Consider the following 54,817-nt stretch of genomic DNA (forward strand, 5'->3'; position numbering starts at 1 on the left):
ACGAACCACTCCCGGACGATTGGAACTGGATTTCCAGTCCAACTTCCGGGAGGCAGTTCATCGGGGGTGCGCCCCTTTTTCACACCCCGACGGGGCAGGCGTCGTCGCCGCAGTTCTCGTCGGCGCTGATGCCGGGCTTGTTCAGGTCGTGCTCGAACGCGAAGTGGAAGCAGTCGGGGTGCATCCGCTCGAACAGCTCGAAGTCCTCGGTCTCCAGTTCGACCGTCTCACCGCAACGCTGGCAGGTCTGTTCCTCTGACACGGCGCTGATGGTCTCACCCGCGCCGGGCGAACAGCACCGCGCCGTCCTCGCCGTTCTCGCCGAACAGCCACCGCGCCTCGACGGTGAAGCCCGCGTCCCGCAGCCACCCCGCCACCCGGTCCGGCGGCCGCAGGTGCACGTCCACCCGCATCGGGTGCCCGCCGTAGCCCTCGGTCTTGCGGTTGGTGCGGTCCCCGACGTGGAAACCCAGCTGCAGCAACCCTCCCGGCCGCAGCGCCTCGCGGAAGTGCCCGAACACCACGGGAACCAGCTCGTCGGGCACGTGGATCAACGACCACCAGGCGAGGATCCCGCCGAGCTCACCGCCGATCGGCTCGGTCATCGACCCCACCTCGAACCGCAGCCCGGGGTGGCTCTCCCGCGCGAGCGCGATCATCGCGGGGGAGAGGTCGATCCCGGACACGTCCACACCGAACCCGTGCAGCAGCGCGGTGATGTCACCGGGCCCGCAGCCCACGTCCACGACCGGGCCGCTGACCTCCTCCGCGAACAGCCGCAGCGCCGCCCGCAGGTGCGGCAGGCCGTCGAGCAGGCCGCGCGTGAGGTCCGCGTAGCTGACCGCCACCGTGTCGTAGGAATCGCGCGTGTCCGCCAGCCAGTCGCTCACATCCGAGGAAGTTACTCCTCGAACGGCTCCGGCCGGTGCCGTCCGAACAACGCCAGCGACGAGATCCACACGTCCGGATCGCCGTCCCAGTCGAGCGCCTTGATCTGGTCGGCCGACCGCCGGCCGCCGATGGCCCGCAGCAGCTCGAACGACGTCGTCCGCACCGTCCCGGCGGGCTCGCCGTGCCCGAGCACGCGGTCGCCGTGCTCCAGCGTGATCCGCAACGCCGGCACGTCGTTCTCCCGCATCCGCTGGTCGAGCTGCTGCAACGGCCTCACCAGCGCCGCCCGCACCTCGACGCCGTCCCGGTCGCCCGGCACCCCGAGCGCCGAGCGGAGGTCGTGCTCGTGCGCGATCACCTCCGACACGAGGACCGGTCCCATCGGCGTGTCGAACAGGTCCGCCGCCCGCACGAGGTTCGCGTCCCACTCGGCGAAGGCGTCGGCGAGGGAGTTGTCGCGGCGGTCGCGCACCTGCCGTTCGCCCCACTCGCCCGACTCGACGCCGTCGAACCGGCGGTCCGCGAAGTCGCGCAGACCGCCGGCGAGGTGCGCCACCACGTCCTTGACCGACCAGCCCGGCGTCGCCGCCACGGGCGTCTGGGGATCACGGCCCTCGACGAGCGAGGTGATCCGGGCCTTGGCCGCGTCGTACATGGGGGCGTTGGTCATGGTCAGACCTCGTACTCCAGGGTGTAGGTGCCGCTGCCATCCTCCGCCCAGTCCACCGTCGCCGCACCTCGCGCGTTCAGGTACCTCCCGGTGCCGTCGACGATCTCGATGACGGCCTCCACAGAGGACCGGTACGCGCCGACGTGCCGCAGCACCAGCGTGCCCTCGTCCGTCGTGATCTCCTCCAGCGCGGTCGTCCACGCCACGTCCTCGCCGTAGTACATGAGGTACCGGCAGCTGCCGACGCCGCTGACGTCACCGGCGTACCCGAACCGCACGTGCGCCTCGGTGAGCTTGCGCCCCTCGACGTCCTGGTGGGACCGGCCGTCCCAGGTCTTCTCGTCCCAGCTCTTCACTTCGATGGTTCCGGTTGCCTTCATGGGGACCATTCTGCTGGCAATTCCTGACAGATCGTGTCAGGTTCATCCCATGAAATCCGGCAGGCTCATCCAGGTCCTCCTGCTCCTGCAGTCCCGGGGCCGGATGACGGCCGACGAACTCGCGCAGGAGCTGGAGGTCTCGCCGCGCACGATCTACCGCGACGTCGAGGCCCTGAGCGCGTCCGGCATCCCGATCTACGCGGACCGCGGGCCGGCGGGCGGTTACCAGCTGGTCGACGGCTACCGCACCCGGCTGACCGGCCTGACGTCCGGCGAGGCGCGGTCGCTGTTCCTCGCCGGCCTCCCCGGACCGGCGGAGGAGCTCGGGCTGGGGGAGTTCGCGGCCGCCGCCCAGCTGAAGCTCCTCGCCGCGCTCCCGACCGAGCTGCGCGGCAGGGCCGAGCAGATCCGCCAGCGCTTCCACCTCGACACCCCGACGTGGTTCCGCGGCGACGAACCCACCGAGCACCTCGCCACGATCGCCGACGCCGTGTGGGAGCAACGCCGCGTGCGCATGACCTACCAGCGGTGGGGCGGCCAGACCGTCGAACGCGAAGTCGACCCGTACGGTCTGGTCCTCAAAGCGGGCACCTGGTACTTCGTCGGCAGCGGCCGCACCTACCGCGTTTCGCGCGTGCTCACCCTCGAAGCCACACCCGACACGTTCGAACGCCCGGACGACTTCGACCTCGCACGGTTCTGGGCCGAGTGGTCGGAGCAGTTCGAGGCACGCATGTACTGCGAGCGCGTCACGGTCCGCATGACCCGTTCCGGGCTGGACAAGTCGCAGTACCTGCTCAGCGGGTACCAGGCGCGCGTGATCCGTGAATCGGCACCGGAACCGGGGCAGGAGTTCGGCTTCCCGACCGAGTCGCACCGGCACGTCGTCGCTGACCTGCTCAAATTCGGTGCGGACGTGGAAGTGCTGGCACCAAACGAAGTCCGGCGCGAAGTCGTCGCCGCGATCGAGGCGATGCAGGACGTCTACAACGGTGCGAAGCTACCCACATGGTTCCGCTGATCTCGTTGAACAACGGAGTACGGATCCCCCAACTCGGCTTCGGCGTCTACCAGGTGCCGGAGGACCAGGTGGCCGGTGCGGTCACGACGGCGATCGAGGCCGGCTACCGCAGCATCGACACCGCGGCGGCGTACGGCAACGAGTCCGGGGTCGGCGACGCGATCGCCGGCATCCCCGACCTGTTCATCACAAACAAGCTGTGGAACGCCGACCAGGGCTACGACGCCACGCTGCGCGCGTTCGACGCGAGCATGCGCCGCCTGCGCCTCGACGTCCTCGATCTCTACCTCATCCACTGGCCCGCCCCGGAACGCGACCTCTACGCCGACTCGTGGCGCGCGTTGGAACAGCTCTACGCCGACGGCCGGGTGCGCGCGATCGGCGTCTCCAACTTCCACACCCCGCACCTGCAGCGCCTGTTCGACGAGTTCCCGACCACCCCGGCGGTGAACCAGATCGAGCTGCATCCGTTGCTGCAGCAGGAAGAGATGCGAAAGGTGCACGTGACGCACCGCATCGTCACCGAGGCCTGGTCGCCGCTGGCGCAGGGCGGCGCGTTGCTGCGCGAGCCCGACATCGCGGGCCTCGCCGAGAAGTACGGCAAGACCCCGGCCCAGATCGTGCTGCGCTGGCACGTCCAGCTCGGCATCGTCGTGATCCCGAAGTCCGTCACGCCCTACCGGGTCAAGGAGAACATCGACATCTTCGACTTCGAACTGGCCCAGGACGACATGCTGGTGATCACCGAGCTCGACAACGGCACCCGCACCGGCCCGGACCCGGACCGCTTCAACGTCGCCTGAGGGCCCCGCTCGGTCAGGCCTTCGTCGACAGCACCTGACCGAGCGCGGCCTCCACGCCGTCCACGTTCTCGACCACCGACACCGACCCACCGGTGGCCTGCGCGATGTCCGTCAGCGCCGCCTTGTCGACCTCACCGCCGATCGCGATGAAGCTGACCGGCAGGTCCGTCCCGTGCAGCTGCGACTTCAGCGCGTTCAGGTCGATGCCACCGTCCGAGGTGCCGTCGGTGATGACGACGACCCGGTTGACCCGCCCGGCCACGAACCCGTCGTGCGCGGTCTCGTAGCAGGCGGCCAGCGCGCTGTAGAGCTGGGAGCCGTCCGCGGTCTTGAGGGAGTCGATCGACCTGCGCAGCGCGTCGCGCTTCTCGCTGACGGGACCGGTCGCGACCAGCTGCTTGTGCGGCTTCGACCCGTCGAGGTCGCGGGCGAACTCCCACAGCCCGAACGAGCCGGAGACCGACCGGTCGACCTGGCCGCGCAGCGCCGCCTTCACCTTGTCCAGCCGGGGTTTCATCGACGTCGAGACGTCCGTCAGCACCGTGACGACCTGCCCGCCGCGGTCCGCCGACGTCCAGGCCGAGGAGATCTGCTGCGTGGTCGTCGCGTCGGCGGCGACCAGGTTCTCCGTGACGGGGGACCAGGACACGCCCGGCGAGGGCGACGGACGGTCCTGAGTGGACTCCACCCGCAGACCGCCCTTCGCGAGGAGCGCCTGCTGCGCGGGTTCGGTCATGAAGTCGCGGAACGCCTGTGCCGCACGCACTTCGGCCTCGCCGACCTCGCTGCCGCCGAGCGCGACGTACGGGAAGTCCGCCACCGGCGCCGGTCCGGCGGGAAGCACGCCCACCAGCGGCTTCGACGGGGCGTCCTTGCCGGTGTTGTGCTTGAACAGGTCCACTTCGGACACCGGCGTGACGGAGAAGCCCGCCGCGTTGACCGTCGCGCTGTCACCCAGGCGCGCCAACGCGTCGCGCGTCGTCGCCGGGACCTCCGGCGGCACGGTGGCCGCGAGCTTGGAGAGAGCGGCCTTGGCGGCGTCCGACCCGAGCGACTCGGCGGTGACCGGCCCCTTGCCGCCCGCCAGTGCCGACTGGATCGCGAGCGCGGACGCCGTGTTCGCCGCGGGATCGGGCATCGCGACGCTGAACCGGCCCCAGGGCTGGCCGAACTTGCCCCAGTCCGTCACCTCGGGCATGTCCGTCCAGCGGAAGTCCTTGAGCACCGGCGCGGCGGCCTCGGGCGCCGCGAGCAGCACCGGTGACGTGCCGACGGACTTCGGCGCCGAGCCGACCAGCTTCGCGTTCAGCGCGGAGAGCCGGTTCGCCCAGAGCGTGGAGTCGGGCAGCCACGCGTGCGGGCGCTTGCCGAGCTTCTGCTCGTCCCAGGTCGTCGTCAGGCCTTCCAGAACCGCTGCGGAGTCCGCGGAGGTCACTTCGATGGCAATGCAGTGGTCGTACACAACGGGCCGTGTCGCGCTGTAGGCCTGTGCGACGTCCCTGACGGCACCGGCGACGCTGGGCGTCACGGACACGCGGAGCACGGAGTCGCCCTCGCTGCAGTCCTGCGCCAACGCCTGGGAGCGCTTGTCGAGGATGCCGCCCGCCCACGACAAGGCGAGCCAGCTCAGGCCAAGGAGCACCACGAGCACGACGATGAGCACGGGCCACTTGGCGATTCCGCGCTTCACCTTCGCCCGCAGAGCGCGGTGTCGAGACATCGATCCCTCACAACTACTCAGCGGCCCCCGACGACCGCCAGTCACGCTAACAGGTGAACTCGGTCAGCAGAGTGAAGTCACTTCAAGTATCGACCGGCACACGAAGACGAGCCGTTCTCGCAACGGTCGTGCCCGGTCGGCGAACTCCGCCTGCCGTCGTACGTACTCCGCACGCCCCTCCGGCGACTCGATCCGCACCGGTCCGTACCCCAGGTCCGCCAGGTCGTAGGGCGAGGCCTGCATGTCGAGTTCGCGCACGTCAGCGGCCAGTTCGAAGCAGTCGGCCACCAGCTCCGAGGGGGTCGCGGGCTCCAGCTTGTAGGCCCACTTGAACAGGTCCATGTTCGCGTGCAGACAGCCGGGCTGCTCGTTCAGCAACTGTTCGTCGCGGGTGGGCTGCAGAGCGTTGCGCGGCCGGGCGGGTGGCGTGAAGAACCGGAACGCGTCGAAGTGCCCGCACTGGATCCGGCTCGCCTCGACCACCTCGTCGGTGCCGTCGCTGCCCAGCCGCAGCGGCCACGCGTTGTGCCGGACCTCTTCCGGCTGCTGCCGGTAGACCATCGCCCATTCGTGCAGCCCGAAGCACCCGAGCCGGGCAGGCCGGCTCAGCGTCGCCGTGAGCAGCCCCTGCACGAACTCCAGCGTCTTCGCCCGCTGTCCGGCGAAGCTCTCGACGTCGAGCGTGACGCCCTCGGTCGTGAGCTTGTAGTGCGGGAACTCCAGGTACTCCGCCGCGTCCTCGAGAACGACGCCGGGCCCCGGATGCCACCGTTCGAGCCGCACGGGCCGATGGCTGTAGTACGTGAAGAGGAAGTCCATGACCGGGTGCTTCTCTTTGCGAAGCTTCCGCTCCTGGTGCGGCCCCGTGAACCGGCGCATGCGCGCGACGTGCGAGTCGAGCAGCTGGTGCCATTCGGCTCGGGTCAGGACCTCCACGGACGATTACCGTACGCGACGCTCAGCACAGGACTAAAGCGGTGGCACGAGCCCGGTGAACGTCCGCGCGCCGTTGCAGTGCGGGCACTCCCGCCCGTTGTCGACGGTCCGCGGCGCACCGCCGATGATCGCCAGCGTCGGCGCGGCGATGTAGCTCGCGCCCCCGCACAGGTGGCAGACCGTGCGCGGTTCGGGCGTGACGGCGAAGAGGTCGTCCGGGTCTTCCTCGTCCTCGAAGTCGTCGTCCTCGGCGAACTCGTCCTCGTCGTCCTCACTCATGCCGCCCAACTTAGTGGGTCAGCTCTCCCGCACGAGTCAACGACTCCAGTGTGGCCTCTTCTCCGCAGTGCGCGCACACGACGCGTGGCTCCAGCACGGCGCCGCACGAGTGCTCGTACACGAGCGGAAGGGGCCCCTCGGTCGCGTAGGCGTCGCCCCACTCCTTGAGCGCCAGCAGCACGTTGTGCAGCGCACGGCCCGAGTCCGTGAGCAGGTACTCGTGCCGCGGCGGGTGCTCGGAGTACTGGTGCTTCTCCAGCACGCCTGCGGCGACCAGCTTCTTCAGGCGCACGGTCAGCACGTCGCGGGAGGCGCCGGTGTTCGCGGCGATCTGGTCGAACCGGGTGTTGCCGAAGAAGACCTCGCGCAACGCCAGCAGCGACCAGCGCTCGCCCACGACCTCCAGCGCGTTCGCCACGGAGCAGGTTCGGGGTGCCATGTGACCATCCTATCAGTGAGTTGGCAAATCCAACTTACCTCGCTAATGTCAGTTGGGAAAGCCAACTCAGGAGGTAGTGATGGACTTCAACGGTGCAGCGGTGCTGGTGACCGGAGCCAACCGCGGACTCGGCAGGGCGTTCGCGCAGGAGTTCGTGAAGCGCGGGGCGAAGGTCTACGGCGGCGCGCGCAATCCGGCGTCCGTCGTGGACGAGGGCGTCGTCCCGGTCCAGCTCGACGTGACCGACGACGCGCAGGTCGAGGCCGCGGCCAAGGAGCTCGGCGACGTCTCGATCGTCATCAACAACGCCGGGGTGCTCGTCGGGAGCCAGGACGTGGACAGCCTCAAGGCCGAGTTCGAGGTCAACTTCTTCGGCGTCGTCCGCACGACGGACGCGTTCGCGCCGATCCTGAAGGCCAACGGCGGCGGCGCGATCGTCAACGTGCTGAGCATCCTGTCGTTCGTCGGCCGCCCGGCCTGGCGCGGCTACGCGGCGACCAAGGCGGCGGCGTGGTCGCTGACGAAGTCGACCCGGGAAGCGCTGCGCGAGCAGGGCACCCAGGTCGTCGCGGTGCACTCCGGCTTCATCGACACCGACATGGCGGCAGGGCAGGACGGCCCGAAGATCACCACCGAGGACCTCGTCTCCCAGGTGCTGCGAGCGCTCGAGAACGGCGACGAGGAAGTCCTCGCCGACGACCGCACCCGCGCGGTGAAGGCGTCGCTGGCGTCTTGACTAGCGCCGCAGCTCCCACACCACGTCCACCCCGACGCGGTTGCCGATCGCGGGTTCGCGCGGCGGTGTGCGGCGATCGATCTCGGTGAACCCGAGCCGCCGCGGCACACCGCTGCTCGCGACGTTGGCCTCGTCGTGCCAGATCTGGACCCTGCGCACGCCTTCCAGCGCGAAGGCGAACTCGACCAGCTCCGCCGTCGCCGCGGTCATGTGTCCCCGCCCGGTGTGCGCGGGGTGCAGCCAGTACCCGATCTCGACGGTCTCCGGCTCCTTGCTCCGGTTCGCCGTCACCACGCCGACGATCGCGTCGTCGACCATGATGGCGTGGGGGAACAGCGTCCCGCGCTCCCAGCCGTCCGCGGCGCCGGCGAGGAACTCCGCGAGCATCGCCTCGTCGTAGCCGCCCGCCGCCCACGGCATCCACGCGCGCAGGTGCGGGAGCGACTCCGTGACGACCCGGAGCAGCTCCTCCGCGTCGGCGTCAGTCAGTCTTCGAATCTTCATGCTTCACCTTGTACCGCAGGTGTGTGACGTAGCTCGACTCGATTACCGAGACCGGGCCCTCCAGCTCGTAACCCTTGCCGGGTGCGAAGAACGGCGTGCCTCCGCCGAGGATCACCGGCACCAGGTCGAGGAAGATCTCGTCCACCAGGCCCGCGTCGAGGGCCTGCCGCGCGATCTCGCCGGAGTTCAGGCCGACGTGCTTGTCACCCGCGTGCTTGCGAGCCACCGCAACGGCTTCGTCGATGCTGCCGTTGATGAACGTGAAGTGCTCGTTGTCCTCCAGCGGCCGATGGGTGAGCACGACGGTGTGCACGCCCATCGGGTGCTGGCCGTTCCAGCCGTTGGTGAAGTCGTAGAGCCTGCGCCCGACCACCAGTGCGCCGGTCGCCTGGAGCAGCCCGCCGTAGTGTGCGGCGCTGGCCGGCGTCAGATGGACGGTCATCGCGCCCGTCGGCATCGTGAACGCCACGTCGCCCGCCTCGTACCAGGCGAACAGCTTGTCGAAGCCGGAGAAGTCCGGGCCCGAGACGTAGCCGTCGATCGAGGTGCTGGCGCCCGTGTAGACCTTGCTCATCTTGTGCCTCCCTGTGGTCGGTCCTTCACTGAGACGTCGACCGGGAGACGCGGACATCGACAAGCCCTCAGGGCGCACATACCGGACTCAGCCGATGGGGTCGGGCAGCCGCGTGACCTCGTACTCGCAGTCGAGGACGTCACCGGTGGCCGGGTCGCGCAGCTCGACGCGCCACCGCGACGCGAACTGGTCCACGCCGTGGCGCATCGGGATCGTGCCGGACAGCAGCACCGTGCCGGGCCGCAGCAGGTCCAGCGCCTTCAGCCGCTCCACCCAGTACTGCGGGGTCAGCAGCTCGGCCAGCGTGCCCCGCTGGATCTCCGCGCCGTCCGCCCACGCGGTCAGCTCGATCGAGTCGATCCGCTCCGCCACCTCGGACAACCGCCACGCCCTGCGGCCCAGCACGTCCGGCCCGGCGTTCTTGCTCCACGCGACACCGTGCACTTCCAGCGCGCGGTCCGTGTGGTCGCATGCGACGGTCAGCAGGACGTCGTCGGAGGTGACGACCAACGCCCACTCGGCCTCGCCGGAGGTCTTGCCGTGCTGCGCGGGCACGGTCGAGGTCTGCTGCGCGAGGTACGGCGAGACGGGGTAGAGGCTCGGTGTCACGGACGGCGCCGGCACGCCCAGCTCGGCGAGTTCACGCACGTGAGCGGCCACGTCGTCCTGGCTGCGACCCGCGTAGCCGCCGTTGAGCAGGGTCGTCACGGCGACCTCGGCGACGGTGCCGTCGGGAAGGTCGAATTGCAGCGCGGCGAGCTGTGTACGAACGGTAGACATGCGGTACTCCTTGCGCATACGAGTTGTATACAGGCAGTATTACGCCATGCCGCCCGATACTTCAAACGCAGGTTCAGCACCGCAAGCCGCACCACAGGACGTACCTCGCTCGGCCCTGGTGCGCGCCTTCGTGGCCTCGCTCTCCGGTACCGCCCTGGAGTGGTACGACTTCGCGATCTACAACGTCGCCGCGGCCGTCGTGCTCGGCCCGTTGTTCTTCCCGAGCTCCGAACCGCTCACCGCGACGCTGCTCGCGTTCTCGACGTACGCCGTCGGTTACCTGTCCCGGCCGCTCGGCGGGTTCCTGTTCGGCCGCCTCGGCGACAAGATCGGCCGCAAACGCGTGCTCGTCACGACGTTGCTGATCACCGGCATCGCGACGCTGCTCATCGGCCTGCTGCCGACGCACGCCGCGATCGGCCCGGCGGCCGGTGTGCTGCTCGTGGTGCTGCGGTTCGCGCAGGGCGTCGGCCTCGGCGGCGAGTGGGGCGGCGCGGTGCTGCTGTCCAGCGAGTACGGCAACCCGGAACAACGCGGCTTCTGGGCGTCGGCCGCCCAGATCGGCCCTCCCGCCGGCAACCTGATGGCTAACGGCGTGCTCGCGCTCCTCGGCGTCGCGCTGTCGGACGCCGCGTTCATGTCGTGGGGCTGGCGCGTGGCGTTCCTGCTGTCCGCGGTACTCGTGATCTTCGGCCTGTGGATCCGGGTGAAGCTGGAGGAGACCCCGGTCTTCAAGGCGATCGAGGCTCGCGGCGACCGTCCGACCGCGCCGATCAGCGAGGTGTTCCGCACGCAGACCCGGCCGTTGGTCGCCGCCGTCCTGTGCCGCGTCGGCCCGGACGTGCTCTACGCGCTGCACACCGTGTTCGTGCTGACCTACCTCACGACCCAGCTGAAACTGCCGCGCAACGTCGGCCTCGTCGCCGTGCTGATCGCCTCGGGCTTCCAGCTGTTCCTGATGCCGCTGGCCGGCTGGCTGTCGGACAAGGTCAACCGGCGCGGCCTCTACGCGGTGGCAGCCGTGCTCGGTGCCGTGTGGCCGTTCGTGCTGTTCCCGCTGATCGACACCAGGTCGTGGCCGCTGATCGTGCTCGGGGTCGTGGTGGGCCTGGGCTTCCACGCGTTCATGTACGGACCGCAGGCCGCGTTCATCGCCGAGCAGTTCACCGAACGCCTGCGCTACACCGGAAGCTCGCTCGCCTACACGCTCGCCGGCGTCATCGGCGGCGCCATCGCCCCGTTGCTCTTCACGGCGTTGCTGGCCGGGTTCGGCACGTGGGTGGTCGTCGGTCTCTACGTCACCGTGGCGTGCGTGGTGACGCTCGTCGGTCTCTGGCTCGGCCGCGACCCGCAGCCAGAAGAAGAGGTTCAGCCGTTGAGCAGCACCTTCAGCGTGGTGTCCAAGTGAGCGGTGATCGCCGCGGTGGCCGCGCCGACGTCTCCGGACTCGAGCGCGGCCACGATCTCGTTGTGCTCGTCGATCACGGCCTGCTGCCTGCCGTGCGCCCGGTACAACGCGACCACACCCGCGCGCACCTGCCGTGCGCGCAACCCCTCGTAGGTCTTCGTCAACAGCTCGTTGCCCGTCGCCGCCACCAGCAGCGCGTGGAACTGCCTGTCGACGTCGATGAACTGCCGCGCGTCCTCGACCAGGAACCGCTGCTGCTCGATGAGCTCCTGCAGCTGCCGCAACGGGACGGTGCCCTCGCTCATGGTGCGCTCGGCGGCATACCGCTCGACGACACCACGCAACTCCATCAACTCGCTGATCTGCCGCGAGGACAACGGCGCGACGTACGCGCCCTTTTTCGGCACGAGCTGCACGAGGTCTTCGGCCGCGAGCAGCAGCAGGGCCTCACGGATCGGCGTGCGGGAGACGCCGATCTGGTTGGCGACGTCCTGCTCGCTGATGAACCGCCCCTGCATCTCGGGGTCGGCGAGGATCGTGTCCTTCAGGAACTCGTAGGCCTTTTCTCTGCCGGACAACGAGTCTGCGGCTTGCATACAACATGTATACCAGAGGAGGATCATGCGCTTCGCGCTTTGCCAGATCAGCTCCACCGCTGATCCGCAGGAGAACCTTGCCACCGTGCGCGCCGAAGTTGCCAGTGCTGCCGCTAACGGCGCACGGGTCGTGCACTTCCCGGAAGCCACCCAGTGCCGCTTCGGCGTGCCACTGAAGCCGATCGCCGAACCCCTCGACGGCCCGTGGTCGACAGCGGTCCGCGAGATCGCCGACGAGCACGACGTCGTCGTGGTCGCCGGCATGTTCACCCCGGGCGAGAGCGACGGTGACTCCAAGGACAGGGTCACGAACACCACGCTCGTCACCGGCGCCGGCCTGCACCTCGGCTACGCCAAGATCCACCTGTTCGACGCGTTCGGCTTCCGCGAGTCCGACAACGTCACCCCCGGCGAGAAGCCCGTGACGTTCGAGGTCGACGGCACCACGATCGGCCTCGCCACCTGCTACGACGTCCGGTTCCCCGAACTCTTCCGCACCCTCGCCGGCACCGCGCCGGTCATCCTGCTCGGCGCCTCCTGGGGCGCGGGCCCCGGCAAGGCCGACCAGTGGGACCTCCTGGTCCGCGCCCGCGCCCTGGACGCCACCTCGTGGGTCCTCGCCTGCGGCCAGGCCGCGCCGGACGCCGACCACGGCTCCGCGCCCACGGGAATCGGCCGCAGCGCCGTGATCGACCCGCTGGGCTCCGTGCGCGAACGGCTCGAAGGCGCCCCCGGCACCATCCTGTCCGATGTGGACGTCCACCTCGTCGAGGAAGTCCGCGCGAAGCTGCCCGTGCTCGCCAACCGGAGGCTGTGACGCCGGAGAGCCACGCCCCAGCGCGCTAGACCCGGAGCTTTAGACCCAGCGCATCAGACCCAGCGCACGTGGGTGCCGTCGCGCACGGTGCCCACGTACTCCTCCAGCAGGTCCTCCAGCGCCACCACACCCAGCACCGCGCCGTCGGCCGACACGGCCCGCGCGAGGTGCGACTGCGCCCGGCGCAACGCGGCCAGCGCCTCGTCCAGCCGGGCACCGGCGGGCACCTCCGGCAGCCCGCGCACCCGGTCACGCGGCACCGGTGTCGCCGCGCCCTCCAGGTCCAGCACGTCCTTGACGTGCAGGTACCCGATCAGCCCGGCGTCGGCGAGCACCGGGAACCGCGAGAACCCGGTGGCCGCGACGGCGGCCTCGATCTCGCCCACGGTCGGCGTCGCGGACACCGTCGTCAGCCGGTCGAGCGGCACCAGCACGTTGGCCACCGTGCGCGCGGCGGACGACAACGTCTGCGTCAGCCGCCGGTGCTCGGAGTCCTCCAGGAGCCCCTCCGACCGGGACTGCCCGATCAGCAACGCGAGCTCGTCCGTCGTGTAGGCCGACTCCAGCTCGTCGACGGGCTCCACGCCGAACCGGCGCAGCACCCACCGGCCCACGGCGGTGAACAGGGCCAGCGCCGGGGCGATCATCCGCGAGAACCCGTAGTGCACCGGGACCAGCCACACCGCCGCCCGCTCGGGACCGGCGATCGCCAGGTTCTTCGGCACCATCTCGCCGAGGATCGTGTGCAGCGCGACGACGATGACCAACGCCACCGCGAACGCCACACCGTGCACCAAGGCCAACGGCAGCCCAACGGCGCCGAGGGGCCCCTCCAGCGCGGAAGCCAGCGCGGGCTCGGCGATCGCGCCGAGCCCCAGGGAGCACAGCGTGATGCCCAGCTGCGCGCCCGCGATCAGCAGCGGCAGCTCCTGCGACGCCTTGATCGCGGTGCGGGCGCGGGCGGAACCCTTGTCCGCCAGCGCCTCCAGCCGGTCCCGGCGCGCGGTGATCACCGCGAACTCGGCACCGACGAAGAACGCGTTGCCGGCCAGCAGAAGAGCGATGACGAGGAAGTTCACGAGGACGACACCACCCGGAGCTCGGCCACGCGGTGCTTGTCCATCCTCATGACGGTCACCTTCCACCCGTCGACGCGGATCTCGTCGCCGACGTCCGGGATCCGCCCGAGCCGCGCCAGCACCAGTCCGGCCAGCGTCTCGTAGTCACCCTCGGGCATCTGGAACCCGGTCGCGTCGGCCACCTCGTCGTCGCGCAGCAGGCCGGACACGATCCAGCTGTCCGACCCCAGCGACCGCACCGGGGCAGCCTCACGGCGGTCGTGCTCGTCGCGCACGTCGCCGACGATCTCCTCGACCACGTCCTCCAGCGTCACCATCCCGGCCGTGCCGCCGTACTCGTCGACGACGAGCGCGGTCTGCAGCCCGGACGCCCGCAGCCGGTCCAGCAGCGCGTCCCCCTCCAGCGTCTCCGGCACCGAGTACACGGGCCGCGTCAACGCCGACAGGGGAGTGGACACGCGCAGAGCGGACGGCACGGCGAAGGCCTGCTTCACGTGCACGATCCCGCTCACCTCGTCCAACGAGCCGTTGTGCACCGGGAACCGCGAGAAGCCGGTTTCCCGCGCCTTCAGCACGAGGTCCGCCACCGTCGCGTCGGCCCGGAGAGCCTCCACGCGCACACGGGGCGTCATCAGCTCTCCCGCCGTCCGGTCGCCGAAGCGCAGCGAGCGGTCCATCAGCACCGCGGTGCCCCGGTCCAGCGTGCCGTGCTCGGCCGACGAGCGGACCAGCGCGCCCAGCTCCTCCGGCGACCGCGCGGACGCCAGCTCCTCGACCGGCTCGACGCCGAAGCGCCGGACCAGCCAGTTCGCCGAGTTGTTCATCCAGTGGATCAACCAGCGGAAGACCGTCGAGAACCCCGCCTGGATGCCGACCACGCCACGCGCGGTCTCCAGGGGCTTCGCGATCGCGAGGTTCTTGGGCACCAGCTCGCCGAACACCATCGACAACGACGTGGCGATCGCCAGCGCCAGGGCCAGCGACAGCCAGTCGGCCACCGGCTCGGACACGCCGACGGCGGTGAGCCCGGGCTCGATCAGGTTCGCGATCGCGGGCTCCGCGATGTAACCGGTGATCAGCGTGGTCAGCGTGATGGCGAGCTGTGCGCCGGAGAGCTGGAACGACAGGGTGCGATGCGCACGGTCGATGGTCCGCGCCTTCGCGTCACCGACCTCGGCGACGTGGCGTTCGACGGTGCTCCGTTCCAGCGCGGTCAGCGAGAACTCCGCCGCCACCGCGATGAAGGTGCCCGCGGTCAGCGCCACCACGGCGAGCAGACCGAGCAGGCTCAGAAGTGTTCCGGTCACCTGCGCGCTCCAAGGCAGCACGGGACCGGGTTGGTATGCCAGTCAGGGCCAGACCCCATGGGGACGGCTCAACTCCTCATGACTAAGTACGTGAATAGCCAGACGAGTCTAATTGTGGGCAGTCGAGGCCCGGAGCACCACCTCACCGGCCACCCGGACGGTGCGGGCCTCGTCACCACCGCCGTCCAGCACCAGACCTGCGGCGATCTCGCCCATCTCCTCCAGCGGAAGTCGCACTGTGGACAAAGCGGGCACCGTGTCGCGCAGCGTCGGGATGTCGTCGAACCCGGCGATCGACATGTCCTCCGGGATCCGCACGCCACGTTCGCGCAACGCCGCCATCGCGCCCATCGCCATGACGTCCGTGACGGCGAACACGCAGGTGGCGCGCGATTTCGACGCCAGCAGCTCCATCGCGGCCTCGTAGCCGCCGTCCCGGGTGAACGCGCCGTTGACCACCACCGGCGGTGCGATGCCGGCGTCGGTCAGGCCCGCCTTGAACCCGGCGAGCCGGTCCCTCGCCACCACCAGTTCGGAAGGACCACCCAATACGGCGAACTTCTTGTGCCCGAGTTCCGTGAGCGCGCGGGCGAGAGCGCGCCCACCCGCCCTGTTGCCGGGCACGACCGTGTCGGTGCCGAGCTTCGCCTGCGACACGCACGCGACGCGGCCGCCCTGCTCGGTGAACGCGTCGATCTCGGTCGCCAGCCTGGACTGCGCCGCACGGTCCGTGGTGCGGGAACCGGCCAGCACCACCGCACGCGCCCGATGCGCACGCAGAGTGGAAAGCAGCTCCGCCTCGCGCTCCGGGCGGCGTCCCGTCGTCCCCAGCACGACGGAGAGCCCGGCCGCCTCGGCCACCCGCGTGACCCCGGCCGCGATGCACGAGAAGTACGGGTCGGTGATGTCGTGGACCACCAGCCCGACCAGCGAGCTCGAGTTGCGGGCCAGCGCTTGCGCCGAGGCGTTCGGCACGTAACCGAGCTCCTCCGCGGTGCGCAACACGCGTTCGCTCAGCTCTTCACTCACCTGCCGCGTGCTGCCGTTGAGCACGCGAGAAGCGGTCGCCAACGACACACCCGCCTGCTTCGCCACCTCGGCGAGCGTCACCTGTCGGGCGGACACGACCACCTCCGTCACCACGCATGTGAGCGCTGAGACTAACTCGCGAGGAGCTTGACGTCCGCGAAGCGCCCCGATTAGCGTGGTTGGAAAGCGCTTTCCAGCGCTGCTACCAGGGAGGTGCGATGGCGGTTCGGACCATTGGCGTGGCGGTCAACGGCGTCACCGGGCGGATGGGATACCGCCAGCACCTGGTCCGGTCCCTGCTGCCGTTGCGCGACGAGGGCGTGCGGTTGAGGGACGGGACCGTGCTGAAGGTGGAACCGGTCCTCGTGGGCCGCAACGCCGACAAGCTCAAGGAGATCGCCGAGCGCCACGACCTCGCGCGCTGGACGACCGACCTCGACGGAGCACTCGCCGACCCGTCGGTCGAGATCTACTTCGACTCGCAGGTCACGTCGAGGCACGTCGAGTCGATCACCAAGGCGCTCGAGGCGGGCAAGCACGTCTACACCGAGAAGCCGGTGTCCGACACGGTCGAGCAGGCGCTGGGACTCGCGCGCCTGGCCGACGAGCGGGGCCTGCGGCACGGTGTCGTGGCGGACAAGCTGTACCTGCCGGGCATCCGCAAGCTCAAGCGGCTGGTCGACGGCGGCTTCTTCGGCCGGATCCTCAGCGTGCGCGGCGAGTTCGGCTACTGGGTCTTCGAGGGCGACTGGCAGCCCGCGCAGCGCCCGAGCTGGAACTACCGGGCGCAGGACGGTGGCGGCATCGTCTCGGACATGTTCTGCCACTGGAGTTACCTGCTGCACGACCTTTTCGGCCGCGTCGAGGCCGTCACCGCGAAGGCCGTAACCCACATTCCAACCCGGTGGGACGAGCAGGACAACGCCTACGAGGCGACCGCGGACGACGCCGCGTACGGGATCTTCGAGATCGAGAACGGCGTCATCGCCCAGATCAACTCGTCCTGGTGCGTGCGGGTGCGCCGCGACGAGCTCGTCGAGTTCCAAGTGGACGGCACCGAGGGGAGTGCGGTCGCGGGGCTGCGCGAGTGCTTCGTGCAGCCCCGCGCCGTCACGCCGAAACCGGTGTGGAACCCGGATCTGCCGGTCACGCACCCGTTCCGCGACCAGTGGCAGCAGGTGCCGGACAACGAGGAGTTCGACAACGGCTTCAAGGTGCAGTGGGCGGAGTTCCTGCGCCACGTCTACGAAGGCGCGCCGTTCCCGCACGACTTCCGCGCGGGCGCACGGGGTGTCGCGCTGGCGGCGGCCGGTCTGCGGTCCTCTTCGGAGGGTCGCCGGGTGGAGATCGCCGATGTCTGACACCGGTGAACGGATCGTGTTCGCCGCGGCACACGTCGTGGCGAAGGACCAACGAACCGTGGACTGGGACGCCACTCTGGCGTTCCGGCACCACCTCTGGTCGCACGGCCTGGGCGTCGCCGAGGCCATGGACACCGCACAACGCGGCATGGGCCTCGACTGGCCGGCGGCCGCCGAGCTCATCCGCCGCAGCGCCGCCGAGAAGACCGGCAGGATCTGCGCGGGCGTCGCGACCGACCACCTCGACGGCGAACCCGGCCTCGACGAGGTGCTGCACGCCTACCTGGAACAGCTCGACGTCGTCCAGGAGGCCGGCGCCCAGCCGGTGCTCATGTGCTCACGGCAACTCGCGGCGGCGGCACGCGGCCCCGAGGACTACGAGAAGGTCTACGGCACGCTGCTCGACCGCGTCAGCGAACCCGTGGTCCTGCACTGGCTCGGCACCGCGTTCGACCCGAAGCTGGAGGGCTACTGGGGTTCGGGCGACATCCCCCAGGCCACCCGGAACTTCCTGGAGATCATCCGCTCGCGGCCGGACAAGGTCGACGGCGTGAAGGTCTCGCTGCTCGACGCGGGCCACGAGATCGGACTGCGGCGCGCGTTGCCGCAGGGCGTCCGCTGCTACACCGGCGACGACTTCCACTACCCGGAGCTGATCGCGGGCGACGCCGAGGGCCACAGCCACGCGCTGCTCGGCATCTTCGACCCGATCGCCCCGGTCGCGGCGAAGGCACTGGCGAACTTGGCCGAGGGCGACACCGAGGAGTTCCACCGCATCATGGCGCCAACGGTTCCGTTGTCCCGCCATCTGTTCAGCGCGCCGACCTACTACTACAAGACGGGCGTGGTGTTCCTGGCGTGGCTCGCCGGCCACCAGGAACGGTTCCAGCTCCTCGGTGGTCTGGAGTCCGCGCGCAGCGTCGAGCACCTGGCCGAGGCGAAACGTCTCGCGGAAATCGCCGGTGTGATCGAACCGGAGTTCGCGGAACGGAGGTGGAGTGAATGGCTCGCCTCTCGCTGAACCAGGCCACGATCAAACGCGCGACGGTCGCCGAAGCCGTCGAAGGCTGTGCGCGGCACGGCATCGAGTCCATCGGGCTGTGGCGCGAACCCGTCGCCGACCACGGCCTCGACCGCACCGCGAAACTCGTCGCGGACGCCGGCCTGAGGGTGTCGTCGTTGTGCCGCGGCGGGTTCCTCACGGCCGTGGACAACCGCAGCGCGCTGGACGACAACCGCCGCGCGATCGACGAGGCGGCGGCGTTGCGCACCGGCACGCTCGTCATGGTCGTCGGGGGAGTGGCGGCCGACAAGGACCTCGTCGGCGCACGTCAGCGCGTCGCGGATGCCATCGCGGAGCTCTCGGTGTACGCGGCGCAGGCGGGCGTGATCCTGGCGCTCGAGCCGATGCACCCGGTGTTCTGCGCGGACCGCGGCGTGCTCTCGACGCTGTCCCAGGCACTCGACATCGCCGAACGGCACGAGTCGATCGGCGTCGTCGTGGACGCGCTGCACGTGTGGTGGGACCCGGACCTCGACGCGCAGATCGTGCGCGCGGGACCGCGCATCGCGTCGTACCAGGTGTGCGACTGGCTCACGCCCGTGCCCGCCGACGTCCTGCTCGGCCGCGGTTATCCCGGGGACGGCGACATCGACCTGCCCCGCCTGACCAGGCAGGTCGCGGCGACCGGATACGCGGGGGACGTCGAGGTGGAGATCTTCAACGCGGCCATCTGGGCGGCGGACTTCGACGAGGTGATCGAGCAGGTGTCACGCAGGTACCACGACGTTGTGGAACCGGCGCTGTAACCACACCGGCGCGGGGAAGCCGGTCGTCGACGGCGGCGACGACCGACCCCGGCGTTGGTACGTGTATAGCCGAGAACCAGCGCTGTTCGGAGCAGATTCGGGAGAAATTCTCCGCGATCAGCCGCCGTTGACGAACCTGTAAACCTTTGCGCGGTGTTTCGGCTTCGTGGTCGTGATCTTGATGACGGCGTCGAACATCGCCCGCCCGAGCTCCGCGCGGGCCGCGACGGCCGGGTGCGTGGTGCTGAAGTCCTCGTCGTTCACGGCCTTGTCACCGGAGAACTCGCCCGACGCGAACATCGAGTAGATCAGGATCGCCCGGTTGTCCGCGCTGAACATGATCCCGGCCTCGTTGCGGCCGTCGGAGAACCAGCCGGCCTTCGTGGCCACGCGCAGCCGCTCGTTCGTCGTGAGGTTGAGCCGCACGCCGTCGGTGAAGCTGGCCGTGGCGCGCAGGATGTTCAGCAGGTACGCGGTGGACGCGGCCGAGAGCAGCTGGCCGTCGACCAGCTTCTGCAGCAACGTGTGCGTCTCGCGCGCCGTCGTGGTGCCGAGGAAGAACCGGTTCGGGTTCGCGACCGGGACGACCTGGGTGTGCACGAAACCCTTGGACCGCAGGATCTCGTTGAGCTCCAGCGCCGGCACGACCAGGCCGCACAGGCGGACCGCGGTGTTGTCCGAGACGGTCAGCAGGTTCGCCAGCGCGTGGCCGACGGTGACCTCGCTCGGGTACGCGCCGTCGAGCGCGAAGATGCCGTCGGTGTCCTGGATGACGATCGCGGACGACACCGTGACCGTCTGGTCGAGCTTGACGAGCCCGCGGTCCACCTTGTCCAGCACGGCGACGGCGACCGCGATCTTGTTGACGCTGTAGGCCTCGACGACCTTGTCGGCGTTCTCGTCCACGGCGGACTTCGTCGTCCCGTCGAGGTCGGCGACCGTGATCAGCGACGACCAGCTGCCGCGCGCCTTGCGGGCCTGACGCCGGTAGACCTGGGCCACGCGCTTGCGCGACCGGTCGGCCGTCGCCGGGGAGCGTTCGATCTCCACCTCCGCGTCTTCCTGCGCTTGTGCTGCACCGTTGGAGCCGAGCACGGCCGTCGCGGCCGCGACGGTACCCAGCCCGAACACGGACCTGCGGTTCAAAGTCATGGGCCACATCAAAACAGGCGGCACTGACAGTTCCCTGACTAGGGTTCCGGATCATGGAAAACGTGTTCGTGGTGACCGGCGCCTCCCGCGGAATCGGGGCGGCGACCGCCTCCCTGGCAGCGCAGGCGGGCTATCGCGTGGTCAGAGCCTCGCGCTCGGCCGAAGAATCTGTCGGGGATCGCGGCTGGGACGCCCGATGCGACGTTTCTTCGTGGAATTCCGTGCAGGATCTCATGTCCCGTGTGGAGTCGCGCTGGGGCCGGATCGACGTCGTCTTCGCCAACGCGGGCGTGTCGGTGGACACGTCGTTCGTCTCTTCGTCGGGTGCCGAGCCGTCCGAATGGACGGACATGGTCGTCACGAACGTGTGCGGCCCGGCCTTCACGGCCTGCGCCGCCATGCCCGCACTGATCCGCTCAGGAGGCCACCTCGTGCTGACGGGCTCGGCCGCGGGCCGAGGCGTCCGCCCCGGCAACCTGTACTCGGCGACGAAGTGGGCGATCACCGGCCTGGCACAGGCGATCCGCGCCGAGGCCGTGGACACCGGCGTCAGGGTCACCGTGGTGCAGCCGGGCCTCGTGGACACCGACGCCATCCCGCCGTCGCGTGTGGACGACCCGAAGCTGGCACCGGAGGACGTCGGCCGGGCCGTGCTCTACGCCGTGTCCCAGCCGTCCACTGTGGACGTCAACGAGATCCTGCTGCGACCCACCGGCCAGGCCGCGCACCGCTGAGCATCACGCTCCGCCCAGGAACTCGACCAGCAGCCGGTTGACCTCGTCCGGCCGCTCCAGGTACCCGATGTGCCCGGCGCCCGAGACCTCCGCGTACCGGGCGCCGGGGATCACGTCCGCCACCTCGCGCGACAACCGCGGCGGCAGCACGACGTCGTCGGCGAACCCGATCACCAGCGACCGCACCGCGATGGCGCTGTAGGCCTCCAGGCGCGTGTCGTACTCGGCGAGACCGAGCTGGACGCGTTCACCCGCGCTGAAGCCGGAGCCGGCGAACTCGTACATCTGCAGCCAGTCCTGGGCCACGACCGGGTCGGCCAGCGTCGTCTGCGACAGGTTCCGCACCACCGACGCCACCGCGTAGAACTGCAGCGGTACCTCGACGCCCTTGTCGTGCAGGTCGCACAACGCCTGCGACCACGCCTGCTGCACCGGTTCGGGCCGTCCGGCGGTCGCCATCATCACCGCCGACCGCACCAGCGACGGGTGTGCCAGCGCCAGTTCCTGGGTGATCCGGGCGCCCAGCGACGTGCCGATCACGTGCGCCGGGCCACCCAGGTGCTCGATGAGCGCGGCGGTGTCGGCGACCATGTCGTCGAGCGTGAAACCCCCGGCGCACTCCGACGACGGCCTGATGCCGCGGTTGTCGAAGTACGCGACGCGGTACCCGGCCTTGACCAGCGCGGGCACCTGGTACGTGCGCCACACCCTGCCGGGACTGCCGGTGCCCATGACGAGCACGACGAGATCGCCGGAACCCTCGGTCTGGACGTTCAGCTCGATGCCGTTGAGCGGGACAAGCGCCATTCCCGAGATCCTAGAACCTGCACAGCGGCCGGATCACCGCATCGTGGGAGGGATAACGCGCGCACAGGTCGTCCGCGTGCCCGAACACCACGACGTCGTCGGTGTACGGCGGCACCACCACCGTGCCGACCAGCGACCAGTCACCGGCCGGAGTGCTGCCCTGCCACACCCCGGCGGGCACCACGACCTGCGGGTTCGACGCGCTCAGCACCGGTTCGGTCACCGTGCCGTCCGGGTGCAGCAGCACCATCCGCAACGGCGACCCGGCGTGGAAGTGGTAGATCTCCAGGTGCTTCAGCACGTGCATGCCGGAGAAGTCCGGGCTGCGCAACAGGTACGCGATCGCGGACGCCTCCTCCGACCGGTGCGTCTGCGCGAAGTACCCGCCCTCGACGGGGAGTTCCCGCATGTCCAGCGAGGAAATCAACTGCTCAGGGGTCACGTCATCTCCGGAAGCGGTGAACCGTGCACGACGACCATGCCCTTGCCGAGCCGCTTCGCCGTGTACATCGCGGCGTCCGCGGCCCCGAGCACGTCGTCGGCGGTGATCATGGGATCGTACGAGAACCGTTGCGCCACACCGATGCTGGCGTGCACCCGGTGCACCCGGCCCAGCACCTCGTGCGGATGCGCCAGTGCGTCGAGCAGCCGCGAACCGATCTCGTCGGCGTCGCCGCCGTCGACCAGCACGCCGAACTCGTCACCGCCGAGCCGCGCCACCACGTCCTCGTCGCGGACGCTGTTCTCCAGCCGTGCGGCGACGTTGCGCAGGACGATGTCGCCCTCGGCGTGCCCGTTGTTGTCGTTCACGGCCTTGAAGCCGTCCACGTCGATGAACAGCAGGATCAACGGCCTGGAGCGGTCACGGACCTCCAGCGCGCGCTCCAGCCGTTCGCGGAAGAGCGAGCGGTTCGCGACACCGGTCAACGGGTCGTGCGTCGCCTCGTGCCGTAGCTGTTCGCGAGAGACGCGCAGCTGGTCCATCAGCCGGACGTTGTCCATCATCGTGAACAGCTGACGCATGATCACGAGGCACATGACCAGCAACCCGACGTAGATCTCGACCGGGTCGAGCCGGCCGCCGGTCGCGGTGTTCCAGATGACGAACAGGCCGGTGATCGCGAGCGGCAGGTACGGCACGAGCAGGTGCAGCATGTCGGCCGTGCGCATGCGGCCGGGCGCGGGGTCGAGGTTGCGCACCGGAGCCAGCGCGCTCAGCAGGAACAACGCCGGGCACAGCATGAACCCGATGTCCGCGGCCGCCGGGATCGCCGTGTTGCCCTTGGAGATGTGGAACGCGAACACCCAGCCCGACGACGACTGCGCGATACCGGCCAGTGCGACGAAAAGCATCGGCCACTGACGCACGGCCTGATGCGTCCACGACATCACCACGATCGCCACGAGCAGCACGAGGTACGCGGCGGGATGCGCGACGACGGTGGCGAACCCGGGCCCTTCGGTGGCCCACGCACGGGTCAGCGACTCGAGCGCCGACACCCACGTCAGCACGAACAGCGACCCGATCACGATCAGCCCGTCGAGCACGACGACCGTGCGGCTGCGGTAGTTCGGCAGCAGGTCGTCGGCACGGCGTTTCTGCGCCTTCACGACGAGCGCGGCCAGGCAGAGGACCGGCACCATCGTGAACCCGAGCGGCGCGATCGTGGACGACGGCAGTTGCACGCCCATGATCTGCTGGCCCCAGATCCACGCGGACAGCCCGATCGTGAGGCTGGTCATCGCCGCGGTCATCCACCGGTCGCGTTTGCCGGCGTAGGCCACGAGAGCGGCGACGGCGAAGACGAGCTGCACGACCTTGTCGATTGCGATACCGATATCGCGGGGCGCGGCCAGGGCGGTGAGGATGGCGATCGCCATGACGGCGCCGACGCACCCCGCAACGGCCCAGAACCTCTTCACCCGTCACCCCTGTGATCGAAACCCGACCACCGTAGTGACGCCGGAGCGGACTTGTCGAACCGTGTCGGTGGCACTCACCCGCAGGCGCACCGGATATGGTTCGAACTGTTGTTCGTTCAGCGATCCGGGGAGCTGTTGTGCGCGTGTTCGGGGTCGACCCCGGTCTGACCAGGTGCGGCTTCGGCGTCGTCGACGGCGGGCCGGGCCGGGTCGTGCGCGCCGTGGCCGTCGACGTCCTGCGCACGCCCGTCGACGCTCCGCTGTCCGTGCGCCTGCACGAGCTGTACGACGGCCTCTGCGTGTGGCTGGACCGTTACGAACCACAGGTCGTGGCGATCGAACGGGTCTTCGCGCAGCACAACGTCCGCACCGCGATGGGGGTCGCGCAGGCGTCGGGCGTCGTCGCCCTGGCTGCCGCGCAACGAAACCTGCCGGTCGAGTTCCACACGCCGTCCGAGGTCAAGGCCGCCGTCACGGGGTCGGGCCGCGCGGACAAGGCGCAGGTGACCGCCATGGTGACGAAGCTGCTCGGCCTCAAGGTGGCGCCGAAGCCGGCCGACGCGGCGGACGCGCTGGCGATCGCGATCTGCCACCACTGGCGCGCGCCGATGCGGTCGCGCATGGAAGAAGCACAGGCCAAGGCGGCCGAGCTGGCGCGGGTGCACAGGGCGAAGCTCGCCGAAGCCGCGAAGCGCGCCAACTAACGTCCAGCAAGTGAAGTCCGGAGGAACCAGGTGATCTCGTCACTGCGCGGCCAGGTGCAGCACGTCGGCCTCGACCACGCCGTCGTCGAGGTGGGCGGTGTCGGGTTCGCCGTCCAGATGACCCCGACCACGCTCGCCACCCTGCGCCGCGGCGAGGAGGCGAGCCTCGCGACCACGCTGATCGTCCGCGAGGACAGCCTCACCCTGTTCGGGTTCGCCGACGCCGAGGCCCGCGAGCTGTTCGGCCTGCTGCAGACCGTCAGCGGCATCGGCCCGCGGATCGCGCTCGCCACCCTCGCGGTGCTGGAGCCGGACAAACTGCGCCACGCGCTCGCCGAGGGCAACATCACCGTGCTCACCCAGGTCCCGGGCATCGGCAAGAAGGGCGCCGAACGCCTCATCATCGAGCTGCGCGACAAGGTCGGTCAGCTCGCCGCGCCTGCGACGCCCGCGCACAGCCAGACGCGTGACCACGTCGTCGAGGCGCTCCTCGGCCTCGGCTTCCCGGCCAAGTCCGCGGAGTCCGCGGTCGACGGCGTGCTGGCCGACAACCCCGAGCAGTCCACGTCCGCCGTCCTGCGCCGCGCGCTCGCGACCCTGGGGCGCAAGTGATGGAGGACGAGCTCAGTCCCTACGTCGCGCCCGCCGAGCGCGACCTCGAGACCAGCCTGCGTCCGGCCGACCTGCACGAGTTCGTCGGCCAGCAACGGGTCCGCGAACAGCTCGAACTGGTCCTGCACGGCGCCATGCGCCGGGGTGCGGCCCCGGACCACGTCCTGCTCAGCGGCCCTCCCGGCCTGGGCAAGACGTCCCTCGCGATGATCATCGCCAAGGAGCTCGGCGCCGCCATCCGCATCACCAGCGGTCCCGCGCTCGAGCGCGCGGGCGACCTCGCGTCGATGCTGTCCAACCTCGTCGAGGGCGACGTCCTGTTCATCGACGAGATCCACCGCATGGCCCGGCCGGCGGAGGAGATGCTCTACCTCGCGATGGAGGACTTCCGCGTCGACGTGATGGTCGGCAAGGGCCCCGGGGCGACCAGCATCCCGCTCGACATCGCGCCGTTCACGCTGGTCGGAGCCACGACGAGGTCCGGCGCGCTCACCGGCCCGCTCCGGGACCGCTTCGGCTTCACCGGCCACATGGAGTTCTACACAGCCCCCGAGCTCGACCTCATCGTGAAGCGCAGCGCCAAGATCCTCGGCGTCGACATCGCCGAGGACGCCGCCATCGAGATCGCCGGCCGGTCCAGGGGCACCCCCCGCATCGCGAACCGGCTGCTGCGCCGCGTCCGCGACTTCGCCGAGGTCAGGGCCGACGGCCGCGTCACGGAGGCCATCGCGAAACAGGCCCTCGTCGTCTACGACGTCGACGAACTGGGCCTCGACCGGCTCGACCGGGCGGTGCTGAACGCGCTGGTCAAGAGCTTCAACGGCGGGCCCGTCGGCGTCGCCACCCTCGCGGTCGCGGTCGGGGAGGAAACGACCACCGTGGAAGAGGTGTGCGAACCGTATTTGGTGCGGGCTGGCATGCTGGCCCGGACACCTCGGGGCCGAGTGGCGACGCCGGCCGCGTGGTACCACCTGGGGCTGGAGCCGCCCGCCGGTGATCAACTGTGGTGACCTGGCACAATCGGTGAAAGCACCTGGACATATCGGACGTGCGTCGAGGCATGTCCACCTGATCGGAGAATGATGGGCAACCTTTCGTCTTTGATGTTCCCGTTGCTTCTGGTTCTGCTGGCGGTGCCGCTGTTCCTCAGCGCGCGCAAGCAGAAGCGGGCGATGGCCGAGCAGAAGAACCTGCAGGACTCGCTCGCCCCCGGCGACAAGGTGATGACGACGTCGGGCCTGTACGGCACCGTTGCCGACGCGAGCCACGACACCACCATCGACATCGAGATCTCCGAGGGTGTCGTCACGCGCTGGCTGCGTGCCGCCATCCGCGAGAAGGTCGCCGACACGGACGAGGCCGTCGTCGAGAAGTCCGACGACGTCGTCGAGGAAGAGGTGCCCGCGACCACCGCACAGGTCGCCGAGCCCCTGGACCACAGCGCCAAGAAGTAACGAACTGGCGCGTGACACCTGGAGTTGGCAACTGTGAACACCGCCAACTCCAGGTAGTGACGCGCAGCTCACGCGGCGCGCGTTACGCTGCGCGCTCGGAAACCATCGCTACTAGGAGACGGACGGATCGTGGCACCTCCGGCCGGGCAAATTCGCCCTGCGAAGTATTTGGCGAGTTTTGTCCTCATCGTGGTCGCGCTCTACGCCCTGGTCTTTTTGACCGGGAACGGTTCGGCCAAACCCAAGCTCGGAATCGACCTGCAGGGTGGCACGCTCGTCACGCTGACCGCGCGTCAGGAGGACGGAGCCCAACCCAGCGAGGAGGCGCTCAACCGCGCACGTGACCTCATCGAGGTCCGCGTGAACGGTCTCGGCGTCTCCGGTGCCGAGGTCGTGCGAGACGGCAACAACCTGGTGATCACGGTCCCGGGCGCGGACAGCGAAGGCGCGAAGGGCCTCGGCCAGACCGCTCGCCTCGCGTTCCGCAAGGTCATAGGCCAGCCGGTCCCGGCGGGCGCCGCGCCGCAGACGGAGACGAGCACCTCGCCGTCCGGCTCCGCGAGCACGCCGCCGTCAGCCCCGGCGAGCCAGAGCGCCGGCACGCCGCCGCCCTCGAGCGGCGCCCCGCAGGGCCGCCCCGCGCCGAACCTGGCCGCGCAGCCGTCCAGCACGCCGCCGTCGAGCAGCACCGCGCCGTCCAGCACCGCGCCGAGCACGCCAGCCGCCCCCGCCAACGTCGACCCGAGGGTCGCGAAGGAGATCCAGGAGGCGAAGGCGCTCCGCCAGTCCACGGACCCGCAGGTCCTGCAGCAGGCCGCGATCATGCTGGACTGCACGAAGGCAGACCCGCTGCGCGGAAACGACGACCTGGACAAGCCTCTCGTCACGTGTGACGAGAAGGGCGAGTTCAAGTACACGCTGGCCCCGGTCAACCCTCCCAAGGAGGACACCCAGACCAAGGCCGACGACTACACGAACTACTCCCGCCTGACCGGCGAGGACATCAGCAACGCCGCCGCGAACAACAACCCGAACGGCACCGGCTACGTCGTCAACCTGGACTTCAAGTCCGAGGGCGGCACGAAGTGGGGCTCGTTCACCGCGGCCAACGTCCAGCAGGCCGTCGCGGTCGTGCTCGACGGCGAGGTCATGTCCGCGCCGACCATCCAGTCGGCCATCTCCGGTGGTTCCACCGAGATCAGCGGCAAGTTCACGCTCAAGGAAGCCCAGAACCTCGCGAACACGCTGAAGTACGGCGCGCTGCCGCTGTCCTTCGACGCGTCCGAGGCGCAGACGGTCTCCCCGACGCTCGGCCTGCAGTCGCTCAAGGCGGGTCTCATCGCCGGCGGCATCGGCCTCGCGCTGGTCTTCGTCTACTGCATGTTCTACTACCGCCTGCTCGGCGTCCTGACGATCCTGTCGCTGGCCCTGTCGGCGGTCGTCATCTACGCCGTGCTGGTCCTGCTCGGCCGCGTCATCGGGTTCACGCTCGACCTCGCCGGCATCGCGGGCTTCATCGTCGCCATCGGTATCACGGCGGACTCGTTCATCGTCTTCTTCGAACGATTGAAGGACGAGGTGCGTGAGGGCCGCACGTTCCGTTCGGCCGTGCCGCGCGCATGGGTCCGTTCGCGACGCACGATCCTCTCAGCCGACGCGGTCAGCTTCATCGCCGCCGCCGTGCTGTACGTCATCGCGGTCGGCCAGGTGAAGGGCTTCGCGTTCACCCTGGGCATGTCGACGGTCCTCGACCTCGTGGTCGTGTTCCTCGTGACGCACCCGCTGGTCGCGATCGCGTCGAAGTCCAAGTTCCTGACCAACTCGAGCCTGTCGGGTCTGGGGGGTGCCGCCCGCGAGGGTGCCGCACACCGCGCGACCACGACCGGCAAGACCACCGCCGTGAAGGAGGCCTGACGTGAGCAGCGTGTTCTCGCGCCTCTACGTGGGCAACGGCGCATTCGACATCGTCGGCAAGCGCGTCCGCTGGTACATCGTGTCGGCCATCATCCTGCTGGTCTGCATCGGCTCGATGGTGTTCAACGGCTTCAACTTCGGCATCGACTTCAAGGGCGGCACCAAGGTCTCGATGCCGTCGGTGTCGGCCAGCGGCCAGCCCATCTCGACGTCCGCCGTCGAGGACGCCTACGCGAAGGCCCTGCCCGGCAAGAAGCCGAACGCCGTGCAGTCCGTCGGTTCCGGTGCCAGCGCGTCGATCCAGCTCAAGTCGCCCGCGCTGAGCATCGCCGAGGTCGCGACCCTCAAGGCGGGGCTGGCGCAGGACACCCAGCCGCAGGGCGGTGCGGGAGCGATCTCCGACAGCGCCGTCTCCGCGTCCTGGGGCGGTGAGATCAGCGGCAAGGCCCTCTGGGCCCTGTTCTGGTTCTTCGTCGCGGTGACCATCTTCCTGGTGCTCTACTTCGAGTGGCAGATGGCCGTCGGCGCGCTCGTCGCCGTGTTCCACGACGTCATCATCACCGCGGGCGTGTACTCGCTCATCGGCTTCGAGGTGACGCCGGCGACGGTGATCGGTCTGCTCACGATCCTCGGCTTCTCGCTGTACGACACGGTCGTCGTGTTCGACAAGGTCAAGGAGAACACCCGAGGCCTGCTGGGCCTGACCCGCCGCACGTACGCCGAGGCGGCGAACCTGGCGCTGAACCAGACCCTGATGCGCTCGATCAACACCTCGCTGATCGCGCTCCTCCCGGTCATCGGCCTGCTGGTCGTCGGCGTCGGCATCCTGGGCGTCGGCACGCTGCAGGACCTGGCGCTCGTGCAGCTCGTCGGCATGTTCATCGGCGCCCTGTCCTCGATCTTCCTCGCCACCCCGGTGCTGGTGGACCTGAAGATGCGCGACCCGAAGTACATCGCGCAGGCCAAGCGCGTGGCCGCCCGCCGCGCCAAGGCCACGGGCCCGCAGGTCGCCGCGGGCATCGAGTCGGTCGACGAGGACGCCCTCGCCGCCGACCTGCGCAAGGAAGAGGCGTACGCCGCCGCCGCGTCGGTGCCCCACCGCACCGCCAAGGCAGGCGACGCCCGCCGCCGTCCGACCGGGAAGCGCCAGCGTTGAAATTGGATCGTGCTCTGGGACTGATGCGTGAAGTCCCGGACTTCCCCAAGCCAGGGGTCGTCTTCCGGGACTTCACGCCGGTTCTCACCGACCCCGACGCCCTGCGCGCCGTGGTCGACGCCCTCCAGGACAAGATCGACGACAGCACCCAGGTGATCGCCGCCATCGAGTCGCGCGGCTTCCTCCTGGGTGCTGCCCTGGGTTACGGCTGGCGCTACGGCGTCGTGCCGTTGCGCAAGCCGGGCAAGCTCCCGGTCGTCGCCGACTCGGTCTCCTACGACCTGGAGTACGGCTCCGCGTCCCTGGAGCTCCCCGCCGGCGCCATCCAGCCCGGCCAGCGCGTGGTCGTCGTGGACGACGTGCTCGCCACCGGAGGCACCGCGGAGGCCGCCTGCACGCTCGTGGAGCGCGCCGGCGGCATCGTGACGGGTGTGTCGGTGGTGCTGGAGATCGCGGCCCTGGGCGGCCGCTCCCGGCTCGCGGGCCGCGAGGTCAGCGCACTTCTCGCTGTCTAGCCCGTCACCGGAACGACGAACCTGGAGGCGATCACGACGGTGATCGCCCACAGGAAGTAGAAGATCGGCAGCCCCAGCAGGATCAGGCGCCAGGCCTTCATCTCACCGTGCCCGACCCGCATCAGCGCGGCGGCGGCCCCCAGCCACGGCACCACCCCGAGCGTCGCCGCCCTTGCACCTTCGTCGGAGCCACCGGTGACGAGGTTGAGCAGGACGATCGCGGCGTACCAGATGCCCGCGAACGCCAGGCAGTGCCAGATCGGCCGGTGTGAGTGCATGGGTCCAGCTTGTCAGCCGGGCGCCGTCATCCTGAACTGGCGGGCATTCCCGCACGTCAGGCGATCGGCGGTGGTGCCACGATCGCCGCGCCGATGCTGACGAACACCAGTGTCACCAGCGACGCCGGCGCCGTGACCACCGCGATCTCCCACAGCTTCGGGGCCTTCGCGCGGCGCAGCAACAGCCAGCTCAGCGTCGTCGCGACCACCCAGCCGACCGTGGAGCCGATGATCGACCGCGGATCGATGTAGCTGGGGTCGTCGAGGGCGAGGTACGCCATCGTGCCGAGCCACACGAACGTCATCGCGGCGCACCAGACCAGAGTCCTCACGTGGCTGAGTCTGTCAGGTGTGCGCGTGTCACCCGCAAAGGCACGGCTTCGCCGAACCGGCACATGCCCTCCTTCGTCGGGCGTGTGCCGGAACGCATTTCTTTGGTCATTTTGCGTACGTGGTTGCGGCACGTGGTTTTTGTGCGTTTTTCGCGTTTGTTGCGTGCGTGGTTGCTAGTGGTTGCGGTGCCACGAGAGAGATGATGCGTAACGGAGCCTATGGCGGCTTGTCCAGCTGGTTCACCCGAACGTGGCTGGCCTGACGTGCTTTTTCGCTGTGATCTTGCGGTAGTGTCGAACGCATGAGCGAACGAGACTTCCGCCTTCTGGCCACCGACGAGCTGCTTGCCGCAGTCGTCGGTGACGTGGCGGAAATTCGCGTTCTTGAGAATGTGGTGATGCTGAAAATCGCCGAGTTGGATCGGCGTGGTGCCGCAGGTGAGCTGGGTTATCGGAATATGGCTCACGTGTTGCGTCATGCCGTGCGGTGGGACCTGAAGACCGCGCGCCAGTGGGTCGCCCGCGCCGAGGCGGTGACGGGGGAGATCACGCCGTCCGGCTCGGTGCTGGAGCCGGAGTTGCCGCTCACCGCCGCCGCGGCGGCGGAGGGCGCGCTCTCCGGTGAGCACGTCTCGGCGGTGGCCGAGGTGATGAAAGAGCTGCCGCCCGCGGCGGAGCAGTCCGTCGTGGAGTACGCCAAGGCCCACGAGCCCAGCGCGGTTCGTTCCTTCGGCAAGGAGCTGGCGTACCTGGCCTACCAGCAGGACGAGGAGCCGCGCGAGCCCGCCGAGGCGCTGCGCCCGGTCAACCGCCTGCGCATGGAGTGGAAGGGCGACCAGCTCGAGATCTCGGCTCGGCTCGGCAAGGTCGCCGGCGCGCAGTTCGAGGCGCTGATCGACCCGCTCGCCAAGCCCCGCCCCACCACCCCGGAGGAAGGTCCGGACGCCCGCACCCGCGCCGAGCGCGAAGGCGATGCGTTCGCCGACCTGATCGAGCTCGTGCTGCGCTCCGACCGCCTGCCGGAACACGGCGGCGAGCCGGTCGCGCTCACGCTGACGATGTCCTACGAGGGCCTGGTCGAGCAGGCGGGCCTGGCCAGGCTCGACACCCGTGTCCCCGTCCCGGCCTCGCTGGTCCGCCGCCTCGCCTGCAACGCGGGCGTGATCCCGGTGGTCCTCGGCGGCCGCTCCGAACCGATGGACATAGGCCGCAAGACCAGGACGTTCCCCGCGTCCCTCCGCCGCGTGCTCGTGGCGAGAGACCAGGGCTGCACCTTCCCGGGCTGCGACCGCCCGCCGAAGCACTGCGACGCCCACCACCTCAGATTCTGGTCGGAGGGCGGCGAGACCTCAGTGAACAACGCCGCGCTGCTCTGCCGTCACCACCACACCCTGATCCACCACAGCGACTGGGAGGTAAAGCTCCACAATGGAGTCCCGACGTTCATCCCGCCCGCCTGGCTCGACCCGGCCAGGACACCCAGGGTCAACACCGCCGTCCACCACCAGGTCGCCTAGCCCGCAGCAAGGCGCGCGACCTGCGCTTCGAGCACCCGTTTTCACCCTGATGAGCTGGTTCGTGGAGGAGGGCCAATGTCTACCGTCGGACGAATGACTGCGATCACCTCCACCGCCTACAGCCGCGACCTGGGCGACGAACTGCGCCGCCTCCGCGAGAAGTTCACCAGGCTCACCGGCCATGCCTTCGCGGAACAACTCGGCTGGGACCCGAGCAAGGTCTCCAACATCGAGAAGGGCAAAGCGCGTGCGAGCGAGATCGACCTCATCCAGTACCTGATGACCTGCGGCCGCGACACCGTCCACTTCGAAGCCTTCCGAGACCGCTACCGCTACGCCTTCGACCCGTACGTCCTCATCGTCTCGGACAACCTGCGCACGCTCGCCATGGCGGAGGCTCAAGCCGAGAAGATCACGAGCTTCGACGGGCTGACCATGCCCGGCCTGGCGCAGACCCCGGAGTACGCCCGAGCTCTGCTGACCGAGGGAGGCAACGAAGCGCCGGAGAACATCGAGAAGTTTGTTCAACTGCGCATCGATCGACAGGCGATTCTGAGGCGTCCGAATCGGCCGGAATGCACCTTTTTCGTGCACGAGCTCGCGCTCCGGATGCGTGTGGGCAACGCGCAGATCATGGAGGAGCAGTATCTGCGCCTGCTCTTCGAGACTCACAGCTTGCGGATCGTGCCCATGACTGCGGGCGTCGCCATCGCCATGCGGTCCGCGCGGAGGCTGTTCAGCTTTGAGAAGATGCTGCCGGTCGCCTACAGCGAAAACGACGTGGCGCAGCTGTTCGCACACGACGGCAAAGCCATTGCGAGCAGCCGGGAGTTCTTCAAGTGGTTGGATGCGCTGGCACTTGATGAGGGACAATCGCGTCGCATGCTGACGGACTACGTCAGCGGACTGCGGGAGGACCTTCATGACGCTCGACCGGAGCTGGCGTAAGAGCACGTACAGCGGCAACACGGACAGCGGCACTTGTGTTGAGGTGTCGCTCGCCGCCGACGCTCTCGTGCGTGATTCGAAGGCCGCCCGGGGTGCCGTTCTGGCCTTCTCGGTCGCCGCCTGGCGGGCGTTCGTGGAGAGTCCTGCTTGTTCCGCTCGCTGATCGGCTCAACGGAAGTTTGCGCGGCGTTCACCGTGTGAGCTGTGCCGCTCAGCGCGCCATCGGAAGTTTCGTCAGCGTAAACGCGTTATCCTCGGTACTCGCGAGACCCGAGGAGCGTGGGGTTGAGTCAAGACACCGAACCCGCTGCGACGGCTGTTCAACCGTCGGCTACCCGGCGTGTGCGCGCCCGCCTTGCGCGGCGTATCACCGCCCAACGTGCGGCCCCGGTGAAGCAGGTCCTCGAACCTCTCGCCGCCGTGCACCGTGACCTCCATCCCAAGGCCGATCTGGCGCTTCTGCAGCACGCATATGACGTTGCCGAGGAGAAGCACCGCCCGCAGCGCCGCAAGTCCGGCGACCCGTACATCACCCACCCGCTCGCCGTGGCGACCATCCTCGCCGAGCTGGGCATGGACACCACGACGCTGGTGGCCGCGCTGCTGCACGACACCGTGGAAGACACCGACTACTCGCTCAACCAGCTCAAGGAAGACTTCGGTGAGGAAGTCGCCCGGCTGGTCGACGGGGTGACGAAGCTCGACAAGGTCAAGCTGGGGGCAGCGGCCGAGGCCGAGACCATCCGCAAGATGGTCATCGCGATGGCGAAGGACCCCCGGGTCCTGGTCATCAAGCTCGCCGACCGGCTGCACAACATGCGCACGATGCGGTTCCTGCCGCCGGAGAAGCAGGCCCGCAAGGCCCGGGAGACGCTCGAAGTGCTCGCGCCGCTCGCCCACCGCCTGGGCATGGCGACGGTCAAGTGGGAGCTGGAGGACCTCGCGTTCGCGATCCTGCAGCCCAAGAAGTACGACGAGATCGTCCGCCTGGTCGCGAAGCGCGCGCCGAGTCGCGACACGTACCTGAGGTCGGTCGTCAGCGAGCTCACCACGCAGCTGGAGAGCGCGCGGATCGTCGCGAAGGTCGAGGGCCGGCCGAAGCACTACTACTCGATCAACCAGAAGATGATCGTCCGCGGGCGGGACTTCGACGACATCCACGACCTCGTGGGCGTCCGGATCCTCGTGGACGAGGTGCGTGACTGCTACGCCGCGATGGGCGTCGTGCACGCCGCCTGGCAGCCGATGCCGGGGCGGTTCAAGGACTACATCGCGCAGCCCCGGTTCGGCGTGTACCAGTCGCTGCACACGACCGTCATCGGTCCCGACGGCAAGCCTCTGGAAGTGCAGATCCGCACGTCCGAGATGCACCAGCGGGCCGAGTACGGCATCGCGGCGCACTGGCGCTACAAGGAGACCAAGGGCACGCACAACGGCAAGTCCGTCGAGATCGACGAGATGGCGTGGATGCGCCAGCTCCTCGACTGGCAGCGGGAAGCCGCGGACCCCGGTGAGTTCCTCGAAGGCCTGCGCTGGGACCTCGCCGCGCGCGAGATCTTCGTGTTCACGCCCAAGGGGGACGTGGAGACGCTGCCGACGGGGTCCACGCCCGTCGACTTCGCCTACTCCGTGCACACCGAGGTGGGTCACCGCTGCATCGGCGCCCGCGTGAACGGTCGCCTGGTCGCTCTGGAGCGCAAGCTCGAGAACGGCGAGGTCGTCGAGATCTTCACCTCCAAGGCGGAGGGTGCGGGCCCGTCCCGCGACTGGCTGAGCTTCGTGGCGTCCCCGCGTGCCAAGGCGAAGATCAAGCAGTGGTTCGCCAAGGAGCGCAAGGAAGAGGCGATCGAGCAGGGCAAGGACGCGATCACCAAGGAGGTCCGGCGTGTCGGGCTGCCGATCCAGCGCCTGGTCTCGGTCGACTCGATGCAGGCCCTCGCGAAGGAACTGCACTACCCGGACATGAGCGCGCTGTACGCGGCGGTCGGCGAGGGTCACACCTCGGCCCGCCACGTCGTGCAACGGCTCGTCGCACAGCTCGGCGGTGTGGATCACGCCGAGGAGGAACTGGCCGACCGCGCCACCCCGTCCACGGTCACCCGGCGCCGCCCCACCGGCGACGCGGGCGTGATCGTCAAGGACGCGGGCGACGTGTGGGTGAAGCTCGCCCGCTGCTGCACCCCGGTGCCGGGCGACGACATCCTCGGCTTCGTGACGCGGGGCGGTGGCGTGTCCGTGCACCGCACCGACTGCACGAACGCGGAGGAGCTGCTGAAGTCCCCGGAACGCCTCCTCGACGTCGAGTGGGCGCCGTCGTCCTCCAGCGTCTTCCTGGTCGCCATCCAGGTGGAGGCGCTCGACCGGCACCGGCTGCTCTCGGACGTCACGAAGGTGCTGGCCGACGAGCGGGTGAACATCCTGTCGGCGTCGGTGACGACGTCGCGTGACAGGGTGGCCGTCAGCCGGTTCTCGTTCGAAATGGGGGACCCGAAGCACCTCGGCCACGTTCTGAAGGCCGTGCGCGGTATCGAGGGCGTCTACGACGTCTACCGCGTGACGTCGGCGTCGTAGCGGGTCAACTGGGGCCAAGACGAGAGGAGCCCCCGTCCTGAGAAGGGCGGGGGCTCCGTCGTGTGCGGGTGGCGCCTAGTTCGCGACCAGCGCCGACTTGATGTCGACCGGGGTCTTCGGCTTGCCGTCGCCCTGGCCGGGCTGCTGCGAGATCGTGCCGGTCTTCGCGACCTCGTCGACCTTCTTCAGCGACTCCGCGTCGACCGTGCCGAACACGTTGTACTTGGCCTGCAGATTCGAGGCGTCGCCGTAGACGATGAAGAACTGCGAGCCGTTGGTGTCCGGGCCCGAGTTCGCCATGGCGAGCACGCCGCGGCCGTAGGTGAGCTCCGGGTAGACCTCGTCCTTGAACGAGTAGCCGGGGCCGCCCATGCCGTTGCCGCCGGGGTCGCCGCACTGCAGGACCTGGATGCCGGTCACCGTGAGGCGGTGGCACGTGGTGTTGTCGAAGTACTTCTGCTTCGCCAGCTCCACGAAGTTGTGGACCGAGCACGGGGCGAGCGAGCGGTCGAGGTTCAGCTTCAGGTCACCGATCGAGGTGCCGAGCGTGACGCCGACGGTGCCCGTGGTGGGCTGCTCGCCGTTCGCGGGCGGCGTGTTCTCCTTGGCCGCCGGCTCCTGGCCCTTCGTGTATTCACAATTCACCTTCGCCGGCAGCGCCGCGGGGCGCTTCGGGATCTGGTGCATCTCGGTGGGGATGTTCTCCGCCTTGTCCACCGACTCCTGGGTAGGAGTCTCCGACGCGGCGGCGTCGCCATTGCCGAAGACGTTGTTGGTCGCGAGGAACCACACGCCACCTCCGACGAGCGCAACAACGACGACCGTCGACACGACGGCGATGATGCGACGCTTCTTGGCCCGCTCGTGGCGGTAGACCATCTGACGCTCAAGCTTGCGCTTGGCTGCCGCGCGTCGCTGCTCGTTGGTGGGCACGTGCTCCCTCCCCAGGGACTCATGCGAATAGGGCGGTCGGCTCGGCAGTCTAGGGCCTGGGCATATGAGCTTTGTGTGGTGGTTAGGCTGTGGTTGAACAGGGAGGTCATTTTCGTGCTCGTGATCGGGTTCCCCACCGGTGCGCTCCAGGCGAACTGCTTCGTCCTGGCGGCCGGTGAGGGCGAGCCCTGCGTGATCATCGATCCCGGTCAGGACGCGGTCGAGCCGATCGAGCAGGCCTTGCGCCAGCACCGTCTCGCGCCTGTCGCCGTGCTGCTCACGCACGGGCACTTCGACCACACCTTCTCCGTCACCCCCGTCTGCGACGGCAACGACGTCCCCGCCTACATCCACCCGGATGACGTAGCGATGCTGTCGGACCCGCTCAAGGGCATCAGCCGCGAGTCGGCCGCGTTCTTCGGCGGCAACCTGGAGATGCGGGAGCCGTCCGAGGTCCGCGAGCTGACCGACGGCGCCGACCTGGACCTCGCCGGACTGAAGATCACCGTCGACCACACGCCGGGCCATACCGGCGGGTCGGTGATGTTCCGATCCGGTGTGCAGGAAGGCGGTCGCCTGGTGATCTCGGGTGACACGCTCTTCGCCGGTTCCATCGGACGCACCGACCTGCCGGGTGGCGACCACTCCGCGATGCTGTCGTCTCTGCAGAACAAGGTCATGACCTTGCCCGATGACACAGTGGTGCTGCCCGGCCACGGCCCGACGACGACCATAGGCCGCGAACGAGCGACGAACCCGTACCTGCTCCATCTGCAGGACGCTGTTCAGACGAACGACGCGCCGGCCGCCCCGCACCGAGGACTCTGAGAAACGTGTTTTCCGCACCCAAAGGCGTTCCCGACTACATCCCGCCGACGTCCGCCGCGTTCGCGCACGTCCGGTCGACGCTGACCCGTGCCGCCGAGCTCGCGGGCTACGGCTACGTCGAGCTGCCGGTCTTCGAGGACACGGCGCTCTTCTCGCGCGGCGTCGGCGAGTCGACCGACGTCGTGACGAAGGAGATGTACACCTTCCTCGACCGCGGCGAGCGTTCCATCACGCTGCGTCCCGAGGGCACCGCGGGCGTGATGCGCGCCGTCATCGAGCACAGCCTCGACCGCGGCTCGCTGCCGGCGAAGCTCTACTACGCGGGTCAGTTCTTCCGCGCAGAGGCCCCGCAGGCCGGCCGGTACCGGCAGTTCCACCAGGTCGGCATCGAGGCGATCGGCATCGACGACCCGGCGCTCGACGCCGAGGTCATCGCGGTCGGCGACGCCGGGTTCCGCGCGATCGGCCTCACCGGGTACCGCCTGGAGCTCACGTCGCTGGGCGACGCGAACTGCCGTCCCGCGTACCGGGAGAAGCTGCAGGCGTTCCTCGCGACGCTGCCGCTCGACGAGCCGACCCGGCAGCGCGCCGAGCTGAACCCGCTGCGCGTGCTCGACGACAAGCGTCCCGAGGTGCGCGAGCTGGTCGCCGAGGCGCCGCTGATGGTGGACAACCTGTGCGACGCGTGCCGTGAGCACTACGAGCTCGTCAAGGGGTACTTGACCGAGCTGGGCGTGAAGTTCGTCGAGAATCCGCGCATGGTCCGCGGTCTCGACTACTACACGAAGACGACGTTCGAGTTCGTCCACGACGGTCTCGGTGCCCAGTCGGGCATCGGCGGCGGCGGTCGTTACGACGGCCTGATGGCGCAGCTCGGCGGTCAGGAGCTGTCCGGTGTCGGCTTCGGTCTCGGCGTCGACCGGGCGCTGCTCGCGGCGCAGGCCGAGGGCGTGCTGCCGGAGTTCAGCCGGGTCGACGTGATCGGCGTGCCGCTGGGTGAGGCCGCGCGGGCGCGCCTGGTCGCGATCGCCGGGGAGCTGCGGGCCGCGGGCGTGCGGACCGACCTGGTCTACGGCGGCCGGTCGATGAAGGCGGGCTTCAAGGCCGCCGACAAGTCGGGTGCTCGCCTTGCTCTCGTGCTCGGTGAGCGCGACCTGGATGCCGGCAACATCGGCGTCAAGACCCTCGCGACCGGCGAGCAGGTCACGGTGCCGCTGGCGGACGTGGTCGAAGAGGTGCGGAAGGCGCTGTGAGCGACGACAAGCTCGTTCTCGACCTGCTCGACAAGGCGACGGTCCGCAAGCGGGCGCGCATGGTGGCGATCGGCGGCATCATGGTCGCCCTCGCCTTCGGCGCGATCGTGGGGCTGATCGGTGGCCGCTGGCCCGGTGTCATCGCCGGGGCGATCGTGTCGGTGCCGGTGATCCTGCTGGCGATGTCCGAGGCGCGCCGCACGGTGTGGCTCGAGGGCACGACCGTGTACGTGCGGGCGTTCGGCACGCGCAAGGTCGACCTCGCGACGGCGGACGGCCTCGACCTGCTGGTCACCGACCTGCGTGGCGCGCGGACCGTCGGGCTGTTCGTGCGCGGTGGCAAGAAGGCGATCAACGTCGCCCTGTCGATGTACGCGGGCACGGGCGGTCGCGAGCTGGGCGTCTACCAGCTCCGCAGGCTCGCTGACGCGCTGGCGGCGCGCGGGGACACGCCGGGACTGGTGTTCTCGGAGCTGCTCGTCGCGCAGCTGCGGGCCGAGGCGCGTGGGCTGGCTGCCGCGGAACGGCCGCTGTACCGGCTTGGTTCGCTCGCGCCGGCCGGGCGGATGGCGCAGAAGCTCCATCCGGAGGCCGTCTCGAAGTTCGTGACCTCGCTGGACTGAGCCAGACCTCAGGTGCCCCAGAGGCCCGAGGGTGGGGCGGGGGACAGGGTCGCGGTCGCGTCGGTGGTCACCGGTGCGCCGCCGATGAACTTGGTCAGCCCCGTCCCGTGCTCCACCCGGCCCTGGAACGGGTCGCCGGCCGTCGCACGGGTCAGCTGCTGCATCGGCAGGCCGTTGTGCGACGCCATGATCACGAAGTTGCCGAAGCGGCGGCCGCGGAAGACGCCCGGTTCGGCCATCACGCAGACGTGTTCGAACACCTCGCGCACGGTCGCGCACTGGGCGCGGGCGAACTGCAGGCCGTTGCCGTCGCCGATGTTCGCGGCGTAGATGCCGTCACCGGCGAGCGCGGCCGACGCCTGCTGGACGAACTCCACCGACGTCAGGTGGGCGGGCGTGCGGGCGCCGGCGAAGCAGTCACTCACGATCAGGTCGAACGAGCCGGGGCGTGCCTTGGTGAGCACGGCGCGGGCGTCGCCTGTGGTGATCTTCACTCGCGGGGGCGGCGGGAGCTCGCGGCGGATGAACGCGATCAGGCCCGCGTCGATCTCGGCCACCTGCTGAGACGCGCGGGGGAGTAGATCGGCCACGTAGCGCGCTAGCGTGAGCGCGCCACCACCGAGGTGGAGGACACGCGAAGGCGCGGTGAGATCGACGATGTGACCCAGCCGGCGGACGTACTCGAACTCCAGGTAGGTCGGGTCGTCGAGGTCCACATGCGACTGTGGGGTTCCGTTGACCCGCAACGTCCAGGAGTTCCGGCCACCGAGATCGGGGACCAGCTCCGCCACACCTGAGTCGATCGACTCGGTGATCGCCTCTGTGTCGGGCCGTTGTCTTCCCACTGCTCTATTGTCTCACCGCGTGTGTCAGCTCTGAGGAGGAACCCAAGTGCAGGTCATCGCCAACGTACTGCTCGCCCTCGTGGCGTTGATCCACATCTACATCGTGGTCCTGGAGATGTTCCTCTGGACGACGCCGCGCGGCCAGAAGGCCTTCGGTCTCACGCCCGAGTTCGCGCAGGAGTCCAAGGCGCTCGCGGCGAACCAGGGCCTCTACAACGGGTTCCTCGCCGCCGGCCTGATCTACGCGCTGATCCGCGACGACTTCGGCGCGGCCGTGCTGTTCACGGTGTTCGTGATCGTCGCCGGCGTCTACGGCACGTTCACGGCGAGCCGGAAGATCTTCTTCGTGCAGGTGGTACCGGGCGTGCTGACGCTGCTCTTCGTGCTCTTGGCTCGCTAGCCGGTCCACTGGGACGTTCCCACGGCCCCTTGTCGGGGTCGTAGCCGGTGAAGAGGTCGCCCTCGATGCGCGCGGGCCGTGGTTTCACGGGCTTCGCGGCGCGCTTCACGGTCTTGGTCTCGGGTTCAGGCTCGGGGTCGGGCTTGGGAGCGGAGACGGGGGCGACCTCCTGGCGCACCGCGATCAGGGCCGCGAGGGCCGTGGTCACCGGGATCGCGGCCACCAGGCCGATGCTGCCGACCAGGGTCCGCACGATCTCCTGCGCGATCTGCTGCGCGGTGAGGACCTCGCCCAGCGACCGCCCGGCGAGTGAGATCGCCAGCAGCAACGGGAGCGCGGCGCCCGCGTAGGCCATCACGAGGGTGTTCACGACGGACGACATGTGGTCGCGCCCGATCCGCGAACCCGCCGCGAACAGCTCGCGCCACGTCAGCTTGTCGTTGGCCCGCCGCAGCTCCCACACCGCACTGGTCTGGGTGACCGTCACGTCGTCCAGCACGCCCAGCGCGCCGATCAGCGTGCCCGCGAGCAGCAGCCCGCGCGTGTCGATGTCGGTGCCGAGCAGCGTGACGAGGTTCGTCGTGTCGTCGTCGATGCCGGTCAGGCTCGACAGGGCCGAGAACACCGCGCCCAGCACGCCGATCAGCGCCAGGCTGACCAGGGTGCCGAGCACCGCCGTCGACGTGCGCGCCGATATGCCGTGCGTCAGGTACAGCACCACGAACATGATCAGCCCGGCGCCGACCACCGCGACCATGAGCGGGTTCTGGCCCGCCAGGATCGACGGCATCACGAACAGCACCAGCACCACGAAGCTCAGCAGCAGCGCGCCCAGCGCGGCGAGCCCCTGCCAGCGTCCGAGCAGCAGCACGGCCGCGGCGAACAGCAGTGCCAGCACGGCGAGCGACCAGCCGCGCTGGAAGTCGACGATCTGGTACGACTCGGCGGCCTGCGGCTGGCTGCCCGCGTAGGACAGCACCACCTCGTCGCCCAGCCCGAAGCTCGGCGCTCCGGGGCCCTTCACGCTCGGGATCGTGATGCTCTGCCCGCTCGCGGCGCCGTCGGTCATCCGCACGGTCACCGCGACGCACTTCTCGCCGCAGTTCTCGGCCACGCCCGTGACGACGGCCTCGACGGGCGTCTGGTGCAGGCCGACCTCCGCGCCTGTCTTCTGCTCGACCCCGAACGGGTACAGCAGCGCGGCGCCGACGATCGTGGCCAGTGCCAACGGCACCAACAGCCACATCAGCAACGTGCGCACGCGCCGCGATGCCGGTTCCTCGTTCAGCGCATGGCTATGCCCGTGACCGTGACCCACGCGCGACATCCTGCCCCATGAGATGTTCGACGGCCGTTCTGCCCGCTGCGAACCTGTCCTCGGTGAGCTTCAGCCACGGCACGCCGCGCTTCGTGAGCTCGCGTTCGAACAGGCCCGTCATCCACTCGCGGAGGTGTTCGCCGTCACGCCAGCCGTCCTGTTCGAACGGAACGCCGGCGTGGTCGGTCAGCAGGTACAGGTCCGGTTCGGTGCCGAGGGGGAGTTCCGGGCGGAAGCCGAGGTAGCGCTCGCCCCAGACGGTCGCGGCGAACGCGTCGTTGTCCGCGATCACGAGCGGCGCGGTCTCGGCCTGGATGCGGCGTTCCTGTTCGTGCGCAACGTCCTCGAAGTCGCCCAGGGTCCACACCAGACCGTCCACGGTGGCTTCCGGGTCGAACGCCCGCGCGGCGGTGAGCTTGTGCTCGGTGTGCTCGCGGCCGTACTCGGGGATCCAGGGCGCTCCGAAGTGGTCGGCGAGCTGCCGCGACAGCGTTGTCGTGCCGGTGCTCTCCGCTCCGACGACCACGACCTTCCGGCCCAGGCCGCGCTGGGTCGCGGGTGCGAGGTGGTGCCAGTTCGCGACGGGGTCGGTGCGCAACGCCGTGCCGGAGACCTGGTGCGTGAGGCGGTCGAGGTCGACGAGGACGTGCTGCGCGCCGAGCCTGCGGGCCAGTTCGTCGCCGTACTTCTCGCTGGAGAACACGACGTCGACGCGTGCCCGTGAAGGCTCGCCGTCCGCGATCGCCCGTCTGGCGAGGACCGCGCGGGTCAGTGCGACGTGCAGGTCCCAGATCTCGTCGGAGTCGAAGTCCATCGGGTGGTCGTCGAGATCGCCGATGATGCGCACACCCGGTGTCGCGCGGTGGGTCTCGGTGAGCCAGCGCACGCGGTGGTCGAGCGGGATGGTCTCGTGCGAGGCCGCCAGCACCGTGACGGTCGTGCGCTCGCTGCGGGAGGCCGCGGTCTCGATGAGGTGGTGGTGGCCGTTGTGCGGTGGGTAGAACTTGCCGAGCACGAGAGCGTGGTCGAACTCCTTCACGCGGCCACCTTCTTGAGGTCCTTCGTCCAGTTCCGCAACCCCAGTACGCACAGCACCATGAACCCCACGTACAACACGGCTGTCAGGTACAGCTCCTTGTACGCGTAGAGCGGCACGTAGATCACGTCCGCGGCGATCCACAGCCACCAGCACTCGACCTTCTTGCGCGCCTGCCCCCAGGTGGCGAGCAGCGACAGCACCGTCGTGATCGCGTCCCAGAACGGCACGGTCGACTCGGTGAAGGTGACCAGGACCCAGTGCAGCAGACCGGTTCCGAGCACACCGGCGACCGCGAGCCAGACCCACTGCGGCGTCGTGGTGCGGCTGACGTGCAGCGTCGTGTGCTGGTCGCCGCCGCGCACCCACGCCCACCAGCCGTAGACCGCGAGTGCCATGTAGACGATCTGGAGGCCGGAGTCGGCGTAGAGGCCGCTGCCCCAGAACAGCACGAGGAACGCGACGTTGTTGGCGATCCCGATGGGCCAGTTCCACGGGTTCTGCCGGGCTACCAGCCACACGCACAGTGCGCCGGTGACGAAGCCTGCTACCTCAACGGGTGACACGGGCACTCCTTGACCGCTGTTCGAACATGTGTTCGAATCGATGGTGTGCGATGGGACGGACAGAAACTCGAGGCAGAGCCGCAGCAGGCACTACCGGGGCTACCGGGACTGGTGCGCAGCGTACGAACTCCTGAGTTCGCGGACGTGGTGTTCCACGAGGTCCGCGCCAAATCCGTGCTCAACGGGGTACCGGGTTCGTCGTTGCCGTTCTCGTGGACGGTGAACCCGTATCGCGGTTGTTCACACGCCTGCACCTACTGCCTGGCCGGTGACACGCCGATCCTCATGGGCAACGGTCGCACGAAACCGTTGTCGGAGCTGCGTGAAGGTGACGAGATCTACGGCACCGAGCTCGTCGGCAACTACCGGCGCTACAAGCTCACGACCGTTCTCGCGCACTGGGAGACGCGCAAGACCGCGTACCGGCTGACGCTGGAGGACGGCACGACCGTGGTCGCGTCCGGTGATCACCGGTTCCTGACCGACCGCGGCTGGAAGCACGTGACGGGTCAGACGGCGGGGGTCGGGCGCAGGCCGCACCTCACGACGGGCAACAAGCTGATGGGCACGGGGGCGTTCGTCGAGCAGCCCTCCGTGACCGACGACTACCGCCGCGGTTACCTGCGCGGCATGGTGGACGACGAGACCGAGTTCCACATCCCCCTGGCCGACATCGAGGCCATGGACCGCACTCAGGAGTATCTCGACTACTTCGGAGTGCGAGAAGGGAGGGGATTTCTGCACCAGGTGCGCGAGCTCGCGCACTGGCAGATAGCCCCGAACCCCGACTGGCTCAAGGGATTCCTGGCCGGCGCGTTCGACTACCTCGGGACCTGCTCGCGCAGCATCCTGCGGATGTCGACGCGCAACGCCACCGTTCTGGAAGCGATCTGCTTGGCACTCAAGCACTTCGACTTCGACTTCGCGATCGAGGAGCTGCGCCGCCGGCGTGGCGTGCGGGTCGTGCGGCTGCGCGGCGGGCTGCGGGAGAACCTGCGGTTCTTCCACACCGTCGACCCGGCGATCACCCGCAAGCGCGACATCGACGGCGTGGCGATCAAGTCGCAGCAGCCGCTCGGCGTCGTGTCGGTGGAACCGCTGGGGGAGATGACTCTTCACGACATCTCGACCGGCACCGCGGACTTCATCGCGAACGGGATCGTGTCCCACAACTGCTTCGCGCGGAACACGCACTCCTACCTGGACCTCGACACCGGCAAGGACTTCGACAACCAGTTGATCGTCAAGGTCAACGCGGGGGAGGTGCTGTCGCGCCAGCTGCGGTCGAACCGCTGGAAGCAGGAGCACGTGGCGCTCGGCACCAACACCGATCCGTACCAGCGGGCGGAGGGGCGGTACGCCTTGATGCCAGGGATCATCGAGGCGTTGACCGCCTCCCGCACGCCCTTCTCGATCCTCACGAAGGGCACGCTGCTGGCGCGTGATCTGCCGTTGCTGACCGCGGCCGCCGAGGTCGTGCCGGTCGGCATCGCGGTGTCGCTCGCGTTGATGGACCGCGATCTGCACAAGTCGCTGGAGCCCGGCACGCCGACGCCCGCCGCCCGGCTGGACCTGGTGCGGAAGGTGCGGGACGCGGGTCTGCCGTGCGGGGTGTTCGTGGCGCCGGTGTTACCGGAGCTGACGGATTCCGCGGAGCAGCTGGACTTCCTGCTGGAACAGATCGCGGCGGCCGGTGCCACCGGCGTCACCGTGCTGCCGTTGCACCTGCGGCCCGGCGCCAAGGAGTGGTTCGCCGCGTGGTTGCGGAGGGAGCACCCGGACCTGGTGGAGACGTACCGGTACCTGTACGGCAATCGGTCCTATGTGGACAAGCGGTACCGCGCCCGGCTCGCCGCACGAGTCGTGCCGTTGATCGAGAAGCACGGCCTGGCGCCGCGAGGGCGGTCCACCGACGCCGTCACCGGTGTGCCCGGCGACGACGACGGCGTGTGGCCCGACGGCAGCCTGCCGGTGGGTGTGCCGGCACCGCGCGTCGATCAGGAACAGCTCACCCTGCTGTGATCTCTCGAGTGGGACGCCCTCTTCCCCAGGGTGTTCTCACTAGGCCCAACCGCCCTGGGCCATCGTCTGGAACTTCCACTCGCCGCCGACCCGCGTGAGCAGGTCGCCGTAGCGCACCGTGATCCCGTTGATCGTGCCGTCCGTGATCACGAAGACCAGGTTGTCGTTGATGAAGTGCGGCGTCCTGGTGGACTCCATCTGCACGTCACCGCCCAGTTGGGCGCCCATCTCCTTCAGGAACGTCTCGCGGTCCCACGACGTCGCCGCACCGTCGGTGACCGTGTTGACCGGGAACAGCGCCATGTCGGCCATCGCCTCGACGTCGCCCTTGACCGCGAGCGCGTCCCACTTCTCGAACCACTGCATGACCTCGTCGTACGACATACCGTACATTGTACGGAACTTAGCGCCTGCCGACCACCGCATTACTGTCTTCGCTGGTCACGAGCTTGACCGCGAGTCCGGCGGCGGTGAACGCGGCCAGTGCGGCGGGTGCCTGGCGCTCGCTGGTCTCGGACAGCAGGTGGCCGCCGGGGCGTAGCCAGGTCGCCGCCTGGGCCGCCACGCGGCGCAGGATCTCCAGGCCGTCCGCGCCGCCGTCCAGTGCCACGCGCGCCTCGTGGTCGCGGGCTTCGGTGGGCATGAACGGGATGTCGCCGGTCGGCACGTAGGGGACGTTGGCGACCACGACGTCGATGGTGCCCCGCAGGTGAGCGGGCAGGGCGTCGAACAGGTCGCCCTCGAAGACGTTGGCGAGGTTCTGGCGCGCGCAGGCGACCGCTGCGGGGTCGATGTCGGCGGCGTGGACGGTGGCGGCCGGGAACCTGTGTTGCAGGACCGCGCCTACCGCGCCCGAGCCGCAGCACAGGTCGACGATCACATCGGGCTTCAGGTCGGTGGCCAGGTCGACGAGGAGTTCGGTGCGGTGGCGGGGGACGAAGACGCCCCTGGTGACCACGATCCGCTGGTCGCAGAACATCGCCCAGCCGACGGCGTGCTCCAGCGGGAGGCCGTTGACGCGCTGGGTGACCAGGTCTTCCAGGTGGTCGGGGCTGGTGGCGGCTTCTTCGAGCAGGGCGGCCTCTTCCTCGGCGAACACGCAGCCGGCGGCCCTGAGTCGTTCCACGATGGTCATCGGGGCGGACGCTACCTGCTGCATTTACAAGCAGGCTTGACTGTTTGTTTGTTCGGCGGAAGACTCGGCGGTGTGGAGACGAGGCAGCGCCAGGCCGACCGCACGCGGGAGACGAAGCGGAAGCTGATGGAGGCGACCGTCGAGTGCCTGGTGGAACGGGGCTGGTCGGGCACGACGACGACCGAGGTGGCCGAGCGGGCCGGGGTGTCGCGCGGCGCGCAGCTGCACCACTTCCGCACGCGCGGTGAGCTGGTCGCGGCGGCCGTGGAGCACGTGGGCGCGGAGAGCGTCGAGGTGCTCAAGCGGCGGGCGGAGATCGCCGAGAAGAGCACGCACGCCGTGGTGGAGCTGATCGCGGACTTCCACGCCAGCGACCTGTTCACCGCGGCTCTCGAACTGTGGGTGGCCGCGCGGACGGATCCCGAGCTTCGTGAGCAGGTGCTGGAGCTGCAGGCCCGGCTGGGCCGCGAGGTGTACGGGCTCGCACTGGAACTGCTCGAGGTGGACGACACCGAACCGGGTGTCAAGGACGCGGTGCAGGCAACACTTGATCTTGTGCGCGGGCTGGCGCTCGCCAACCAGCTCGCCGATGACGCCAAGCGCCGGGCGCACGTCGTGCGCTACTGGGCGCGGATGCTGGAGGAACAGCTGTGATCACGGAACTGCTGGCCGACCTCGACGCCGAGTCGCGCGACCTCGACGCGATCGTCGACGGAGCCGACTGGAGCGTGCCCACGCCCGCGGAGGGCTGGACGGTCGGGCATCAGATCGGCCATCTCATGTGGACGGACAAGGCGGCGATCCTCGCCATCACCGATCCCGAGGCGTTCCAGGCACAACCGCTGACGGCCGACGTGGTGGACCGGACCGCTGCCGAGGCCGCGTTGCTGCCGGACCTGCTGGAACTGTGGCGGGACGGGCGTGCGGCGTTGCAGGAGCACCTCGCGCAGGCCTCGGGGAAGATCGTCTGGTTCGGGCCGCCGATGAGCCCGGCGTCGATGGCCACCGCGCGGATCATGGAGACCTGGGCTCACGGGCAGGACGTCGCGGACGCGCTGGGCGTGGTGCGGGAGCCGACCCCGCGCTTGAAGCACGTCTGCCACATCGGGGTGCGGACGATGGGGTTCGCGTTCCTGCTCAACGGGTTGGCGGTGCCGACCGACGAGGTGCGGGTCGAGCTGGCCGGGCCCGGCGGTGAGGTCTGGGCGTGGGGGCCGGAGGACGCGGAGAACCGGGTTTCGGGGCCCGCGCTGGACTTCGCGTGGCTGGTGACGCAGCGGCGCAACCGCAAGGTGCTCGCGATCGAGGCCGTCGGGCCCGTTGCGCAGGAGTGGGTGCCGATCGCGCAGGCGTTCGCGGGGCCGCCCGGAGGTGGCCGTTGATCAGGATCGGCAACGCGTCCGGGTTCTACGGCGACCGGCTGTCCGCCATGCGGGAGCAGCTGGAAGGCGGCGAGCTCGACGTCCTGACCGGCGACTACCTCGCTGAGCTGACCATGCTGATCCTCGGGCGCGACCGGATGAGGGACTCGTCGCTGGGGTACGCGAAGACGTTCCTGCGGCAGATGGAGGACTGTCTGGCGCTGGCGCTCGACCGGGGCGTCAAGATCGTGGTCAACGCGGGCGGGCTGAACCCCGAGGGGCTGGCGCGCAAGCTCGACGCCAAGGTCGGGTACGTCACCGGCGACGACCTCAAGGCGCGGTTCCCGGAGGCGTTGACCGCCAACGCCTACCTCGGTGCGTGGGAGATCGCGGAGTGCTTGCGGCAGGGCGCGCAGGTCGTCGTCACCGGGCGGGTCACCGATGCCAGTCTCGTGGTCGGGCCCGCCGCGGCGCACTTCGGGTGGGCGCGCGACGACTGGGACCGGCTGGCCGGCGCCACGGTCGCCGGGCACGTGCTGGAGTGCGGCACGCAGGCGACCGGCGGGAACTACTCGTTCTTCACCGAGATCGACGTGACCCGGCCCGGGTTCCCGATCGCGGAGGTCGACGAGGACGGGTCGTCGCTGATCACCAAGCACGACGGCACGGGTGGCGCGGTCACCGTCGACACCGTGACGGCACAGCTGTTGTACGAGATCGGGGCGCCGGAGTACCTGGGGCCGGACGTCACCACGCACTTCGACACGATCAGGCTTCAGGAACACGAGCGCGGCGTCAGGATCAGCGGGGTGAAGGGCTCTCCGCCGCCGGAGACACTGAAGGTGTGCCTGAACATGTTGGGCGGGTTCAGGAACTCCACGACGTTCGTCCTCACCGGACTCGACGTCGAGGCGAAGGCGGAGCTGGTGCGGCGGCAGTTGCGGGACGCCATCGGTGACGAGGGGCTGACCTGGACGCTGGCGCGGACCGATCAGGCCGACGCGGCCACCGAGGAACAGGCCAGCGCGTTGTTGCACGTGACGATCAAGACGGCGGATCCGAAGCGGGCCAAGGGGTTCAGCCGGGCCGCGATCGAGCTGGCGCTGGCGAGCTATCCCGGGTTCCACGTGACGGCACCACCCAGCGATGGGACGCCGTTCGGTGTGTACAAGGCGGCGTACGTGAATCGTGACGAGGTCAGCGCCAAGGCGGTGTTGCTGTGAAGAGGCCATTGGGCACGGTCGCCGGTGCACGCAGCGGGGACAAGGGCGGCGACGCGAACCTCGGTGTGTGGGTCCGGTCGGACGCGGCTTTCGAGTGGCTGAACGGGTTTCTCACCGTGGAGAAGCTCAAGGAGCTGCTGCCGGAGGCCCAGGACGTGAGCCGGTACGAGCTGCCGAACCTCAGGGCGCTCAACTTCGTGCTGCACGGCCTGCTCGGTGACGGGGTGGCGAGCAGCACGAGGTTCGACCCGCAGGCCAAGGCGCTCGGTGAGTGGTTGCGCGGCAGGGAAGTCGAGATCCCCGAGGAGCTCCTGTGATCACGAAGGACCTGTACGAGCGGAAGGAGTTGCGGCAGCTCGTCCGCGACTTCACCCGCAGGGAGATCGCGCCGCACCTCGGCCAGTGGGAGCGCGACGGAGAGGTTCCGCGTGAGCTGCACGAGAAGGCCGCGGAACTGGACCTGCTGGGCATCGGGTTCGAGCACGGCGACCTGCTCGACTCGGTCGCGCTGACCGAGGAGATCATCCAGAACGGCGGCTCGTCGGGCCTGATGGCGGCGCTGTTCACCCTTGGCATCGCGATCCCGCACATCTGGCAGAGCGGGAACACCGATCTGATCGAGCGGTTCGCGAAGCCCGCGATCCGGGGCGAGAAGATCGGCAGCCTCGCGGTCACCGAGCCCGGCGCGGGGTCCGATGTCGCGGCGATCAGGACCAAGGCCGTCCGGGACGGTGACCACTACGTCGTCACCGGCGAGAAGACGTTCATCACCTCCGGGTGCCGGGCGGACTTCGTCACCACGGCGGTGCGGACCGGTGGCGAGGGCTACCAGGGCATCTCGCTGCTGGTGGTCGAGGACGGGTTCACCCGCCGCAAGCTCGACAAGATGGGCTGGCACTGCAGCGACACCGCCGAACTGCACTTCGACGGCGTGCGCGTGCCGGTGGCGAACCTGGTGGGCGAGGAGAACCAGGGTTTCGCGCTGATCATGCGGCAGTTCCAGGTCGAGCGCGTGACGATGGCGGTCGAGGCCTACGCCACGGCGCAACGGGCGTTGGACCTGACCGTCGAGTGGACCCGCAACCGGGAGACGTTCGGCAAGCCGCTGATCAAGAACCAGGTGGTGCGGCACAAGCTGGCCGCGATGGCGCAGAAGATCGACCTGGCGCGGACCTACACGCGGGAGGTCGCCGCGCGGATCCAACGCGGGGACGACTGCGTCACCGAGGTCTGCTTCGCGAAGAACGCGGCCGTGGACGCCTGCGCCGAGGTGGTCGACGAAGCGGTGCAGTTGCACGGCGGTATGGGCTACATGCGGGAGTCCGAAGTGGAGCGTCATTACCGGGACGCCCGCATCCTCGGCATCGGGGGCGGGGCGAGTGAAGTGATGACCGAGCTCGCGGCACGACGATTGGGGTTCGCCTGATGGGCAACAGGGAGGCGCTGCTCGCGAAGATCGCGGGGCTGGACGCCGAGCATGCCAAAGCGCTCGCGGGCGGTGGGCCGAAGTACGTCGAACGGCACCACAAGCGCGGCAAGCTCCTCGCCCGCGAACGGGTCGAGCTGCTCGTCGACGAGGACAGTCCGTTCCTGGAGCTGTCGCCGTTGGCCGCCTGGGGCACCGACTTCCCCGTGGGCGCTTCGGTCGTCACGGGCATCGGGCGGATCGAGGGTGTCGAGTGCGTGATCGTCGCGAACGACCCGACGGTGCGCGGTGGGTCGTCGAACCCGTACACGCTGCGCAAGTCGTTGCGGGCGAACGACATCGCGCTGCAGAACCGGTTGCCGCTGGTCAGCCTCGTTGAGTCGGGAGGCGCTGACCTGCCGACGCAGAGCGAGATCTTCATTCCCGGCGGGCGGGCGTTCCGCGACCTCACCCGGTTGTCCGCCGCGGGGATTCCCACGGTCACGGCGGTGTTCGGCAACGCGACGGCCGGTGGCGCGTACGTGCCGGGCATGTCCGACTACGTGATCATGATCAAGGACCGCTCGAAGGTGTTTCTGGGCGGGCCGCCGCTGGTCAAGATGGCGACCGGCGAGGACGCGGACGACGAGTCGCTGGGCGGCGCGACCATGCACGGCGCCACGTCCGGGCTCGCGGACTTCGTCGCCGAGGACGAGACCGACGCGATCAGGCTGGCCCGCCGGGTCGTCGCGCGGCTGAACTGGCGCAAGCTCGGGCCGGAGCCGGCCGCGGTCGAGGAACCGTTGTTCGACGCCGAGAGCATCCTCGACGTCGTCTCCGAGGACCAGCGCGTGCCGTTCGACCCGCGGGAGGTCATCGCACGGCTCGTCGACGGCTCGCACTTCGACGAGTTCAAACCGTTGTACGGCAACAGCCTCGTCACCGGGTGGGCCCGCATCCACGGCTACCCGGTCGGCATCCTCGCCAACGCGCGCGGCGTGCTGTTCAGCGAGGAGTCGCAGAAGGCCACGCAGTTCATCCAGCTCGCGAACTCCAGCGACACGCCCCTGGTGTTCCTGCAGAACACCACCGGGTACATGGTCGGCGCGCAGTACGAGCAGGGCGGCATCGTCAAGCACGGCTCGATGATGATCAACGCCGTGTCGAACAGCCGGGTGCCGCACCTGACGATCACGATGGGCGCGTCGTACGGCGCCGGCAACTACGGCATGTGCGGCCGCGCGTACGACCCCCGCTTCCTCTTCACCTGGCCCAACGCCAAGTCCGCCGTGATGGGCCCCGCGCAGCTCGCCGGGGTGCTGTCGATCGTCGGGCGGCAGGCCGCGATGGCCAAGGGGCAGGAGTACAACGAGGAGCACGACGCCGCCATGCGCACGATGGTGGAGGCGCAGATCGAGGAGCAGTCGCTGGCGCCGTTCCTGTCCGGGAAGCTCTACGACGACGGCGTGATCGACCCGCGCGACACCAGGACCGTGCTCGCCCTCTGCCTCTCCGCTGTCCACAGCGGACCGATCAAGGGCGCCGACGGCTTCGGCGTCTTCCGGATGTGAGCGACATGATCAAGACGTTGCTGGTCGCCAACCGCGGCGAGATCGCCCGCCGGATCATCCGCACCTGCCAGGACCAGGGCATCCGGACCGTGGCGGTGTTCTCCGACCCGGACGCTGACGCGCCGCACGTGCGCGAGGCCGACTTCGCGGTCCGGCTGCCGGGTGCCTCGCCGTCCGAGACCTACCTGCGGGCCGATCTGCTGGTCGAGGCGGCGGTTCGTGCGGGAGCGGACGCCGTTCACCCCGGTTATGGATTTCTCAGTGAGAACGCGGAGTTCGCGCGCAAGGTCCAGGCCGCCGGACTCACGTGGGTCGGGCCGGAACCGGACTCGATCGAGGCGATGGGCTCCAAGGTCGCCGCCAAGAAGCGGATGGCGGCGGCGGGCGTGCCCACGTTGCCGGAACTGGACCCCGAGACCGTCACGTCGTTCCCCGTGCTGATCAAGGCGTCGGCCGGTGGTGGTGGCCGGGGCATGCGGATCGTGCGCGAGAAGGGCGAGTTCGCCGACGCGCTGGCGAGTGCGCGGCGCGAGGCCGAGTCGGCGTTCGGCGACCCCACGGTGTTCTGCGAGCCGTTGCTGGAGCACGCGCGGCACGTCGAGGTGCAGATCCTCGCCGACACGCACGGCACGGTGTGGGCGCTGGGCGAACGCGAGTGCTCCATCCAGCGGCGGCACCAGAAGATCGTCGAGGAGTCGCCCAGCCCGGCGGTGACCGACGACGTCCGCCGGCGCTTGTTCGCGGCGGCGACGGCGGCGGCCGAGTCGATCGGGTACGTCGGCGCGGGCACGGTCGAGTTCATGCTGAAGGGCGAGGACTTCCACTTCCTGGAGGTCAACACGCGCCTGCAGGTCGAGCACCCCGTCACCGAGCTCGTGCACGGCGTGGACCTGGTCGAGTGGCAGCTGCGGATCGCCGAGGGTGCCAGGCTTCCCACTGAGGTGCCGGAACCGCGCGGGCACGCGATCGAGGTCCGGCTCTACGCCGAGGATCCCGCGCACGACTGGCGGCCGGCGAGCGGCACGCTGCACCGGTTCCACGTGCCCGGCGACGTCCGGCTGGACAGCGGTGTCGAGGACGGCTCCGTGGTCTCCGTGCACTACGACCCGATGCTGGCCAAGGTGATCGCGTACGCGCCGACCCGCCGTGCCGCGGCCCGCAAGCTCGCGACGGCGTTGGAGAGCGCGCGGATCCACGGCCTGGTCACGAACCGGCAGCTGCTCGTGGACATCCTCGGCAGCGAGGCGTTCCTGAGCGGCGACACGCACACCGGGTTCCTGAGCGAGCACGACTTCACTCGAACCGTTGACCCGCAACCGTTTGCGCTCGCGGCGGCACTGGCGTCCGCCGCCACCCGCAGGATCGGGACGCTGCCGCTCGGCTGGCGCAACGTGCGGTCGCAGCAGCCGAAGGCGCGGTTCCTGTTCGGCGAGGAGCAGATCGAGGTCGAGTACGACCCGAGGCAGGCCACCGCCGACGTCGTGACGCTGGAGCTGGACGGCGTGCGGACCCCGTTCCACGTCGCCCGGTACGGCGATCTGGTCGAGGTCGACTCACCGCGCGGTTCGCTGACGCTGAAGGTCGTGCCGCGCTTCCCCGAGCCCGAGACGAAGCTCGCGCCGGGGGCGACCATCGCGCCGATGCCCGGGACCGTGGTCAGGGTGTCGGTCCAGCAGGGTGACCAGGTCGAGGCCGGCGCCGAACTGCTGGTGCTGGAAGCCATGAAGATGGAACACCGCGTGCTCGCGACCACCGCGGGCACCGTCACCGAACTCCTCGTCGAGCAGGCCCAGCAGGTCAACGCCGGCGATGTCCTGGCCGTAGTAGCCGAAATGAATGGAGATCGACCGTGAGCTTCGTCGAGTCCGAAGAGCGGATCGCGCTGCGCAAGGCGGTCTCCGAGTTCGGTGCCGAGTACGGGCACGACTACTTCACGGCCAAGGCCAGGGCGGGGGAGAAGACCACCGAGCTGTGGGAGGAGGCCGGCAAGCTCGGGTACCTCGGTGTGGCCGTGCCGGAGGAGTACGGCGGCGGTGGCGGTGGCATCGGCGACCTCGCGGCGGTGTGCGAGGAGCTGGCGGCGGCGGGATGTCCGTTGCTGCTCATGGTGGTGTCGCCCGCGATCTGCGCGACGGTGATCGCCCGGTTCGGCACCGAGGAGCAGAAGTCGAAGTGGCTGCCCGGTTTCGCGGACGGCACGCTGAAGATGGCGTTCGCGATCACCGAACCGGACGCGGGATCCAACTCGCACAAGCTCCGGACCAGCGTGCGGCGCGACGGCGACGAGTGGGTGCTGAAGGGCGGCAAGACCTACATCTCCGGCATCGACGAGGTCGACGCCGTGCTCGTGGTCGCGATCCTGGAGACCGGGCCCGTGCTCGTCGTCGTCCCGACGAACGCCGAGGGCTTCACCTGGCAAGAGATCGACATGGACCTGTTCATGCCGGAGAAGCAGTTCACGCTGTTCTTCGACGACGTCCGGCTGCCGTCCGACGCCGTCGTCGGCTCGCCGGACCAGGGACTGCTGCAGGTCTTCGCCGGG

At 69.3% G+C, this 54,817-nt stretch carries 60 protein-coding genes and 1 pseudogene (1 of these 61 cut by a window edge); 32 read left to right on the forward strand and 29 right to left on the reverse strand.

Going from position 1 to position 54,817, the window contains the following annotated elements; translation table 11 throughout:
- Nucleotides 1-79 precede the first annotated feature (79 nt).
- Genes IEY88_RS15420 through IEY88_RS15435 form a run of 4 tightly spaced genes read right to left on the reverse strand, consistent with a single transcriptional unit; the run spans nt 80 to nt 1,941 of the window.
- On the reverse strand, nt 80-262 hold the full coding sequence (locus tag IEY88_RS15420; protein ID WP_189155459.1) for a hypothetical protein: 183 nt from the start codon (nt 260-262) through the stop codon (nt 80-82).
- A 13-nt stretch (nt 263-275) separates the two neighbouring features.
- Nucleotides 276-890, reverse strand: a complete 615-nt coding sequence (locus tag IEY88_RS15425) for a class I SAM-dependent methyltransferase (protein WP_189155460.1) — start codon at nt 888-890, stop codon at nt 276-278.
- Nucleotides 891-901: 11 nt separating this feature from the next.
- Complete coding sequence (locus tag IEY88_RS15430) at nt 902-1,561, reverse strand: maleylpyruvate isomerase family mycothiol-dependent enzyme (RefSeq protein ID WP_189155461.1); 660 nt, start codon at nt 1,559-1,561, stop codon at nt 902-904.
- A 2-nt stretch (nt 1,562-1,563) separates the two neighbouring features.
- Nucleotides 1,564-1,941, reverse strand: a complete 378-nt coding sequence (locus tag IEY88_RS15435; protein WP_189155462.1) for a DUF3224 domain-containing protein — start codon at nt 1,939-1,941, stop codon at nt 1,564-1,566.
- 49 nt (nt 1,942-1,990) lie between these two features.
- Between IEY88_RS15435 and IEY88_RS15440 the strand changes: the two genes are divergently transcribed.
- A complete protein-coding gene (locus IEY88_RS15440; RefSeq protein ID WP_189155463.1) occupies nt 1,991-2,962 on the forward strand; it encodes a helix-turn-helix transcriptional regulator in 972 nt (323 codons plus the stop codon).
- Nucleotides 2,950-3,765: an aldo/keto reductase gene (locus IEY88_RS15445; RefSeq protein ID WP_189155464.1), complete on the forward strand. Its 816-nt coding sequence runs from the start codon at nt 2,950-2,952 to the stop codon at nt 3,763-3,765. Before IEY88_RS15440 ends, IEY88_RS15445 begins: the two co-directional genes overlap by 13 nt.
- A gap of 13 nt (nt 3,766-3,778) precedes the next feature.
- Here the strand turns inward: IEY88_RS15445 and IEY88_RS15450 are convergent, their stop codons facing one another.
- The 4 genes from IEY88_RS15450 to IEY88_RS15465 form a co-directional block, all read right to left on the reverse strand.
- Nucleotides 3,779-5,485: a substrate-binding domain-containing protein gene (locus IEY88_RS15450; RefSeq protein ID WP_189155465.1), complete on the reverse strand. Its 1,707-nt coding sequence runs from the start codon at nt 5,483-5,485 to the stop codon at nt 3,779-3,781.
- 63 nt (nt 5,486-5,548) lie between these two features.
- Nucleotides 5,549-6,364, reverse strand: a complete 816-nt coding sequence (locus IEY88_RS15455) for a 3-methyladenine DNA glycosylase (protein WP_229693514.1) — start codon at nt 6,362-6,364, stop codon at nt 5,549-5,551.
- A gap of 90 nt (nt 6,365-6,454) precedes the next feature.
- Nucleotides 6,455-6,700: a hypothetical protein gene (locus IEY88_RS15460; protein WP_084401880.1), complete on the reverse strand. Its 246-nt coding sequence runs from the start codon at nt 6,698-6,700 to the stop codon at nt 6,455-6,457.
- A gap of 10 nt (nt 6,701-6,710) precedes the next feature.
- Nucleotides 6,711-7,139 carry a winged helix-turn-helix transcriptional regulator gene (locus tag IEY88_RS15465; RefSeq protein WP_189155467.1) on the reverse strand — a complete coding sequence of 143 codons (429 nt, stop codon included), beginning with the start codon at nt 7,137-7,139 and terminating at the stop codon, nt 6,711-6,713.
- Between the two features lie 79 nt (nt 7,140-7,218).
- Between IEY88_RS15465 and IEY88_RS15470 the strand changes: the two genes are divergently transcribed.
- Nucleotides 7,219-7,875 carry an SDR family oxidoreductase gene (locus IEY88_RS15470; protein WP_189155468.1) on the forward strand — a complete coding sequence of 219 codons (657 nt, stop codon included), beginning with the start codon at nt 7,219-7,221 and terminating at the stop codon, nt 7,873-7,875.
- Here the strand turns inward: IEY88_RS15470 and IEY88_RS15475 are convergent, their stop codons facing one another.
- From IEY88_RS15475 to IEY88_RS15485, 3 genes are all read right to left on the reverse strand, one after another.
- Entirely contained in the window at nt 7,876-8,379 is a 504-nt protein-coding gene (locus tag IEY88_RS15475; protein WP_189155469.1) for a GNAT family N-acetyltransferase, read from the reverse strand. It lies immediately after the preceding gene.
- On the reverse strand, nt 8,357-8,953 hold the full coding sequence (locus tag IEY88_RS15480; protein WP_189155470.1) for a dihydrofolate reductase family protein: 597 nt from the start codon (nt 8,951-8,953) through the stop codon (nt 8,357-8,359). The genes IEY88_RS15475 and IEY88_RS15480 overlap by 23 nt, the downstream gene beginning before the upstream one ends.
- A gap of 87 nt (nt 8,954-9,040) precedes the next feature.
- The gene (locus tag IEY88_RS15485; RefSeq protein WP_189155471.1) at nt 9,041-9,733 is read right to left on the reverse strand and encodes a DUF2848 domain-containing protein; all 693 of its coding nucleotides are present in this window, start codon (nt 9,731-9,733) and stop codon (nt 9,041-9,043) included.
- Nucleotides 9,734-9,779: 46 nt separating this feature from the next.
- Between IEY88_RS15485 and IEY88_RS15490 the strand changes: the two genes are divergently transcribed.
- The gene (locus tag IEY88_RS15490; RefSeq protein WP_189155472.1) at nt 9,780-11,141 is read left to right on the forward strand and encodes an MFS transporter; all 1,362 of its coding nucleotides are present in this window, start codon (nt 9,780-9,782) and stop codon (nt 11,139-11,141) included.
- Here the strand turns inward: IEY88_RS15490 and IEY88_RS15495 are convergent.
- The gene (locus IEY88_RS15495; RefSeq protein ID WP_189155473.1) at nt 11,102-11,737 is read right to left on the reverse strand and encodes a GntR family transcriptional regulator; all 636 of its coding nucleotides are present in this window, start codon (nt 11,735-11,737) and stop codon (nt 11,102-11,104) included. The genes IEY88_RS15490 and IEY88_RS15495 overlap by 40 nt on opposite strands.
- Nucleotides 11,738-11,762: 25 nt before the next feature.
- On the opposite strand from IEY88_RS15495, the gene IEY88_RS15500 reads away from it, so the two are divergent.
- Nucleotides 11,763-12,554 carry a carbon-nitrogen hydrolase family protein gene (locus IEY88_RS15500; RefSeq protein ID WP_189155474.1) on the forward strand — a complete coding sequence of 264 codons (792 nt, stop codon included), beginning with the start codon at nt 11,763-11,765 and terminating at the stop codon, nt 12,552-12,554.
- Between the two features lie 53 nt (nt 12,555-12,607).
- Here the strand turns inward: IEY88_RS15500 and IEY88_RS15505 are convergent, their stop codons facing one another.
- The 3 genes from IEY88_RS15505 to IEY88_RS15515 form a co-directional block, all read right to left on the reverse strand.
- The gene (locus IEY88_RS15505; protein WP_189155475.1) at nt 12,608-13,633 is read right to left on the reverse strand and encodes a hemolysin family protein; all 1,026 of its coding nucleotides are present in this window, start codon (nt 13,631-13,633) and stop codon (nt 12,608-12,610) included.
- Complete coding sequence (locus tag IEY88_RS15510; protein WP_189155476.1) at nt 13,630-14,940, reverse strand: hemolysin family protein; 1,311 nt, start codon at nt 14,938-14,940, stop codon at nt 13,630-13,632. Before IEY88_RS15510 ends, IEY88_RS15505 begins: the two co-directional genes overlap by 4 nt.
- 108 nt (nt 14,941-15,048) lie before the next feature.
- Entirely contained in the window at nt 15,049-16,065 is a 1,017-nt protein-coding gene (locus IEY88_RS15515; RefSeq protein WP_189155477.1) for a LacI family DNA-binding transcriptional regulator, read from the reverse strand.
- A gap of 122 nt (nt 16,066-16,187) precedes the next feature.
- On the opposite strand from IEY88_RS15515, the gene IEY88_RS15520 reads away from it, so the two are divergent.
- The 3 genes from IEY88_RS15520 to IEY88_RS15530 are packed head-to-tail and all read left to right on the forward strand — an operon-like array spanning nt 16,188 to nt 19,139.
- Nucleotides 16,188-17,330: a Gfo/Idh/MocA family protein gene (locus IEY88_RS15520; RefSeq protein ID WP_189155478.1), complete on the forward strand. Its 1,143-nt coding sequence runs from the start codon at nt 16,188-16,190 to the stop codon at nt 17,328-17,330.
- On the forward strand, nt 17,323-18,351 hold the full coding sequence (locus IEY88_RS15525) for a dihydrodipicolinate synthase family protein (protein ID WP_189155479.1): 1,029 nt from the start codon (nt 17,323-17,325) through the stop codon (nt 18,349-18,351). The genes IEY88_RS15520 and IEY88_RS15525 overlap by 8 nt, the downstream gene beginning before the upstream one ends.
- Entirely contained in the window at nt 18,333-19,139 is an 807-nt protein-coding gene (locus IEY88_RS15530; protein WP_189155480.1) for a sugar phosphate isomerase/epimerase family protein, read from the forward strand. Before IEY88_RS15525 ends, IEY88_RS15530 begins: the two co-directional genes overlap by 19 nt.
- Nucleotides 19,140-19,256: 117 nt before the next feature.
- Here the strand turns inward: IEY88_RS15530 and IEY88_RS15535 are convergent, their stop codons facing one another.
- Nucleotides 19,257-20,291, reverse strand: coding sequence for a serine hydrolase (locus IEY88_RS15535; protein WP_189155481.1), 1,035 nt, complete (start codon nt 20,289-20,291; stop codon nt 19,257-19,259).
- A gap of 53 nt (nt 20,292-20,344) precedes the next feature.
- Between IEY88_RS15535 and IEY88_RS15540 the strand changes: the two genes are divergently transcribed.
- On the forward strand, nt 20,345-21,025 hold the full coding sequence (locus IEY88_RS15540; RefSeq protein ID WP_308425980.1) for an SDR family oxidoreductase: 681 nt from the start codon (nt 20,345-20,347) through the stop codon (nt 21,023-21,025).
- 3 nt (nt 21,026-21,028) lie between these two features.
- On the opposite strand, the gene IEY88_RS15545 is transcribed toward IEY88_RS15540, so the two are convergent.
- The 3 genes from IEY88_RS15545 to IEY88_RS15555 are packed head-to-tail and all read right to left on the reverse strand — an operon-like array spanning nt 21,029 to nt 23,755.
- Nucleotides 21,029-21,832, reverse strand: a complete 804-nt coding sequence (locus IEY88_RS15545) for an alpha/beta fold hydrolase (RefSeq protein WP_189155482.1) — start codon at nt 21,830-21,832, stop codon at nt 21,029-21,031.
- A gap of 10 nt (nt 21,833-21,842) precedes the next feature.
- Nucleotides 21,843-22,274, reverse strand: coding sequence for a cupin domain-containing protein (locus IEY88_RS15550; RefSeq protein WP_189155483.1), 432 nt, complete (start codon nt 22,272-22,274; stop codon nt 21,843-21,845).
- Entirely contained in the window at nt 22,271-23,755 is a 1,485-nt protein-coding gene (locus IEY88_RS15555) for a GGDEF domain-containing protein (RefSeq protein WP_229693417.1), read from the reverse strand. The genes IEY88_RS15550 and IEY88_RS15555 overlap by 4 nt, the downstream gene beginning before the upstream one ends.
- 137 nt (nt 23,756-23,892) lie before the next feature.
- Here IEY88_RS15555 and ruvC point away from each other — a divergent pair, with 137 nt between their 5' ends.
- The 7 genes from ruvC to IEY88_RS15590 all read left to right on the forward strand — a co-directional run bounded on the left by ruvC (nt 23,893) and on the right by IEY88_RS15590 (nt 30,110).
- Nucleotides 23,893-24,459 (forward strand): crossover junction endodeoxyribonuclease RuvC, encoded by a 567-nt coding sequence (gene ruvC, locus IEY88_RS15560; protein ID WP_189155484.1) that lies wholly within the window; start codon nt 23,893-23,895, stop codon nt 24,457-24,459.
- Between the two features lie 30 nt (nt 24,460-24,489).
- Nucleotides 24,490-25,071, forward strand: coding sequence for a Holliday junction branch migration protein RuvA (ruvA, locus tag IEY88_RS15565; RefSeq protein ID WP_189155485.1), 582 nt, complete (start codon nt 24,490-24,492; stop codon nt 25,069-25,071).
- Nucleotides 25,071-26,081 carry a Holliday junction branch migration DNA helicase RuvB gene (ruvB, locus tag IEY88_RS15570; protein WP_189155486.1) on the forward strand — a complete coding sequence of 337 codons (1,011 nt, stop codon included), beginning with the start codon at nt 25,071-25,073 and terminating at the stop codon, nt 26,079-26,081. Before ruvA ends, ruvB begins: the two co-directional genes overlap by 1 nt.
- 93 nt (nt 26,082-26,174) lie before the next feature.
- Entirely contained in the window at nt 26,175-26,525 is a 351-nt protein-coding gene (gene yajC, locus IEY88_RS15575) for a preprotein translocase subunit YajC (RefSeq protein ID WP_189155487.1), read from the forward strand.
- Between the two features lie 129 nt (nt 26,526-26,654).
- Nucleotides 26,655-28,439 (forward strand): protein translocase subunit SecD, encoded by a 1,785-nt coding sequence (gene secD, locus IEY88_RS15580; RefSeq protein WP_189155488.1) that lies wholly within the window; start codon nt 26,655-26,657, stop codon nt 28,437-28,439.
- A gap of 1 nt (nt 28,440) precedes the next feature.
- Nucleotides 28,441-29,595: a protein translocase subunit SecF gene (secF, locus tag IEY88_RS15585; protein ID WP_189155489.1), complete on the forward strand. Its 1,155-nt coding sequence runs from the start codon at nt 28,441-28,443 to the stop codon at nt 29,593-29,595.
- A 23-nt stretch (nt 29,596-29,618) separates the two neighbouring features.
- A complete protein-coding gene (locus IEY88_RS15590) occupies nt 29,619-30,110 on the forward strand; it encodes an adenine phosphoribosyltransferase (RefSeq protein ID WP_189155490.1) in 492 nt (163 codons plus the stop codon).
- Here the strand turns inward: IEY88_RS15590 and IEY88_RS15595 are convergent.
- The 3 genes from IEY88_RS15595 to IEY88_RS44235 are packed head-to-tail and all read right to left on the reverse strand — an operon-like array spanning nt 30,107 to nt 31,199.
- Nucleotides 30,107-30,388, reverse strand: a complete 282-nt coding sequence (locus IEY88_RS15595) for a hypothetical protein (protein ID WP_189155491.1) — start codon at nt 30,386-30,388, stop codon at nt 30,107-30,109. The two genes, IEY88_RS15590 and IEY88_RS15595, sit on opposite strands and share 4 nt — an antisense overlap.
- A 56-nt stretch (nt 30,389-30,444) precedes the next feature.
- Entirely contained in the window at nt 30,445-30,720 is a 276-nt protein-coding gene (locus IEY88_RS15600) for a hypothetical protein (protein ID WP_189155492.1), read from the reverse strand.
- Nucleotides 30,717-31,199: a hypothetical protein gene (locus IEY88_RS44235; RefSeq protein WP_229693529.1), complete on the reverse strand. Its 483-nt coding sequence runs from the start codon at nt 31,197-31,199 to the stop codon at nt 30,717-30,719. Before IEY88_RS44235 ends, IEY88_RS15600 begins: the two co-directional genes overlap by 4 nt.
- Here IEY88_RS44235 and IEY88_RS15605 point away from each other — a divergent pair.
- The 4 genes from IEY88_RS15605 (at nt 31,119) to IEY88_RS15620 (ending at nt 35,756) form a co-directional block, all read left to right on the forward strand.
- Nucleotides 31,119-32,237, forward strand: a complete 1,119-nt coding sequence (locus IEY88_RS15605) for an HNH endonuclease signature motif containing protein (protein ID WP_229693515.1) — start codon at nt 31,119-31,121, stop codon at nt 32,235-32,237. The genes IEY88_RS44235 and IEY88_RS15605 overlap by 81 nt on opposite strands.
- 93 nt (nt 32,238-32,330) lie before the next feature.
- Nucleotides 32,331-33,185 (forward strand): helix-turn-helix domain-containing protein, encoded by an 855-nt coding sequence (locus IEY88_RS15610; protein ID WP_189155494.1) that lies wholly within the window; start codon nt 32,331-32,333, stop codon nt 33,183-33,185.
- Nucleotides 33,160-33,348, forward strand: coding sequence for a DUF397 domain-containing protein (locus IEY88_RS15615; protein ID WP_189155495.1), 189 nt, complete (start codon nt 33,160-33,162; stop codon nt 33,346-33,348). Before IEY88_RS15610 ends, IEY88_RS15615 begins: the two co-directional genes overlap by 26 nt.
- A gap of 122 nt (nt 33,349-33,470) precedes the next feature.
- Nucleotides 33,471-35,756, forward strand: coding sequence for a RelA/SpoT family protein (locus tag IEY88_RS15620; RefSeq protein WP_189155496.1), 2,286 nt, complete (start codon nt 33,471-33,473; stop codon nt 35,754-35,756).
- Between the two features lie 75 nt (nt 35,757-35,831).
- Here the strand turns inward: IEY88_RS15620 and IEY88_RS15625 are convergent, their stop codons facing one another.
- The gene (locus IEY88_RS15625) at nt 35,832-36,689 is read right to left on the reverse strand and encodes a peptidylprolyl isomerase (RefSeq protein WP_189155497.1); all 858 of its coding nucleotides are present in this window, start codon (nt 36,687-36,689) and stop codon (nt 35,832-35,834) included.
- 114 nt (nt 36,690-36,803) lie between these two features.
- Here IEY88_RS15625 and IEY88_RS15630 point away from each other — a divergent pair, with 114 nt between their 5' ends.
- From IEY88_RS15630 to IEY88_RS15640, 3 genes are read left to right on the forward strand one after another with little or no spacing between them, the layout of a single operon-like run.
- Nucleotides 36,804-37,517: an MBL fold metallo-hydrolase gene (locus IEY88_RS15630; RefSeq protein ID WP_189155498.1), complete on the forward strand. Its 714-nt coding sequence runs from the start codon at nt 36,804-36,806 to the stop codon at nt 37,515-37,517.
- Entirely contained in the window at nt 37,514-38,770 is a 1,257-nt protein-coding gene (hisS, locus tag IEY88_RS15635; protein ID WP_189156022.1) for a histidine--tRNA ligase, read from the forward strand. Before IEY88_RS15630 ends, hisS begins: the two co-directional genes overlap by 4 nt.
- On the forward strand, nt 38,767-39,393 hold the full coding sequence (locus IEY88_RS15640; RefSeq protein WP_189155499.1) for a hypothetical protein: 627 nt from the start codon (nt 38,767-38,769) through the stop codon (nt 39,391-39,393). Before hisS ends, IEY88_RS15640 begins: the two co-directional genes overlap by 4 nt.
- A gap of 8 nt (nt 39,394-39,401) precedes the next feature.
- Here the strand turns inward: IEY88_RS15640 and IEY88_RS15645 are convergent, their stop codons facing one another.
- Nucleotides 39,402-40,238, reverse strand: a complete 837-nt coding sequence (locus IEY88_RS15645; RefSeq protein ID WP_189155500.1) for a spermidine synthase — start codon at nt 40,236-40,238, stop codon at nt 39,402-39,404.
- A 46-nt stretch (nt 40,239-40,284) separates the two neighbouring features.
- Between IEY88_RS15645 and IEY88_RS15650 the strand changes: the two genes are divergently transcribed.
- Nucleotides 40,285-40,638 (forward strand): DUF1304 domain-containing protein, encoded by a 354-nt coding sequence (locus IEY88_RS15650; protein ID WP_189155501.1) that lies wholly within the window; start codon nt 40,285-40,287, stop codon nt 40,636-40,638.
- On the opposite strand, the gene IEY88_RS15655 is transcribed toward IEY88_RS15650, so the two are convergent.
- Genes IEY88_RS15655 through pnuC form a run of 3 tightly spaced genes read right to left on the reverse strand, consistent with a single transcriptional unit; the run spans nt 40,559 to nt 43,558 of the window.
- The gene (locus IEY88_RS15655) at nt 40,559-41,899 is read right to left on the reverse strand and encodes a YibE/F family protein (RefSeq protein ID WP_308425981.1); all 1,341 of its coding nucleotides are present in this window, start codon (nt 41,897-41,899) and stop codon (nt 40,559-40,561) included. The two genes, IEY88_RS15650 and IEY88_RS15655, sit on opposite strands and share 80 nt — an antisense overlap.
- Before the next feature lie 34 nt (nt 41,900-41,933).
- Nucleotides 41,934-42,995 carry an AAA family ATPase gene (locus IEY88_RS15660; protein WP_189155503.1) on the reverse strand — a complete coding sequence of 354 codons (1,062 nt, stop codon included), beginning with the start codon at nt 42,993-42,995 and terminating at the stop codon, nt 41,934-41,936.
- Entirely contained in the window at nt 42,992-43,558 is a 567-nt protein-coding gene (pnuC, locus tag IEY88_RS15665) for a nicotinamide riboside transporter PnuC (protein ID WP_229693418.1), read from the reverse strand. The genes IEY88_RS15660 and pnuC overlap by 4 nt, the downstream gene beginning before the upstream one ends.
- A 45-nt stretch (nt 43,559-43,603) precedes the next feature.
- Between pnuC and IEY88_RS15670 the strand changes: the two genes are divergently transcribed.
- Nucleotides 43,604-45,580 (forward strand): intein-containing Rv2578c family radical SAM protein, encoded by a 1,977-nt coding sequence (locus IEY88_RS15670; protein WP_189155504.1) that lies wholly within the window; start codon nt 43,604-43,606, stop codon nt 45,578-45,580.
- A gap of 39 nt (nt 45,581-45,619) precedes the next feature.
- Here the strand turns inward: IEY88_RS15670 and IEY88_RS15675 are convergent, their stop codons facing one another.
- Together IEY88_RS15675 and IEY88_RS15680 are read right to left on the reverse strand one after the other, a co-directional pair.
- On the reverse strand, nt 45,620-45,964 hold the full coding sequence (locus IEY88_RS15675) for a nuclear transport factor 2 family protein (protein WP_229693419.1): 345 nt from the start codon (nt 45,962-45,964) through the stop codon (nt 45,620-45,622).
- 19 nt (nt 45,965-45,983) lie between these two features.
- On the reverse strand, nt 45,984-46,715 hold the full coding sequence (locus IEY88_RS15680) for a putative protein N(5)-glutamine methyltransferase (RefSeq protein WP_229693420.1): 732 nt from the start codon (nt 46,713-46,715) through the stop codon (nt 45,984-45,986).
- A gap of 126 nt (nt 46,716-46,841) precedes the next feature.
- On the opposite strand from IEY88_RS15680, the gene IEY88_RS15685 reads away from it, so the two are divergent.
- The 7 genes and pseudogenes from IEY88_RS15685 to IEY88_RS15715 form a co-directional block, all read left to right on the forward strand.
- The gene (locus tag IEY88_RS15685; RefSeq protein ID WP_189156024.1) at nt 46,842-47,369 is read left to right on the forward strand and encodes a TetR/AcrR family transcriptional regulator; all 528 of its coding nucleotides are present in this window, start codon (nt 46,842-46,844) and stop codon (nt 47,367-47,369) included.
- Nucleotides 47,366-48,097 (forward strand): TIGR03084 family metal-binding protein, encoded by a 732-nt coding sequence (locus tag IEY88_RS15690; RefSeq protein ID WP_189155507.1) that lies wholly within the window; start codon nt 47,366-47,368, stop codon nt 48,095-48,097. Before IEY88_RS15685 ends, IEY88_RS15690 begins: the two co-directional genes overlap by 4 nt.
- 47 nt (nt 48,098-48,144) lie before the next feature.
- Nucleotides 48,145-49,616: pseudogene (locus tag IEY88_RS15695) on the forward strand (acyclic terpene utilization AtuA family protein).
- Complete coding sequence (locus IEY88_RS15700) at nt 49,613-50,725, forward strand: acyl-CoA dehydrogenase family protein (RefSeq protein WP_189155508.1); 1,113 nt, start codon at nt 49,613-49,615, stop codon at nt 50,723-50,725. The pseudogene IEY88_RS15695 and the gene IEY88_RS15700 overlap by 4 nt, the downstream one beginning before the upstream one ends.
- Entirely contained in the window at nt 50,725-52,275 is a 1,551-nt protein-coding gene (locus IEY88_RS15705; protein ID WP_189155509.1) for an acyl-CoA carboxylase subunit beta, read from the forward strand. Before IEY88_RS15700 ends, IEY88_RS15705 begins: the two co-directional genes overlap by 1 nt.
- 5 nt (nt 52,276-52,280) lie before the next feature.
- Nucleotides 52,281-54,128, forward strand: coding sequence for an ATP-binding protein (locus tag IEY88_RS15710; RefSeq protein ID WP_189155510.1), 1,848 nt, complete (start codon nt 52,281-52,283; stop codon nt 54,126-54,128).
- Nucleotides 54,125-54,817: the 5' portion of an acyl-CoA dehydrogenase family protein gene (locus IEY88_RS15715; RefSeq protein WP_189155511.1), read on the forward strand. The gene runs 447 nt beyond the window's last position; the window shows 693 of its 1,140 coding nt (coding positions 1-693); it begins with the start codon at nt 54,125-54,127; the stop codon falls past the right edge of the window. The genes IEY88_RS15710 and IEY88_RS15715 overlap by 4 nt, the downstream gene beginning before the upstream one ends.

The sequence above is a fragment of the Lentzea pudingi genome (assembly GCF_014646255.1).
GTDB classification, from domain to species: domain Bacteria; phylum Actinomycetota; class Actinomycetes; order Mycobacteriales; family Pseudonocardiaceae; genus Lentzea; species Lentzea pudingi.

What these genes read in the sequence shown, in the direction of transcription:
- IEY88_RS15430 (WP_189155461.1), bottom strand. Translation starts at nt 1,561, where the DNA reads ATGACCAACGCCCCCATGTACGACGCGGCCAAGGCCCGGATCACCTCG.
- IEY88_RS15435 (WP_189155462.1), bottom strand. Translation starts at nt 1,941, where the DNA reads ATGAAGGCAACCGGAACCATCGAAGTGAAGAGCTGGGACGAGAAGACC.
- IEY88_RS15440 (WP_189155463.1), top strand. Translation starts at nt 1,991, where the DNA reads ATGAAATCCGGCAGGCTCATCCAGGTCCTCCTGCTCCTGCAGTCCCGG.
- IEY88_RS15445 (WP_189155464.1), top strand. Translation starts at nt 2,950, where the DNA reads ATGGTTCCGCTGATCTCGTTGAACAACGGAGTACGGATCCCCCAACTC.
- IEY88_RS15450 (WP_189155465.1), bottom strand. Translation starts at nt 5,485, where the DNA reads ATGTCTCGACACCGCGCTCTGCGGGCGAAGGTGAAGCGCGGAATCGCC.
- IEY88_RS15455 (WP_229693514.1), bottom strand. Translation starts at nt 6,364, where the DNA reads ATGCGCCGGTTCACGGGGCCGCACCAGGAGCGGAAGCTTCGCAAAGAG.
- IEY88_RS15460 (WP_084401880.1), bottom strand. Translation starts at nt 6,700, where the DNA reads ATGAGTGAGGACGACGAGGACGAGTTCGCCGAGGACGACGACTTCGAG.
- IEY88_RS15465 (WP_189155467.1), bottom strand. Translation starts at nt 7,139, where the DNA reads ATGGCACCCCGAACCTGCTCCGTGGCGAACGCGCTGGAGGTCGTGGGC.
- IEY88_RS15470 (WP_189155468.1), top strand. Translation starts at nt 7,219, where the DNA reads ATGGACTTCAACGGTGCAGCGGTGCTGGTGACCGGAGCCAACCGCGGA.
- IEY88_RS15475 (WP_189155469.1), bottom strand. Translation starts at nt 8,379, where the DNA reads ATGAAGATTCGAAGACTGACTGACGCCGACGCGGAGGAGCTGCTCCGG.
- IEY88_RS15480 (WP_189155470.1), bottom strand. Translation starts at nt 8,953, where the DNA reads ATGAGCAAGGTCTACACGGGCGCCAGCACCTCGATCGACGGCTACGTC.
- IEY88_RS15485 (WP_189155471.1), bottom strand. Translation starts at nt 9,733, where the DNA reads ATGTCTACCGTTCGTACACAGCTCGCCGCGCTGCAATTCGACCTTCCC.
- IEY88_RS15490 (WP_189155472.1), top strand. Translation starts at nt 9,780, where the DNA reads ATGCCGCCCGATACTTCAAACGCAGGTTCAGCACCGCAAGCCGCACCA.
- IEY88_RS15495 (WP_189155473.1), bottom strand. Translation starts at nt 11,737, where the DNA reads ATGCAAGCCGCAGACTCGTTGTCCGGCAGAGAAAAGGCCTACGAGTTC.
- IEY88_RS15500 (WP_189155474.1), top strand. Translation starts at nt 11,763, where the DNA reads ATGCGCTTCGCGCTTTGCCAGATCAGCTCCACCGCTGATCCGCAGGAG.
- IEY88_RS15520 (WP_189155478.1), top strand. Translation starts at nt 16,188, where the DNA reads ATGGCGGTTCGGACCATTGGCGTGGCGGTCAACGGCGTCACCGGGCGG.
- IEY88_RS15525 (WP_189155479.1), top strand. Translation starts at nt 17,323, where the DNA reads ATGTCTGACACCGGTGAACGGATCGTGTTCGCCGCGGCACACGTCGTG.
- IEY88_RS15530 (WP_189155480.1), top strand. Translation starts at nt 18,333, where the DNA reads ATGGCTCGCCTCTCGCTGAACCAGGCCACGATCAAACGCGCGACGGTC.
- IEY88_RS15535 (WP_189155481.1), bottom strand. Translation starts at nt 20,291, where the DNA reads ATGACTTTGAACCGCAGGTCCGTGTTCGGGCTGGGTACCGTCGCGGCC.
- IEY88_RS15540 (WP_308425980.1), top strand. Translation starts at nt 20,345, where the DNA reads ATGGAAAACGTGTTCGTGGTGACCGGCGCCTCCCGCGGAATCGGGGCG.
- IEY88_RS15545 (WP_189155482.1), bottom strand. Translation starts at nt 21,832, where the DNA reads ATGGCGCTTGTCCCGCTCAACGGCATCGAGCTGAACGTCCAGACCGAG.
- ruvB (WP_189155486.1), top strand. Translation starts at nt 25,071, where the DNA reads ATGGAGGACGAGCTCAGTCCCTACGTCGCGCCCGCCGAGCGCGACCTC.
- yajC (WP_189155487.1), top strand. Translation starts at nt 26,175, where the DNA reads ATGTTCCCGTTGCTTCTGGTTCTGCTGGCGGTGCCGCTGTTCCTCAGC.
- IEY88_RS15590 (WP_189155490.1), top strand. Translation starts at nt 29,619, where the DNA reads ATGCGTGAAGTCCCGGACTTCCCCAAGCCAGGGGTCGTCTTCCGGGAC.
- IEY88_RS15595 (WP_189155491.1), bottom strand. Translation starts at nt 30,388, where the DNA reads ATGCACTCACACCGGCCGATCTGGCACTGCCTGGCGTTCGCGGGCATC.
- IEY88_RS15605 (WP_229693515.1), top strand. Translation starts at nt 31,119, where the DNA reads ATGCTGAAAATCGCCGAGTTGGATCGGCGTGGTGCCGCAGGTGAGCTG.
- IEY88_RS44235 (WP_229693529.1), bottom strand. Translation starts at nt 31,199, where the DNA reads ATGACGCAACACGTGAGCCATATTCCGATAACCCAGCTCACCTGCGGC.
- IEY88_RS15610 (WP_189155494.1), top strand. Translation starts at nt 32,331, where the DNA reads ATGACTGCGATCACCTCCACCGCCTACAGCCGCGACCTGGGCGACGAA.
- IEY88_RS15615 (WP_189155495.1), top strand. Translation starts at nt 33,160, where the DNA reads ATGACGCTCGACCGGAGCTGGCGTAAGAGCACGTACAGCGGCAACACG.
- IEY88_RS15675 (WP_229693419.1), bottom strand. Translation starts at nt 45,964, where the DNA reads ATGTCGTACGACGAGGTCATGCAGTGGTTCGAGAAGTGGGACGCGCTC.
- IEY88_RS15680 (WP_229693420.1), bottom strand. Translation starts at nt 46,715, where the DNA reads ATGACCATCGTGGAACGACTCAGGGCCGCCGGCTGCGTGTTCGCCGAG.
- IEY88_RS15685 (WP_189156024.1), top strand. Translation starts at nt 46,842, where the DNA reads ATGGAGGCGACCGTCGAGTGCCTGGTGGAACGGGGCTGGTCGGGCACG.
- IEY88_RS15705 (WP_189155509.1), top strand. Translation starts at nt 50,725, where the DNA reads ATGGGCAACAGGGAGGCGCTGCTCGCGAAGATCGCGGGGCTGGACGCC.
- IEY88_RS15710 (WP_189155510.1), top strand. Translation starts at nt 52,281, where the DNA reads ATGATCAAGACGTTGCTGGTCGCCAACCGCGGCGAGATCGCCCGCCGG.